At 42.7% G+C, this 56,141-nt stretch carries 66 protein-coding genes and 1 rRNA gene (1 of these 67 running past the window's edge); 7 read left to right on the forward strand and 60 right to left on the reverse strand.

Annotated elements, in window-relative coordinates:
- From HMPREF1150_RS0111035 to tgt, 33 genes are all read right to left on the reverse strand, one after another.
- Positions 1-104: ribosomal RNA gene (locus HMPREF1150_RS0111035) — 16S ribosomal RNA — on the reverse strand; the annotation flags it as partial.
- A gap of 233 nt (positions 105-337) precedes the next feature.
- Positions 338-1,597: a gamma-glutamylcysteine synthetase gene (locus tag HMPREF1150_RS09785; RefSeq protein WP_032905352.1), complete on the reverse strand. Its 1,260-nt coding sequence runs from the start codon at positions 1,595-1,597 to the stop codon at positions 338-340.
- Between the two features lie 247 nt (positions 1,598-1,844).
- A complete protein-coding gene (gene rplQ / locus HMPREF1150_RS09780) occupies positions 1,845-2,231 on the reverse strand; it encodes a 50S ribosomal protein L17 (RefSeq protein ID WP_002894521.1) in 387 nt (128 codons plus the stop codon).
- Positions 2,232-2,242: 11 nt separating this feature from the next.
- Complete coding sequence (locus HMPREF1150_RS09775; protein ID WP_002894519.1) at positions 2,243-3,181, reverse strand: DNA-directed RNA polymerase subunit alpha; 939 nt, start codon at positions 3,179-3,181, stop codon at positions 2,243-2,245.
- 45 nt (positions 3,182-3,226) lie between these two features.
- Positions 3,227-3,610 (reverse strand): 30S ribosomal protein S11, encoded by a 384-nt coding sequence (rpsK, locus tag HMPREF1150_RS09770; protein ID WP_001118385.1) that lies wholly within the window; start codon positions 3,608-3,610, stop codon positions 3,227-3,229.
- A 19-nt stretch (positions 3,611-3,629) separates the two neighbouring features.
- Positions 3,630-3,995, reverse strand: coding sequence for a 30S ribosomal protein S13 (rpsM, locus tag HMPREF1150_RS09765; RefSeq protein WP_002894516.1), 366 nt, complete (start codon positions 3,993-3,995; stop codon positions 3,630-3,632).
- 17 nt (positions 3,996-4,012) lie between these two features.
- Positions 4,013-4,129 (reverse strand): 50S ribosomal protein L36, encoded by a 117-nt coding sequence (gene rpmJ / locus HMPREF1150_RS11465; protein ID WP_001808836.1) that lies wholly within the window; start codon positions 4,127-4,129, stop codon positions 4,013-4,015.
- A 22-nt stretch (positions 4,130-4,151) separates the two neighbouring features.
- Positions 4,152-4,370, reverse strand: a complete 219-nt coding sequence (gene infA, locus HMPREF1150_RS09760; protein WP_001029883.1) for a translation initiation factor IF-1 — start codon at positions 4,368-4,370, stop codon at positions 4,152-4,154.
- A 117-nt stretch (positions 4,371-4,487) separates the two neighbouring features.
- Positions 4,488-5,126 carry an adenylate kinase gene (locus HMPREF1150_RS09755; RefSeq protein ID WP_009659182.1) on the reverse strand — a complete coding sequence of 213 codons (639 nt, stop codon included), beginning with the start codon at positions 5,124-5,126 and terminating at the stop codon, positions 4,488-4,490.
- Positions 5,127-5,299: 173 nt separating this feature from the next.
- Positions 5,300-6,607, reverse strand: coding sequence for a preprotein translocase subunit SecY (gene secY, locus HMPREF1150_RS09750; RefSeq protein WP_002898721.1), 1,308 nt, complete (start codon positions 6,605-6,607; stop codon positions 5,300-5,302).
- A 12-nt stretch (positions 6,608-6,619) separates the two neighbouring features.
- The gene (gene rplO, locus HMPREF1150_RS09745; protein WP_002901833.1) at positions 6,620-7,060 is read right to left on the reverse strand and encodes a 50S ribosomal protein L15; all 441 of its coding nucleotides are present in this window, start codon (positions 7,058-7,060) and stop codon (positions 6,620-6,622) included.
- Between the two features lie 155 nt (positions 7,061-7,215).
- On the reverse strand, positions 7,216-7,398 hold the full coding sequence (gene rpmD / locus HMPREF1150_RS09740) for a 50S ribosomal protein L30 (protein WP_002894509.1): 183 nt from the start codon (positions 7,396-7,398) through the stop codon (positions 7,216-7,218).
- 13 nt (positions 7,399-7,411) lie between these two features.
- A complete protein-coding gene (rpsE, locus tag HMPREF1150_RS09735; protein WP_002894506.1) occupies positions 7,412-7,906 on the reverse strand; it encodes a 30S ribosomal protein S5 in 495 nt (164 codons plus the stop codon).
- A gap of 17 nt (positions 7,907-7,923) precedes the next feature.
- On the reverse strand, positions 7,924-8,280 hold the full coding sequence (gene rplR, locus HMPREF1150_RS09730) for a 50S ribosomal protein L18 (protein WP_009659213.1): 357 nt from the start codon (positions 8,278-8,280) through the stop codon (positions 7,924-7,926).
- An 85-nt stretch (positions 8,281-8,365) separates the two neighbouring features.
- On the reverse strand, positions 8,366-8,902 hold the full coding sequence (gene rplF / locus HMPREF1150_RS09725; protein ID WP_002894503.1) for a 50S ribosomal protein L6: 537 nt from the start codon (positions 8,900-8,902) through the stop codon (positions 8,366-8,368).
- A gap of 189 nt (positions 8,903-9,091) precedes the next feature.
- Positions 9,092-9,490 carry a 30S ribosomal protein S8 gene (gene rpsH, locus HMPREF1150_RS09720; RefSeq protein WP_002899666.1) on the reverse strand — a complete coding sequence of 133 codons (399 nt, stop codon included), beginning with the start codon at positions 9,488-9,490 and terminating at the stop codon, positions 9,092-9,094.
- A 213-nt stretch (positions 9,491-9,703) separates the two neighbouring features.
- Entirely contained in the window at positions 9,704-9,889 is a 186-nt protein-coding gene (locus HMPREF1150_RS0111040; protein WP_001085697.1) for a type Z 30S ribosomal protein S14, read from the reverse strand.
- Positions 9,890-9,906: 17 nt separating this feature from the next.
- Positions 9,907-10,449 (reverse strand): 50S ribosomal protein L5, encoded by a 543-nt coding sequence (gene rplE, locus HMPREF1150_RS09715; RefSeq protein ID WP_002894499.1) that lies wholly within the window; start codon positions 10,447-10,449, stop codon positions 9,907-9,909.
- A 23-nt stretch (positions 10,450-10,472) separates the two neighbouring features.
- Entirely contained in the window at positions 10,473-10,778 is a 306-nt protein-coding gene (gene rplX, locus HMPREF1150_RS09710; RefSeq protein ID WP_002894497.1) for a 50S ribosomal protein L24, read from the reverse strand.
- A gap of 76 nt (positions 10,779-10,854) precedes the next feature.
- On the reverse strand, positions 10,855-11,223 hold the full coding sequence (gene rplN / locus HMPREF1150_RS09705) for a 50S ribosomal protein L14 (protein WP_002894494.1): 369 nt from the start codon (positions 11,221-11,223) through the stop codon (positions 10,855-10,857).
- 25 nt (positions 11,224-11,248) lie between these two features.
- Entirely contained in the window at positions 11,249-11,509 is a 261-nt protein-coding gene (gene rpsQ / locus HMPREF1150_RS09700) for a 30S ribosomal protein S17 (protein WP_000440801.1), read from the reverse strand.
- A gap of 23 nt (positions 11,510-11,532) precedes the next feature.
- Positions 11,533-11,739 (reverse strand): 50S ribosomal protein L29, encoded by a 207-nt coding sequence (gene rpmC, locus HMPREF1150_RS09695; RefSeq protein WP_002894488.1) that lies wholly within the window; start codon positions 11,737-11,739, stop codon positions 11,533-11,535.
- A 9-nt stretch (positions 11,740-11,748) separates the two neighbouring features.
- Complete coding sequence (gene rplP / locus HMPREF1150_RS09690) at positions 11,749-12,162, reverse strand: 50S ribosomal protein L16 (RefSeq protein ID WP_000960948.1); 414 nt, start codon at positions 12,160-12,162, stop codon at positions 11,749-11,751.
- A gap of 3 nt (positions 12,163-12,165) precedes the next feature.
- On the reverse strand, positions 12,166-12,819 hold the full coding sequence (gene rpsC, locus HMPREF1150_RS09685) for a 30S ribosomal protein S3 (protein ID WP_002894486.1): 654 nt from the start codon (positions 12,817-12,819) through the stop codon (positions 12,166-12,168).
- Between the two features lie 12 nt (positions 12,820-12,831).
- Positions 12,832-13,176, reverse strand: coding sequence for a 50S ribosomal protein L22 (gene rplV, locus HMPREF1150_RS09680; RefSeq protein ID WP_002894484.1), 345 nt, complete (start codon positions 13,174-13,176; stop codon positions 12,832-12,834).
- Positions 13,177-13,187: 11 nt separating this feature from the next.
- Positions 13,188-13,469, reverse strand: a complete 282-nt coding sequence (rpsS, locus tag HMPREF1150_RS09675) for a 30S ribosomal protein S19 (protein WP_000533766.1) — start codon at positions 13,467-13,469, stop codon at positions 13,188-13,190.
- A gap of 85 nt (positions 13,470-13,554) precedes the next feature.
- Entirely contained in the window at positions 13,555-14,388 is an 834-nt protein-coding gene (gene rplB, locus HMPREF1150_RS09670; RefSeq protein ID WP_002894482.1) for a 50S ribosomal protein L2, read from the reverse strand.
- Between the two features lie 17 nt (positions 14,389-14,405).
- The gene (locus tag HMPREF1150_RS09665) at positions 14,406-14,702 is read right to left on the reverse strand and encodes a 50S ribosomal protein L23 (protein WP_002894481.1); all 297 of its coding nucleotides are present in this window, start codon (positions 14,700-14,702) and stop codon (positions 14,406-14,408) included.
- Complete coding sequence (gene rplD / locus HMPREF1150_RS09660; protein ID WP_002894480.1) at positions 14,702-15,325, reverse strand: 50S ribosomal protein L4; 624 nt, start codon at positions 15,323-15,325, stop codon at positions 14,702-14,704. Before rplD ends, HMPREF1150_RS09665 begins: the two co-directional genes overlap by 1 nt.
- A 24-nt stretch (positions 15,326-15,349) precedes the next feature.
- The gene (rplC, locus tag HMPREF1150_RS09655; RefSeq protein WP_002894479.1) at positions 15,350-15,976 is read right to left on the reverse strand and encodes a 50S ribosomal protein L3; all 627 of its coding nucleotides are present in this window, start codon (positions 15,974-15,976) and stop codon (positions 15,350-15,352) included.
- An 83-nt stretch (positions 15,977-16,059) separates the two neighbouring features.
- Positions 16,060-16,368 (reverse strand): 30S ribosomal protein S10, encoded by a 309-nt coding sequence (gene rpsJ / locus HMPREF1150_RS09650; protein ID WP_002894478.1) that lies wholly within the window; start codon positions 16,366-16,368, stop codon positions 16,060-16,062.
- 372 nt (positions 16,369-16,740) lie between these two features.
- On the reverse strand, positions 16,741-17,379 hold the full coding sequence (locus HMPREF1150_RS09645) for a uridine kinase (RefSeq protein ID WP_009659204.1): 639 nt from the start codon (positions 17,377-17,379) through the stop codon (positions 16,741-16,743).
- A 25-nt stretch (positions 17,380-17,404) separates the two neighbouring features.
- Complete coding sequence (gene tgt / locus HMPREF1150_RS09640; protein ID WP_009659183.1) at positions 17,405-18,547, reverse strand: tRNA guanosine(34) transglycosylase Tgt; 1,143 nt, start codon at positions 18,545-18,547, stop codon at positions 17,405-17,407.
- A gap of 152 nt (positions 18,548-18,699) precedes the next feature.
- Between tgt and HMPREF1150_RS09635 the strand changes: the two genes are divergently transcribed.
- Entirely contained in the window at positions 18,700-19,575 is an 876-nt protein-coding gene (locus HMPREF1150_RS09635; RefSeq protein WP_009659192.1) for a DUF975 family protein, read from the forward strand.
- A 17-nt stretch (positions 19,576-19,592) separates the two neighbouring features.
- On the opposite strand, the gene HMPREF1150_RS09630 is transcribed toward HMPREF1150_RS09635, so the two are convergent.
- The 3 genes from HMPREF1150_RS09630 to polA form a co-directional block, all read right to left on the reverse strand.
- Positions 19,593-20,105 carry a kinase gene (locus tag HMPREF1150_RS09630; protein ID WP_009659190.1) on the reverse strand — a complete coding sequence of 171 codons (513 nt, stop codon included), beginning with the start codon at positions 20,103-20,105 and terminating at the stop codon, positions 19,593-19,595.
- Between the two features lies 1 nt (position 20,106).
- Complete coding sequence (locus tag HMPREF1150_RS09625; protein ID WP_009659198.1) at positions 20,107-20,544, reverse strand: CoA-binding protein; 438 nt, start codon at positions 20,542-20,544, stop codon at positions 20,107-20,109.
- 164 nt (positions 20,545-20,708) lie between these two features.
- On the reverse strand, positions 20,709-23,351 hold the full coding sequence (gene polA / locus HMPREF1150_RS09620) for a DNA polymerase I (protein ID WP_009659191.1): 2,643 nt from the start codon (positions 23,349-23,351) through the stop codon (positions 20,709-20,711).
- Between the two features lie 97 nt (positions 23,352-23,448).
- Between polA and HMPREF1150_RS09615 the strand changes: the two genes are divergently transcribed.
- Together HMPREF1150_RS09615 and HMPREF1150_RS0111045 are read left to right on the forward strand one after the other, a co-directional pair.
- Positions 23,449-23,991: a histidine phosphatase family protein gene (locus tag HMPREF1150_RS09615; RefSeq protein ID WP_009659209.1), complete on the forward strand. Its 543-nt coding sequence runs from the start codon at positions 23,449-23,451 to the stop codon at positions 23,989-23,991.
- 78 nt (positions 23,992-24,069) lie between these two features.
- Positions 24,070-24,546 (forward strand): YcxB family protein, encoded by a 477-nt coding sequence (locus HMPREF1150_RS0111045; protein WP_032905353.1) that lies wholly within the window; start codon positions 24,070-24,072, stop codon positions 24,544-24,546.
- A 47-nt stretch (positions 24,547-24,593) separates the two neighbouring features.
- Here the strand turns inward: HMPREF1150_RS0111045 and HMPREF1150_RS09610 are convergent, their stop codons facing one another.
- From HMPREF1150_RS09610 to hisS, 14 genes are all read right to left on the reverse strand, one after another.
- Positions 24,594-25,208, reverse strand: a complete 615-nt coding sequence (locus HMPREF1150_RS09610) for an HAD-IA family hydrolase (RefSeq protein WP_009659206.1) — start codon at positions 25,206-25,208, stop codon at positions 24,594-24,596.
- Positions 25,205-26,482: an MATE family efflux transporter gene (locus tag HMPREF1150_RS09605; protein WP_009659197.1), complete on the reverse strand. Its 1,278-nt coding sequence runs from the start codon at positions 26,480-26,482 to the stop codon at positions 25,205-25,207. Before HMPREF1150_RS09605 ends, HMPREF1150_RS09610 begins: the two co-directional genes overlap by 4 nt.
- Positions 26,483-26,664: 182 nt before the next feature.
- Positions 26,665-27,600 carry a YitT family protein gene (locus tag HMPREF1150_RS09600; protein WP_009659199.1) on the reverse strand — a complete coding sequence of 312 codons (936 nt, stop codon included), beginning with the start codon at positions 27,598-27,600 and terminating at the stop codon, positions 26,665-26,667.
- Positions 27,587-29,341: an aspartate--tRNA ligase gene (gene aspS / locus HMPREF1150_RS09595; protein ID WP_009659202.1), complete on the reverse strand. Its 1,755-nt coding sequence runs from the start codon at positions 29,339-29,341 to the stop codon at positions 27,587-27,589. Before aspS ends, HMPREF1150_RS09600 begins: the two co-directional genes overlap by 14 nt.
- 169 nt (positions 29,342-29,510) lie before the next feature.
- The gene (locus tag HMPREF1150_RS09590; RefSeq protein ID WP_009659177.1) at positions 29,511-29,723 is read right to left on the reverse strand and encodes a hypothetical protein; all 213 of its coding nucleotides are present in this window, start codon (positions 29,721-29,723) and stop codon (positions 29,511-29,513) included.
- Positions 29,724-29,893: 170 nt separating this feature from the next.
- On the reverse strand, positions 29,894-32,659 hold the full coding sequence (locus tag HMPREF1150_RS12190) for an SA1320 family protein (RefSeq protein ID WP_009659193.1): 2,766 nt from the start codon (positions 32,657-32,659) through the stop codon (positions 29,894-29,896).
- 3 nt (positions 32,660-32,662) lie between these two features.
- A complete protein-coding gene (locus HMPREF1150_RS11390) occupies positions 32,663-33,358 on the reverse strand; it encodes a hypothetical protein (protein ID WP_050547162.1) in 696 nt (231 codons plus the stop codon).
- Between the two features lie 14 nt (positions 33,359-33,372).
- Positions 33,373-37,770 (reverse strand): type VII secretion protein EssC, encoded by a 4,398-nt coding sequence (gene essC / locus HMPREF1150_RS09585; RefSeq protein ID WP_009659200.1) that lies wholly within the window; start codon positions 37,768-37,770, stop codon positions 33,373-33,375.
- A 2-nt stretch (positions 37,771-37,772) separates the two neighbouring features.
- Positions 37,773-39,032, reverse strand: a complete 1,260-nt coding sequence (essB, locus tag HMPREF1150_RS09580) for a type VII secretion protein EssB (protein ID WP_009659186.1) — start codon at positions 39,030-39,032, stop codon at positions 37,773-37,775.
- Between the two features lies 1 nt (position 39,033).
- Positions 39,034-39,273, reverse strand: coding sequence for an EsaB/YukD family protein (locus HMPREF1150_RS09575; RefSeq protein WP_002894139.1), 240 nt, complete (start codon positions 39,271-39,273; stop codon positions 39,034-39,036).
- A gap of 1 nt (position 39,274) precedes the next feature.
- Positions 39,275-39,733, reverse strand: coding sequence for a type VII secretion protein EssA (gene essA, locus HMPREF1150_RS09570; protein WP_009659201.1), 459 nt, complete (start codon positions 39,731-39,733; stop codon positions 39,275-39,277).
- Positions 39,734-39,739: 6 nt separating this feature from the next.
- Complete coding sequence (esaA, locus tag HMPREF1150_RS09565; protein WP_032905355.1) at positions 39,740-42,676, reverse strand: type VII secretion protein EsaA; 2,937 nt, start codon at positions 42,674-42,676, stop codon at positions 39,740-39,742.
- 235 nt (positions 42,677-42,911) lie between these two features.
- On the reverse strand, positions 42,912-43,199 hold the full coding sequence (locus HMPREF1150_RS09560) for a WXG100 family type VII secretion target (RefSeq protein ID WP_009659211.1): 288 nt from the start codon (positions 43,197-43,199) through the stop codon (positions 42,912-42,914).
- Between the two features lie 167 nt (positions 43,200-43,366).
- Entirely contained in the window at positions 43,367-44,647 is a 1,281-nt protein-coding gene (gene hisS, locus HMPREF1150_RS09555; RefSeq protein WP_002913930.1) for a histidine--tRNA ligase, read from the reverse strand.
- A gap of 180 nt (positions 44,648-44,827) precedes the next feature.
- Between hisS and HMPREF1150_RS09550 the strand changes: the two genes are divergently transcribed.
- Positions 44,828-45,169 (forward strand): metal-sulfur cluster assembly factor, encoded by a 342-nt coding sequence (locus tag HMPREF1150_RS09550; RefSeq protein WP_002899327.1) that lies wholly within the window; start codon positions 44,828-44,830, stop codon positions 45,167-45,169.
- Between the two features lie 83 nt (positions 45,170-45,252).
- Here HMPREF1150_RS09550 and ilvD read toward each other — a convergent pair whose 3' ends face one another.
- Both ilvD and HMPREF1150_RS09540 read right to left on the reverse strand, forming a co-directional pair.
- A complete protein-coding gene (ilvD, locus tag HMPREF1150_RS09545; RefSeq protein ID WP_032905356.1) occupies positions 45,253-46,956 on the reverse strand; it encodes a dihydroxy-acid dehydratase in 1,704 nt (567 codons plus the stop codon).
- Positions 46,957-47,084: 128 nt separating this feature from the next.
- Positions 47,085-47,951 carry a hypothetical protein gene (locus HMPREF1150_RS09540; protein WP_002908268.1) on the reverse strand — a complete coding sequence of 289 codons (867 nt, stop codon included), beginning with the start codon at positions 47,949-47,951 and terminating at the stop codon, positions 47,085-47,087.
- 185 nt (positions 47,952-48,136) lie between these two features.
- On the opposite strand from HMPREF1150_RS09540, the gene rpmF reads away from it, so the two are divergent.
- From rpmF to HMPREF1150_RS09530, 3 genes are all read left to right on the forward strand, one after another.
- On the forward strand, positions 48,137-48,319 hold the full coding sequence (rpmF, locus tag HMPREF1150_RS09535; protein WP_002908270.1) for a 50S ribosomal protein L32: 183 nt from the start codon (positions 48,137-48,139) through the stop codon (positions 48,317-48,319).
- A gap of 15 nt (positions 48,320-48,334) precedes the next feature.
- Positions 48,335-48,484, forward strand: a complete 150-nt coding sequence (gene rpmG / locus HMPREF1150_RS11470; RefSeq protein WP_001265622.1) for a 50S ribosomal protein L33 — start codon at positions 48,335-48,337, stop codon at positions 48,482-48,484.
- Positions 48,485-48,631: 147 nt separating this feature from the next.
- Positions 48,632-50,017: a hypothetical protein gene (locus tag HMPREF1150_RS09530; protein ID WP_002908272.1), complete on the forward strand. Its 1,386-nt coding sequence runs from the start codon at positions 48,632-48,634 to the stop codon at positions 50,015-50,017.
- 96 nt (positions 50,018-50,113) lie between these two features.
- Here HMPREF1150_RS09530 and HMPREF1150_RS09525 read toward each other — a convergent pair whose 3' ends face one another.
- The 8 genes from HMPREF1150_RS09525 to HMPREF1150_RS09490 form a co-directional block, all read right to left on the reverse strand.
- Complete coding sequence (locus HMPREF1150_RS09525) at positions 50,114-50,338, reverse strand: helix-turn-helix transcriptional regulator (protein WP_009659184.1); 225 nt, start codon at positions 50,336-50,338, stop codon at positions 50,114-50,116.
- Positions 50,339-50,340: 2 nt separating this feature from the next.
- Positions 50,341-50,937, reverse strand: coding sequence for a membrane protein (locus HMPREF1150_RS09520; protein ID WP_009659207.1), 597 nt, complete (start codon positions 50,935-50,937; stop codon positions 50,341-50,343).
- Between the two features lie 197 nt (positions 50,938-51,134).
- Positions 51,135-52,169: a SepM family pheromone-processing serine protease gene (locus HMPREF1150_RS09515; RefSeq protein WP_002899613.1), complete on the reverse strand. Its 1,035-nt coding sequence runs from the start codon at positions 52,167-52,169 to the stop codon at positions 51,135-51,137.
- A gap of 51 nt (positions 52,170-52,220) precedes the next feature.
- Positions 52,221-53,111 carry a hypothetical protein gene (locus HMPREF1150_RS09510; RefSeq protein WP_009659195.1) on the reverse strand — a complete coding sequence of 297 codons (891 nt, stop codon included), beginning with the start codon at positions 53,109-53,111 and terminating at the stop codon, positions 52,221-52,223.
- 48 nt (positions 53,112-53,159) lie between these two features.
- Positions 53,160-54,074 carry a hypothetical protein gene (locus tag HMPREF1150_RS09505; protein ID WP_032905357.1) on the reverse strand — a complete coding sequence of 305 codons (915 nt, stop codon included), beginning with the start codon at positions 54,072-54,074 and terminating at the stop codon, positions 53,160-53,162.
- A gap of 160 nt (positions 54,075-54,234) precedes the next feature.
- Positions 54,235-54,834, reverse strand: a complete 600-nt coding sequence (locus tag HMPREF1150_RS09500; RefSeq protein WP_002894168.1) for a glucosaminidase domain-containing protein — start codon at positions 54,832-54,834, stop codon at positions 54,235-54,237.
- A 35-nt stretch (positions 54,835-54,869) separates the two neighbouring features.
- Positions 54,870-55,682, reverse strand: a complete 813-nt coding sequence (locus HMPREF1150_RS09495) for an A24 family peptidase (protein WP_032905358.1) — start codon at positions 55,680-55,682, stop codon at positions 54,870-54,872.
- Positions 55,679-56,141 carry the 3' end of a VanW family protein gene (locus HMPREF1150_RS09490; RefSeq protein ID WP_032905359.1) on the reverse strand. The gene runs 602 nt beyond the window's last position, so only the last 463 of its 1,065 coding nucleotides appear in the window; its start codon lies beyond the right edge, outside the window; the stop codon is at positions 55,679-55,681. The genes HMPREF1150_RS09495 and HMPREF1150_RS09490 overlap by 4 nt, the downstream gene beginning before the upstream one ends.

A 56,141-nucleotide genomic window follows, 5' to 3' on the forward strand; every position in this document is an offset into this window, starting at 1 on the left:
GCAACTCATCCAAGAAGAGCAAGCTCCTCTCTTCAGCGTTCTACTTGCATGTATTAGGCACGCCGCCAGCGTTCGTCCTGAGCCAGGATCAAACTCTCATTAAAAAGTTTGAGTTCGCACTCATTACTGTCCACTGACAGATTTATTTTCGTTTTTTTGACAGGTTACATATCTCTATGTCACCCTGCACTTGGTTCGTCTTGTTCAGTTTTCAAAGGGCTTTGTCTTTCGCGACAACTATATTAGTATATCACCCAACCACACCTCCTGTCAATACCTTTTTCTAATTTTTTTCTTTTTTTTCTAAAAATTTTTATTCATCAACGGCCAACCTCCATTAAAGAGAAGGAAGATAAACTTCCTCACCTAGTTGACGAGCTAATAAACCAGCTCTTGCCAGCTGAAGCAAAGTCTTTGTGAATTCATAAATATGCTCTCTTTCACTTGCAGACAACTCTTTTTTAGAAAACTTTCTTCTTAAATCTTTGTAATCCCGACCTTCCTCCTGAAAGAAGGGAGCGTCTTGTAAATAGGCTTTTACATTCTCCAAGTTTTCTAAAATACCAAGATGAAAAGCGGCAGAAGCAAAAGTTTTATCAAAAGGCTGGGTGCAGACGCTCCGAAACTCTACTGTCCCCCGTGTCGTCAAATCTTGATACTGGTAACTTCTGTGATTCTTGAAGTCAGCTTCCCTTGGTGTCAAGTTTACTTTTTCACCTGAAAGGCTATAAGCCTCAATAGTTTTCCGACTCATGTATTCATTAGCAGCTATCGGATAGAAATAGTAGGATGTACCTTCACGTTCGGCAGTGAAAAGCGCTGATTTACCAAGATAAGTAAAAAAATCATCTTCAGTTTGAAAATCTTTCTGATTAACGCCTGCATTTTCCTGTAAAATGCCATGCATCGATTGCTCCCAGAAAATATCCCGAGCTATTTTTGTATCCCAAGGAGAATCTGAAAACTCTGAATTGGCAAAGAGGTATGCTTTAGCAGCTTCAATTTGATTGAAGACATTGATGACGCTTAAATAATTTTCTCTTGAGACATCCAGCTGAACTTGACTCCCACAAATAAAAGCACCATATTCTGGATAATTGTGCAAACCTTCCATGTTCTTTCCCATAGCTAAATACTGCATCAGCATTTCATATCTTGGATATTTAACTGGACTATTATCATTTTCAGCCCAGAAAGGATGAATACCTTCTCCTTGAATTTCATGATGTTCTTCACGCAGAATTGGCTGAATAATGTCTAGATAGTTCTTAAAACGCTCTTCAACTTCTTGAATTCTGCTAGCCTTGGCAAAAGCGAATTCCAAAGTATTGTAAGAAACCTCAAAAAGAATTCTGTCTTCATTTTTAGTAGATTTTAGTTGGATGGGATTCCCGTCTCTATCAAATCGTTCTGCCTCAAAATCATACTCTTCCAACAGTCGTTTCAAGAGATTTTTAGCAACATTTGTATCAGTCGCCCCGCCCTGGCTATTGACAATAGGAAATTCTAACTCAATGCCAATGTATACAGTTGGATTTTCTTTAATATTCTTTAAATAGCGTTCTTTTAAAATTTGGATTGAATCAATCATTTCCATTTCCTATAAATTTTTGATAGTGTTAAAGTATTATAACAAAATTTCAGGAATTTTCCTAGGTTCATGCAAAAACGCCTGCTTACGAAATTGTTTTTGTCTTAAAAGCAATTTCGTAAACAAGCGTCTACCTATTATCAACTATATGATGAGTGTTCCCGCTAGGAAAAAATCCTAGCGGTAGACCAGAGCTAGACTAAGAATAGAACCTCTATTCCATCATCATAACACTCAACAAAGATTGATGATCTTATACTAATTCGATGATTGCCATTGGCGCAGCATCACCGCGGCGCGGTTCAGTTTTCAGGATACGAGTATATCCACCATTGCGCTCTGCATAGCGTGGTGCAATCTCAGAGAACAATTTTTGAAGAGCAGTAGTTGTAGTATACTTTTCTGTTGCTTCATCATAGTTTTCTGATGCGATTTCATTGCGTACAAAAGCTGCTGCTTGACGACGAGCATGCAAGTCTCCACGTTTGCCCAATGTAATCATTTTTTCAACTGTTTTACGGATTTCTTTAGCACGAGCTTCAGTTGTCACGATTGATTCGTTGATCAGCAAATCAGTAGTCAAATCGCGAAGCATTGCTTTACGTTGTGAGCTAGTGCGTCCTAGTTTACGGTAAGCCATGTATTCCTCCTTTATTTATCGTTTTTTAACCCCAGACCGAGATCAGCAAGTTTAACTTTTACTTCTTCCAGACTCTTGCGTCCCAAGTTACGAACTTTCATCATTTCTGGCTCAGATTTTTCTGTCAAATCAAATACAGTATTGATACCTGCACGTTTCAAACAGTTGTATGAGCGAACTGACAAATCTAATTCTTCGATGGTCCGTTCCAAAATGCGGTCATCAGAAGTCTTTTCTGCTTCCTTCATAACGTCTGCAGCGATAGCTACTTCTGTCAGGTTAGTGAAGAGATTCAAATGCTCCGTAAGGATGCGGGCTGAAAGTCCCAAAGCATCTTCTGGAATAATTGTTCCATTCGTTAAAATTTCAAGGGTTAGTTTGTCAAAACCATCGTTGCTACCAACACGAGCTGGCTCAACCTGGTAATTAACTTTTGTCACTGGCGTATAGATAGAATCCACCGCAAGTGTTCCCACTGGTGCATCATCTTTCTTATTTTCATCAGCAGGCACATAACCACGGCCGCTGTTAACAGTCATCGTTGCCTTAAAGCTTGCGCCTTCTCCGATTGTAAAGAGATAATGATCAGGGTTTATAATTTCAATATCACTGTCTGTCAAAATGTCTCCGGCAGTTACTTCTGCTGGTCCTTCAACATCCAGTTCAATAATCTTTTCGTCTTGGACGTAAGATTTTACAGCAATCCCTTTGACGTTCAGAATAATTTGCATCACGTCTTCGCGGACACCGGAAATTGTATCAAACTCGTGCAAAACACCTTCAATATTAATTGAAGTAACAGCAGCACCTGGAAGTGAAGCCAAAAGCACACGGCGAAGAGAATTTCCCAGTGTTGTACCATAACCACGCTCAAGCGGCTCTACTACAAACTTGCCATAATCTTTATTTTCATCAATTTTTGTTATATTTGGTTTTTCAAACTCAATCATTTGCTATACTCCCTCTTAAACGAAAAGCAGTGTAACGGTTGGTGATTATACACGGCGACGTTTTGGAGGACGAGCACCATTGTGTGGTACAGGAGTCACATCACGAATAGCTGTTACTTCAAGACCAGCGGCAGCAAGAGCACGAATAGCAGACTCACGACCAGAACCTGGACCTTTTACAGTAACTTCAACTGATTTCAGACCGTGTTCCTGTGCAGATTTAGCAGCTGCTTCAGATGCCATTTGGGCAGCAAATGGTGTAGATTTACGAGAACCTTTAAATCCAAGAGCTCCAGCAGATGACCAAGCAATCGCGTTACCATGCACATCAGTAATCATAACAATAGTGTTATTAAATGTAGCGTGAATATGAGCAATACCGGATTCGATATTTTTCTTCACACGACGTTTACGTGTTGGTTTAGCCAAGACTTTTTACCTCCTTATATTATTTTTTCTTACCTGCAATCGCAACAGCTTTACCTTTACGAGTACGGGCATTATTTTTAGTGTTTTGTCCACGGACAGGAAGTCCACGACGGTGACGGATTCCACGGTATGAACCAATTTCCATCAAACGCTTGATGTTCAAGTTTACTTCACGACGAAGGTCACCTTCAACTTTAATCGCATCTACTTCACGACGGATAGCGTCTTCTTGTTCGATTGTAAGATCTTTTACACGGATGTCTTCTGAAACTCCAGCAGCTGCCAAGATTTTCTTAGAAGTTGGAAGTCCGATACCGTACACATAAGTCAGTGAAACGACTACACGTTTGTCATTTGGAATGTCAACTCCAGCAATACGAGCCATTTTTTCTCCTTTCTATCTTATCCTTGACGTTGTTTGTGTTTTGGATTTGCTGGGCAAATTACCATAACACGACCATTACGACGAATAACTTTGCAGTATTCGCAAATTGGTTTGACCGATGGTCTTACTTTCATTTTTTCCCTCCAAGTTTTTCGATTATTTAAAGCGGTATGTGATCCGTCCACGTGTCAAATCATAAGGACTCATTTCTACAGTCACACGGTCTCCCGCTAAAATACGAATATAGTTTTTACGAATTTTACCAGAAACTGTTGCTAAAATCTGATGTCCATTTTCAAGTTCAACCGTAAACATTGCATTAGGCATTGTATCAACTACCTTGCCTTCAACCTCAATCACATCGTCTTTTGCCACGCAAAAGTACCTCCATAAATTTCGATTTGATCCCTCTGAGCACAGAGGTAACAATTATAAGTCAGACTAATTCATTGTATCACTACTTGTCAAATATTGCAAGCAGGAAAAACGCTTTTATTTCAAATTTGTCAAGACTTTTTCGATAGCTGAGAAGACATCATTAATATCTTGATTTCCTTGAATATCATGGACCAGACCTTTTCTGCGATAGTGATCAATAATCGGCTGACCCTGAGCAATATTGACATCCAAACGACGTTTAACCGTCTCAGGCTTATCATCTTCACGCTGGTAATAATCCTCTTCCTTGTAGTCTGCTGGCGGATTGAAGACCTTGTGGAAGGTTTCGCCTGTTTCATGATGGATAATCCGACCGCTCAAACGCTCCAGCAAGCTGTTAGGATCCACTTCGATATTGATAACGCCATCCAAAGCCAAATCAAGCTCTGTCAGAGTTTGGTCCAAGGCATGTGCTTGTTCAATCGTACGTGGGTAACCATCCAACAAGAAACCTGTTTCTTTGATGTCGTTCTGTGAAAGGCGTTCTTTAACGATTCCGTTTGTGACTTCATCTGGCACCAACTCGCCCTTGTCAATATAGGACTTGGCTAAAACGCCCATCTCTGTTTGGTTAGCAATCGCCGCACGGAACATATCTCCAGTCGAAATATGCGCAACATTGAAGTTCTCAACGATTTTAGCAGCTTGAGTTCCTTTACCAGCACCTGGTAAGCCCATAATCAAAAGATTCATGATTGGTCTCCTTTTTTGTTTTTAAAGCAATCTATTAAACCGATTAATAAACTCGTTTAAAAACAAAATAGAAGGGGGTGAGTCTACTCTGTCCCCTTTTATTTTGTTTATTTTCGGTTCAAGAAAGGTTATCTGAACGGGCTTCTCATTAGAAAAGCTATTCAAAAAGTCCCTTACTCTGAAGTATCCATAAAGCCGACATACTTTCTCTTCAGCAGGTAGCCTTCTAGCTGTTTCATTCCCTCAATACCGGTTGAGATGATGATCAAGAGACTGGTTCCTCCAAGAGCAACGGCATCTGTCAATCCAAATACATCTTTAGCCAAGATAGGCAGGATAGAAATGAAACCTAGGAAGAGAGATCCCACTGTTGCCAAACGACGAAGCAGCTTAGACATGTAGTCTTCTGTTCCTTTACCTGGACGAACACCTGGAATGTAGGCTCCGCTCTTTTGCAGATTTTCTGCTGTCTTCTCTGGATTAATCTGTACAAAAGTATAGAAGAATGTAAAGAGGACAATCAGGAAGGCGTACATGAACATGCCACTAATGGTCGTTGTTGCCAAAAGTGACTGAGCTGTCTTAACCCAATCTGCGTCATAGCCCAAGGCACTGACAACTTGGAATATCGCTGCCGGTGCAGCTGTAATCGAGCTGGCAAAGATTACTGGAATAACCCCAGCCGGATTGACTTTCAGTGGCAGATAGGAGCTAGAAGGTGCACCCTTAGCTACTTTCGTATACTGAACTGGAATTTTATATTCAGCCTGCTGTACAAAGGTTGTAAAGTAAATGATAAGCAGGACTGCCACAATCAGAATCCCTACAAAAATGAAGGATGAAGTCAAACGTTCACTAGGAATATTTACAAAGTAATCTTCATAGATACCTTTAATCATATCAGGGATAGCTGAAACGATACCAGCAAAGATGATCATGGAAACGCCATTTCCGTAACCCTTGTCTGTAATCTGCTCACCCAGCCAAGTTACAATCATTGAACCAGTTGCTAGAAGAACGCAAATCAAAGCGTAGGTCTGAACATTAGGATTGGCAACCAGATTAGCTCTTGAGAGAGTATCAAAACCAGCGGTAATCCCAATTGCCTGCACAAAGGCCAAAACTAGGGCGATATAACGAGTCGCTTGATTCAGCTTCCTCCGTCCCACTTCCCCTTGCTTGCCCCACTCTACAAACTTCGGAAGCAAGTCCATTTGCAGCAGCTGAACAACGATCGAAGCTGTGATGTAAGGACTGACTCCAAGTGCAAAGACAGAAAAGTTGCGCATAGCATTACCAGACACCAAGCTCAGCATATTCAGGAATGGCAAATCATTCAAATTGCTTAAGGCTTTGGCATTAATCCCTGGAACCGTTATGGTTGTACCGATACGGAAAACTAAGATGATAAAAATCGTGAACAGAATCTTAGACCGTACCTGTTTGATTTTAAATGCGTCTTTTAATAGTTTGAAAAACATAGGTCACCTCGCTTAGATGACTTCCACTGAACCACCTTTAGCAGTGATAGCTTCTTCAGCTGATTTAGAGAATTTAGCTGCCTTAACAGTCAATTTCTTTGTCAATTCTCCGTTACCAAGAATCTTGATACCTGATTTTTCAGCTTTTACAATACCTGCTTCGATGAGAACAACTGGTGTTACTTCAGCGCCATCTTCAAAGGCGTTCAGTTGGTCAAGGTTAACAATCGCATATTCTTTGCGGTTGATGTTCAGGAAACCACGTTTTGGAAGACGACGGAACAATGGAGTTTGCCCACCTTCAAAACCAAGGCGAACGCCGCCACCGCTACGAGCTTTTTGACCTTTTTGACCACGGCCAGATGTTTTACCGTTACCAGATGATGTACCACGACCAACACGGTTGCGGACTTTACGAGAACCTGCAGCAGGTTGTAATTCATGAAGTTTCATTATATTATTTCTCCTCTTTTTGTAAAATGCTAGCGCTCATATAGGAGAAAAGGTGTCTCCTATATAAACTCGCCTATACATATATTTAGTTTTAGGGGCTGAGAAAATCCCATCCCCTAACGTATTTTAATTTAAAGTTGTTAAACCAGCAAAGCTTATTTAACTTCTTCAACAGTTACCAAATGTGATACTGCAGTAATCATACCGCGTACTGCTGGATTATCTTCTTTGATAACTGAGCTGTTCAATTTGCCAAGTCCAAGTGCTACAACAGTTTTACGTTGTGACGGGATGCGTCCGATTGGAGACTTAGTCAAAGTAATTTTAATTTGAGCCATGTTATCCCCTTTCTTATGCCAAGTCAGAAACTGAAATACCACGAAGGGCAGCAACTTCTTCAGCGCGTTTTAATTGTTTCAAACCTTCAACAGTTGCGCGAACGATGTTGATTGGTGTGTTAGAGCCAAGAGATTTAGATGTAACATCTGCTACACCTGCCAACTCGATGACGGCACGAACCGCACCACCGGCAGCAACTCCAGAACCCTCAACAGCTGGCTTAAGCAATACTTTAGCTCCGCCAAATTCTGAAAGAACTTCGTGAGGAATTGTTGTGCCAACCATTGGTACTTCAATCAAATTCTTCTTCGCATCTTCAACTGCCTTGCGGATTGCTTCTGGTACTTCTTGAGCTTTACCAGTACCGAAGCCAACACGACCATTGCGGTCACCAACAACTACAAGAGCTGCAAAGCGAAGGCGACGTCCACCTTTAACAACTTTTGTAACACGGTTGATGGCAACTAAACGTTCTTCAAGTTCAACTGCGTTGTCTTTAAATGCCATTTTCTAGTGTCCTCCTCTTAGAATTTCAATCCGTTTTCACGAGCTGCATCAGCCAAAGCTTTTACACGTCCGTGATAGAGATATCCACCGCGGTCGAAGACGACTTCAGAAATACCTTTAGCAACTGCACGTTCAGCAACGAGCTTACCAACAACAACGGCTTGTTCTGTTTTAGTTCCTTTTGAAACTTCTTTGTCAAGAGTTGAAGCGCTTGCGAGCGTTACACCCGCTACGTCATCAATCACTTGAGCGTAGATGCCTGTATTAGAACGGAATACGTTCAAACGTGGGCGATCAGCAGTTCCAGAGAGTTTTCCGCGAACGCGACGGTGGCGTTTTTGGCGGATTTTATTTTTATCTGGTTTCGTAATCACAATTTTCACCTCTTAATTTTAATCTTGTGCTTATGCACAACCTTGGAAAACAGCTTGCTTGGCTGAGAAAATCAGCCAGACAAGATTATTTACCAGTTTTACCTTCTTTACGGCGAACGAATTCACCAACGTAGCGGATACCTTTACCTTTGTATGGCTCTGGAGCACGCAGGCTACGTACGTAAGCTGCAGTTTGTCCAACTACTTCTTTTGAAATTCCGCTGACAACGATAGTTGTTGGGTTTGGAAGTTCAAAAGTGATGCCTTCTGGTGCTTCTACTTCGTCTGGATGAGATTTACCAACTGAAAGTACAAGCTTTTTGCCTTGAAGTTGAGCACGGTAACCAACCCCACGCATTTCAAGTTCTTTCTTGAATCCTTCTGATACACCAACAACCATGTTGTTCAAAAGGGCACGAGTTGTTCCGTGGATTGTTTTCATTTCTTTTGAATCGTTTGGACGGTGAAGAGTTACTTCAGTTCCTTCCACACGGATTTCAATATCTTTTGAGAACTCACGAGTCAGTTCTCCTTTAGGTCCTTTTACAGTTACAACGTTGTCCTTGTTGCTGATCTCAACACCAGCAGGCAACACGATAACTTTATTACCAATACGTGACATGTATATATTCTCCTGTTAGATTGTCAGGCCGCAAGCGACCAGTTTTCACGGGGCTTAAATCGATTTCTCGATTTAAAGGAACATTTAGGTTTCAATTTCAAAGTGAATCTAGGAATCGTCTCGCAGGCATAACTTTGGGTTAGGCAAGAGACGATAACGAAGAGTCACAAAGAAATTGGGAACTAAATATTACCAAACGTAAGCGATAACCTCACCACCAACATTCTTTTGGCGTGCTTCTTTATCAGTCAGCAAGCCTTCAGATGTTGAAAGGATAGCAATTCCAAGTCCGTTCAGAACTTTTGGAAGATCTTCGCGTTTCTTGTAAACACGCAGACCTGGTTTTGAAACGCGTTTCAAACCAGTGATAACTTTTTCACCATTTTGTCCGTATTTAAGAAATACACGGATGATGCCTTGTTTGTCATCTTCGATGATTTCAACGTTTTTTACAAAACCTTCACGCTTCAGGATTTCAGCAATCCCTTTTTTGATGTTTGATGCAGGCACTTCAAGCACTTCGTGGTTTGCTTGGTTAGCATTACGGATACGTGTCAGAAAGTCTGCAATTGGGTCAGTCATAACCATTTTATATTTCTCCTCTTACTAGTAGTTTGCAAGCTGCACTTGCTAGTTAATGATTGAGCTAGGCTCAGATTGTATTGACACATTCGAACAAGATAACTCTTATTTGAACACGAGCTACAACCTGGGCAAAAAAGATAAATTTGTTTTGGAGCATCGCTCCTTCACCAAATTTCCTATTTTTGCTGTGGTTGTTACGCTCTTTTTATCATGATATTACCAAGATGCTTTGGTAACGCCAGGGATTTGTCCTTTGTATGCTAATTCACGGAAGCAAACACGGCAAAGTTTAAACTTGCGGTAAACGGAATGTGGACGGCCACATTTTTCACAACGAGTATAAGCTTGCGTAGAGAACTTAGCTGGGCGTTTGTTCTTAGCAATCATTGATTTTTTAGCCATTTGTTTTACCTCCTATATTATTTTGCAAAAGGCATTCCAAGGCCTGTAAGCAATTCGCGTGACTCTTCGTCAGTGTTAGCAGTTGTTACGATAACGATGTCAAGACCGCGAGTCTTATCAACGTCATCAAAGTTGATTTCTGGGAAGATCAATTGCTCTTTCACACCAAGTGTATAGTTTCCGCGTCCATCAAAAGATTTTGTTGGTACACCGTGGAAGTCACGAACACGTGGAAGAGAAACTGAAACCAATTTATCCAAGAATTCATACATACGTTCGCCACGAAGGGTTACTTTAGCACCGATCGCTACACCTTCACGAAGACGGAAGCCGGCGATTGATTTTTTAGCTTTAGTGATAAGTGGTTTTTGACCTGAGATAAGAGCCAATTCTTCAGCAGCTTTTTCAAGGTTTTTAGCGTTTGATACAGCGTCACCGACACCCATGTTCAAAACGATTTTATCCACTTTTGGCACAGCCATAACAGATGAGTAGTTGAACTTTTCAGTCAAAGCAGGAACTACTTCTTTAAGATATTTTTCTTTTAAACGATTTGCCATTATACTTCTCCTTTCCTTCGTGATTAGTCAAGCACTTCGCCCGATTTTTTATTGTAACGAACTTTTTTGCCGTCTACAAACTTGTAGCCAACACGTCCTGCAACACCATTTTTGTCAAGAACTTGAACGTTTGACACATGGATTGGTGCTTCTTTTTCCACGATAGCACCTTGAGGGTTTTCGTTATTTGGCTTTTGGTGTTTCTTAACGATGTTTACACCTTCAACAACAACTTTGTTTACTTTTGGAAGAGCTGTAACAACAAGCGCTTCAACACCCTTGTCTTTACCAGCAATTACGCGAACTTTGTCGCCTTTTTTTACAAACATTTATTTCTCCTCTTAATTCTTACGCCCATAGGGCACCCTGACTTTTGTCAGGGGACTGTGTTTGTTAATTTTTTGATTAAAGTACTTCTGGAGCCAATGATACGATCTTCATGAAGCCACCGTCACGCAATTCACGAGCAACTGGGCCGAAGATACGAGTTCCGCGAGGAGTTTTGTCTTCACGGATGATGACTGCAGCGTTTTCGTCAAATTTGATGTATGAACCATCTTTACGACGAGCACCTGATTTAGTACGAACGATAACAGCTTTTACAACGTCACCTTTCTTAACCGCACCACCAGGAGTAGCTTGTTTTACAGACGCAACGATTACATCACCGATGTTAGCGAACTTACGTCCTGAGCCACCAAGAACTTTGATCGTCAAGATTTCGCGAGCGCCGCTGTTGTCGGCAACTTTCAAACGAGTTTCTGTTTGAATCATTTAAGTTTTCTCCTTTCTGGTTTGATTAGATGATAACCGCTTCTTCAACGACTTCTACAAGACGGAAGCGTTTTGTAGCTGAAAGCGGACGAGTTTCCATGATACGAACGATATCGCCTTCTTTGGCAACATTGTTTTCGTCATGTGCTTTGTACTTCTTAGAGTAGTTAATACGTTTACCATAGACTGGGTGGTTACGTTTAGTTTCAACTACAACTGTGATTGTTTTGTCCATTTTGTCAGAAACAACGCGTCCGACAAGAACTTTACGATTATTGCGTTCCATTGAAATTCTCCTTCCCTAGTCTATTATTTAACTTCTGATTGAACAGTTTTAATACGAGCGATTTGTTTTTTCACTTCTTTCAAACGAGCTGTCTGCTCCAATTGGCCAGCAGCTGCTTGGAAACGAAGATCAAACAATTCTTTCTTCAATTCATTTTCACGCTTCGCGAGTTCTTCTTGAGAAAGACCACGAAGTTCTTTAACAAATTCTTTTACTTCATTAAGTTTCATGCCTTCTCCTTATTCTGCTTCACGTTTTACGAATTTACATTTAACTGGAAGTTTGTGGCTTGCAAGGCGAAGCGCTTCGCGAGCGATTTCTTCTGAAACGCCAGCAACTTCAAACATTACTTTGCCACGCTTAACTGGCGCAACCCAACCTTCTGGAGCACCTTTACCAGATCCCATCCGTACACCGATAGCTTTTGCAGTGTATGATTTGTGTGGGAAGATTTTAATCCAAACTTTACCACCACGCTTCATGTAACGAGTCATAGCGATACGGGCAGCTTCGATTTGGCGGTTAGTAATCCAGTGGCTAGTAGTTGCTTGAAGACCGTATTCTCCAAATGCTACTTCTTTTCCGCCTTTAGCTTCACCGCGCATTTTTCCACGGAATTCGCGACGGTGTTTAACACGTTTAGGTACTAACATTGGTTATTTACCTCCTTTAGTGTTTTTACGAGCTGGAAGGACTTCTCCACGGTAGATCCAGACTTTAACACCCAGTTTACCGTAAGTAGTATCAGCTTCTTCCCAAGCGTAATCGATATCCGCACGAAGAGTGTGAAGCGGAACAGTTCCCTCAGAGTAACCTTCGCTGCGGGCAATATCTGCACCGTTCAAACGACCTGATACTTGAGTTTTGATTCCCTTAGCTCCTGCACGCATTGTACGTTGGATAGCTTGTTTTTGAGCACGACGGAAAGCAACACGCTGCTCAAGCTGGCGAGCAATTCCTTCACCAACCAGGTGCGCATCCAAGTCAGGACGCTTGATTTCGATGATGTTGATGTGGACTTGTTTTCCAGTCAATTTGTTGAGTTTTGCACGGAGTGCATCAACGTTTGCTCCACCTTTACCGATAACCATACCTGGTTTAGCAGTGTGAAGAGAAACGTTTACTTTGTTTACTGCGCGCTCAATTTCAATAGTTGAAATCGCTGCGTCAGCCAATTCTTTTTGAACGAATTTACGGATTGCAAGATCTTCATGAAGGTAATCCGCGTATTCTTTTTCAGCATACCATTTGGCATCCCAATCACGGATGATGCCGACACGCATACCAATTGGATGTACTTTTTGACCCACGATGTTACCTCCTTATTTTTCTGCAACGACCACAGTGATGTGGCTTGTGCGTTTGTTGATTGGTGAAGCTGAACCTTTAGCGCGCGGACGGAAACGTTTCATAGTTGGTCCTTCGTTTGCGAAAGCTTCAGATACTACCAAGTTTGCTTTTTCCAAACCAAAGTTGTTTTCAGCATTAGCGATTGCAGAGTTCAAAACTTTTTCGATAATGCCAGCAGCTTTGTTTGGAGTGAATTTCAAGATTGCGATTGCGTCAGCGACGTTTTTACCACGAATATTGTCAAGAACCAGACGAGATTTACGAGGTGAAACACGCACTGTACGAGCCATTGCTTTAGCTGAAGTAATTTCTGCCATTTATGTTCTCCTTATTTTCTACGTGTTTTCTTGTCGTCTGCAGCGTGACCTTTGTAAGTACGAGTTGGCGCAAATTCACCAAGCTTGTGACCTACCATGTCTTCCTGGATGTAAACAGGTACGTGTTTACGTCCGTCATAAACTGCGATTGTGTAACCAATGAAACTTGGGAAGATCGTTGAACGACGTGACCAAGTTTTGATGACTTTTTTCTTTTCGTCGTTAGCTTGAGCTTCAACTTTCTTCATCAGATGCTCATCGACGAAAGGTCCTTTTTTAAGACTGCGTCCCATTTTATATTTTCTCCTTTAAATAAGTACCACAGCGGCCTGCGCTGACTAAGCAGCGCTACCGAGCTGGCGGATAGATTGTTTTAAATTATTTCTCGTTGCGACGACGAACGATAAGTTTGTCAGATTTCGCTTTTTTGTTACGAGTTTTAAGTCCAAGAGCAGGTTTGCCCCATGGAGTAGATGGCGCTTTACGACCAACTGGTGCTTTACCTTCACCACCACCGTGTGGGTGATCGTTAGGGTTCATTACAGAACCGCGAACTGTTGGGCGGATACCTTTCCAACGGCTACGTCCTGCTTTACCAAGGTTTACAAGTCCATGTTGTTCGTTTCCGACAACACCAACTGTAGCGCGGCAAGTACCAAGAATCATACGAACTTCGCCTGATTGAAGACGAACAAGAGTGTACTTACCTTCTTGACCCAATACTTGAGCAGAAGCTCCAGCAGCACGAACCAATTCTCCACCACGGCCTGGTTTCAACTCAATGTTGTGAACCAAAGTACCAACTGGGATGTTAGCTAGCGGAAGAGCGTTTCCGACTTTGATATCTGCTTCAGGACCTGAAACGATACGTTGACCAACTTCAAGACCTTTAGGAGCGATGATATAAGCCTTCACACCGTCAGTGTAGTGAACCAAAGCGATGTTTGCTGAACGATTTGGATCATACTCGATTGTTTTTACAACTGCTTCAACAGCGTCTTTGTTACGCTTGAAGTCAATCAAACGGTAGTGACGCTTGTGGCCGCCACCTTGGTGACGAACAGTGATGCGACCGTTGTTATTACGACCAGCCTTGCTCTTCAAAGAAACAAGCAAAGATTTTTCTGGAGTGCTGGTAGTGATTTCAGCGAAATCCAAAGAAGTCATATTACGGCGACCGTTTGTTGTTGGTTTATAAACACGAATTCCCACGATATTTCCTCCTTAGATTATTCTTCTTCTGCACCGAACAACTCGATTGCTTTAGAATCAGCTGTCAGTGTTACGATAGCTTTTTTAGTTTTGTTTGTAAAACCAGTGTAGCGTCCAACGCGTTTTGCTTTTGGTTTTACATTGATAGTGTTAACGTTAGCAACCTTAACTCCTTCAAAAGCAGCTTCAACAGCTTGCTTAATCAAGAGTTTGTGAGCGCGAGTGTCCACTTCAAATACGTATTTGCCTGCTTCGTACTGAGCCATTGAACCTTCAGTGATAACAGGTTTTTTGATTACGTCGTACAAATTCATTATGCAAGAACCTCCTCAATTTTAGAGATAGCTGCCTGAGTAACCAGAAGTTTATCGCTGTTTACGATGTCCAGAACGCTTGCAGTTGTTGCAGTTGCAACTTTCACGTTTGGAAGGTTGCGAGCTGAAAGTGCAGCGAATTCGTTTCCTTCTTCAAGGATAACAAGGACTTTCGTATCGATGCTCAGTGCAGCAAGCACTTTTGCAAACTCAGCAGTTTTTGGAGCTGTAAATGAAAGGCTGTCTACAGCTACGAATTTGTTTTCAGCAACTTTTTCAGAGTAAACTGATTTCAATGCCAATCTACGAACTTTACGTGGAAGTTTGTAAGCATATGAACGAGGAGTTGGACCGAATACGATACCACCACCACGCCATTGTGGAGAGCGGATAGAACCTTGACGAGCACGTCCAGTTCCTTTTTGACGCCATGGTTTGCGTCCGCCGCCTGATACTGCAGAACGGTTTTTAACAGCGTGAGTTCCTTGACGAAGGCTAGCGCGTTGGCTGATGATAACATCAAAGACAACTGATTCATTTGGCTCAATACCAAAGACCGCATCGTTCAGAACTACTTCACCAGCTTCTTTACCAGTTTGGTCAAATAATTTTACGTTTGCCATTGTGACTGATTTCCCCTTTCTTTATTATTTACCAGCTTTAACTGCTGACTTGATAGTGATAAGAGATTTCTTAGCACCTGGTACGTTACCTTTAATCAGGATAACGTTCTTCTCTGGAACAACCTGTACGATTTCAAGGTTTTGAATCGTTACACGGTTACCGCCCATACGTCCAGCCAAGCGTTTGTTTTTGAACACGCGGTTTGGCGCAACTGGTCCCATTGAACCAGGACGACGGTGGTAACGTGAACCGTGAGCCATTGGACCACGAGATTGGCCGTGGCGTTTGATAACACCTTGGAAACCTTTACCTTTTGAAGTTCCTGTTACATCAACAACATCACCAGCTTCGAATGTATCGACAGTGATTTCTGCTCCTACTTCCAAGCCTTCAATGTTTTTGAATTCACGAATGAAGCGCTTAGGAGCTGTGTTAGCTTTCGCTACATGGCCTTTGGCAGGTTTGTTGCTCAATACGTCACGAAGGTCATCAAAACCAACTTGAACTGCGTTGTAACCATCTGTTTCAACTGTTTTAACTTGAAGAACAACGTTTGGAGCTGCTTCAACAACAGTTACAGGGATTAATTCGCCAGCTTCAGTGAAGATTTGAGTCATTCCCACTTTTTTCCCTAAGATTCCTTTTGTCATGAGAAAATGTTTCCTTTTCTATATTTTTTTCAAAAAGTTTTTAACGAGCGTTTTTCATGCTCTGGTTTAGATCAAGCTTTAGATTAAAGTTTAATCTCTACGTTCACACCACTTGGAAGATCCAATTTCATCAAAGCGTCAACTGTTTTTTGAGTTGGATTGATGATGTCGATCAAACGTTTGTGAGTACGCATTTCAAATTGTTCGCGAGAGTCTTTATATTTGTGAGTCGCACGAATGATTGTGTAGAGGCTGCGCTCAGTTGGAAGTGGGATTGGACCCGCAACTTCAGCACCAGTACGAGTAGCAGTTTCTACGATTTTTGCAGCCGCTGTATCAAGTGTACGATGTTCGTAAGCTTTCAAACGGATGCGGATTTTTTTGTTTGCCATCTTTTTCTCCTTTTCGTCTATTTAAGATAATAGGCTAGCTCCACAAGAAAACCGACAGGCGATTGCGTGGCAATGCAACCGAGCGTGTCGCAACCTCTTGCATCAAAGCTACACACTGTATTTTTACAGCACCATAGTATCTTAACACAAAGAACCAGTCATTGCAAGGGATTTGAGTAATTTTTTAATGATTTTTAGGATAATTTTTTATGAAAGTGTTTTCTAAATAATTTATAAGTCTTGTAAATCATTATAGAGAAGAAAATTTAGATTTTTAACCTATTTATTCGAGTTTGTATTCAGAAAATACAAAATCCCACTGACGCACATCAGTGAGATTAGAAACGAAAATTTACCCTTGGCTACTTTGTTTTATAACAAGGGACTGTCCTTTTCGATACGAAAGCTATTGCCCGACTGGCAGATGACAAGGCCGGCAGCTGCTAAATAGGGCTGATAAAAGTGTATATATTGCTCTCGCCTAGCTAGATGCGTCTGCTTTATCCAATCTAGCCTGCGCTCTCGCACAGCCACATCTCTTGCCAAGCGGCGCTCTAACTCAGTCTGGTCGTCCGTGTAAAAGCAAATCGACAAATCAAACAAACTTTCAGGCAAAAAGGCAGCCGACATACCTTCTACTATCAGAATAGGCTTTTGGGCTGATAATCGCAAGCTAGGCGACCAAGCTGTGCCAATGGTCAGAATATCCAGACCAGACTGCAAGGCACAAATATCTCGCTCCAGACTACTCAGTTCATGAACAGCTGGGATACAAGCCGTTACTTTTTGATGAGGAAAATCTTTGGAACTGAGCAAATCTCGATAGTCTCCAGCAATTACATACGGATCTGTTGCAAGTAAATTAGCTCGTTCCTCACCCAAGGCTAGCTGGAGTTTGCGAGCAAAAGTTGACTTGCCCGAAGCTCCATGACCGTAAATACGCAGGGTGTGGTGTTGGTCGTCTGACAGATAAGCTGTCAATCTTTTCAGCAATTTCTCTTCATCAGACATAGCTTCCCCTTTCAAATGGAGTTTCTTAGAAATTTCGGCTGGATTTATTGTAGCCGTAGCGCTCAATAAAGTCTTCACGGAATTCCAGCAGATTGTCATCCATGATGGCTTGGCGCACCTTCTTCATAAGGTTTACCAAGAAGTAGAGATTGTGATAGCTGGTCAGGCGGATGCCGAAGGTCTCGTCCGCTTTGAGCAAGTGGCGGATATAGGCCCGCGTGTAGTTGGTACATGTGTAGCAATCGCAATCATGGTCAAGCGGCGTGAAATCTTCCTCAAACTGAGCGTTTTTAACAACCAGACGTCCTTCGCTAGTCATACAGGTACCATTTCGGGCAATCCGAGTCGGCAGGACGCAGTCAAACATATCAACGCCACGTATAACCCCATCAATCAAGCTATCTGGCGCCCCAACTCCCATGAGATAGCGGGGCTTGTTTTCAGGCAGCATATGCGTTGTGAAGTCTAGCACTGCATTCATCTCTTCGTGAGACTCACCAACTGCCAGTCCTCCAATAGAGTAGCCTGGGAAATCCATGCTAACCAAGTCTTGAGCAGACTGGCGACGCAAATCTTCAAAGCCAGCCCCCTGAACAATCCCAAAGAGACCTTGGTCCTGAGGACGGCGGTGGGCCTTGAGTCCACGCTCTGCCCAACGGCTGGTCCGTTCAATAGACTTCTTAACATAATCATAGGGCTGGTAGAACTGCGGGCATTCATCAAAGGACATCATAATGTCACTACCTAGATTGTTCTGGATGGAGATGGCCTTTTCTGGCGATAGGAACATCTTAGAACCATTGAGGTGGTTCTTAAAAGTTACCCCTTCTTCTGTGATATTACGGCTGTCAGCTAGAGAATAGACCTGAAAGCCTCCACTATCCGTCAGAATGGGCTGATCCCAGTTCATGAACTTGTGCAGGCCGCCTGCACGGGCAATCAGCTCATCGCCTGGCCGCAGCCAGAGGTGGTAAGTATTGGACAAGATAATACCTGAACCCATTTGCTTGAGTTCCTCTGGTGACTGGGTCTTGACTGTCGCTTGGGTCCCAACTGGCATAAACATAGGCGTCGGAAAAGTCCCGTGAGGCGTAATAATCTCTCCCAAACGAGCACCTGTGTGCTTTTCTTTTTTGATCAAACGATACTGAATCGGTGATGTTGACATGTTTCCTCCTGCTGGGAAAAACAGTCCCAGCATTTTTTCTTCTATATAATGAGCAGCAAGTGCTCACAAGATACCGTATGATTTTACCAAAAAAACTTCTATCTGTCACGGGGTATGATATAATGTAACAGACAAATCAGTATGGAGGAATTATGAATCTAAGTAATATCAGAGCTCAGGCTCGTGCCATCCGGAGCCAAACGAATGGGATTTTTCTTTTGTTTGCAGCTCCGACTCTTGCCGGTATCCTAAACATCTTGCTTTCCCTTATTGGGAATCTAAGAAACTCCGTTTCCGACCTGACATTCAGCCAGTTCATATATTTTCTGATTAGCCGAACTCTTTTTCCGACGACCATTCAGTTTATCACGTCTCTCCTGCTGCTTTCTGCTAGCTACACCATGATAACCGTCATCCGCAAGAAAAAGGATGAGGTTCGCTTTTCAGATATTGGGCATCTTTTTACGAGCAAGAACTTCACACCTGTTTTCAAAACCGTTTTGCTCAAGCAACTCTTGCTTTTCCTTTGGAATCTTCCTATATTTTGCGGGAGTCTTCTGTCCGTCTTCAATGCTTATAAGATTCTCAATATTTCGGAAAAACTTCCTGCCCACAATGTGCTGACTGCTCAAAGTGAGGCAGGAAAGCAGATTCTTCAATACACTCCTGGTATGTTACTGGGAAGCCTCTTGATATTGGTTGGTCTAGGCATCACCATCCCTCAGTACTACGCATATTCTCAAGCAGAACTGATACTCTACGACCAGCTTGAGACCGGGAGTTACCGGGGAGCTTTCTATGCTATCCGTCAAAGCCGGAAGCTCATGAAGGGCTACAAGAGAAAGCTATTTATGCTGGATCTGAGCTTCATCGGTTGGAATTTACTGGCCAGAATGACTTACGGTGTACTGAATATTATGGTTCTCCCTTATACAGCGACTGCTTACATTCTCTTCTACGAAGAGTTGAAAAAAGAAAAAGCTATTCTAAACGAAAACAACCCGCAAGCACGGAACTCCTTGTCCTAAGCTTGTGAGTTGTTTTTTTATTTACTATTATAGTCTGTTCTGTCAAGGGCAGAGCGGATTATATCAAAGGCTGCCTCCAGCGAATCCTCATCTGTGAAGAAGGATTCCTCTTCCCAGCCTAAGAAGTCTCGGTCTTTCCACCAGCGCTTCATGTCGGCTGGGGTAAATTCTTCTTGTTTAGCTCTGGTCTGATGGCGACGGACTGTTTCTTCAAAGGATAGGTCATAGTAGTAAGCAAAGACCTGCGGAGCGAAGATTTTTTTCAACCGTTCTAGCATCTGTCCATAAATGTCTGTTTCATAAAACCCTTCTACCAGAACTAGTAAATCATGTTCGTAGCCGAAGCGTGCCAGCGTTTCCGTCAGGTCAATAGACAAATTTCCCGGCTCGACTTTTTCCTTGAGCATGTCCCGTCTAACCGTATCCTGCGATATCAGGAGAGTTCCTCGGCCGTAGTGAGTCTGCAGTTTCCTGGCCAGGCTAGACTTGCCAGATCCGGAATTTCCACGAATGATGACTAACTTAGCCATCTTATTCGCCCAGAATCAAGCGGGTATGTTCGCGTTTAATACAGCGGTCCATGACAATATCATCCCGACCGGCTGCACGCAAAATCTGCTCAGCCTCCTCACTCTCCAAGCCCAACTGAGCCCAGAAAATCTTGGCATCCGTCTGCAGAAAATCAAGTGCGACATCCGGCAAAAACTCACTGCGGCGGTATACATCGACAATATCCACCGGAAAAGGAATATCTTTGAGACTGGCATAAACAGTCTCACCAAAAATCTCACTGCCCGCTGCCCGCGGATTGACAGGGATAATGCGATAGCCCCGATCTTGCATCTCTTTGGATACACGGTTACTGGTCGTTTCTTCACGGTCAGACAGTCCGACAACAGCAATCACTTTGCTGTTTTTCAAATAATGCTTGACGATTGCATCACTGGGATTTTGAAAATGATAAGTCATAGATTTCCTCCTCATTCATAATAAAGCTGGATAATTTTGCAGTGTTTGCGTCTTAACTGAGTCTGAGCTAAAACCTCGGAAAATAGATAATCCGTTCTAGGAGCATCGCTCCTCCGTCCGAATTGCTAATTTTCAGTCGGTTTTGACGCTCTTTGTATCTTGTTTTATTTCGCCTCGTACCATGTTTGGCCGGCATTTTCATCAGCCACTAGTGGAACGGCTAGCTCAATCGCGGCTTCCATGGTTTCTTTGACTAGCTGGCGGACGGCTGTTAGCTCGTCATTGGGCACTTCCAGCACGATTTCATCGTGTACCTGCAAGAGCATGCGCGACTTGAAATTCTTCTCTGTCAGAGCTCGATCCAGATTAATCATGGCGACTTTGAGAATGTCTGCGGCCGATCCTTGGATGGGGCTGTTAATGGCTGTGCGCTCCGCAAAATTTCGGATGTTAAAGTTGCGGGAATTGATGTCCGGCAAAGAGCGACGACGATGGTAAATGGTCTCTACATAGCCCTTATCACGCGCTTCACGAACGATGGTTTCCATATAATTCTTGATACCAGGGAAACGCTCAAAATAGGTCTGGATATAGTCCTTAGCAGCCTTGCGGGAAATTCCCAAATTATTGGCCAGTCCGAAGTCGGAAATTCCATAGACCACTCCAAAGTTGACAGCCTTAGCATTGCGGCGATCATTAGGTGTCACATCCTCTGCCTTTTCAATACCAAAGACCCGCATGGCTGTAGCCGTATGAATGTCTTCTCCATGTTGGAAGGCAGCAATCAGATGTTCGTCCTGCGAAATATGAGCCAGCACCCGCAGCTCAATCTGGGAATAATCCGAGCTGAGTAGTGCGCTATCTCCCCACTCTGGTACAAAAGCCTTGCGAATGAGGCGCCCTTGCTCCAAACGAACGGGGATATTCTGCAAGTTCGGGTCAACCGAGGACAGGCGGCCAGTCTGAGTCAAATCCTGAACATAGCGAGTGTGAATCTTGCCGTCAGATGCTATGGCCTCTTGCAATCCGATAATGTAAGTCGACTGAAGCTTGCTGATTTGACGGTATTCCAAAATCTTAGACACAATCGGTGCAATAGGAGCTAGACGCTCCAGCACATCAACCGCTGTCGAGTAGCCTGTCTTGGTCTTTTTTGTGTACTCCAGTGGCAGCCCCATATCCTCAAAGAGAATGGTTCCCAGCTGTTTCGGTGAGTTGATATTGAACTCCTGACCAGCCAGGTCATAAATCTCCTGCGTTAGACTTTCCAGCGTCTTTTCATTTTCCGCCTGCATGCCCTGCAGGGTTTCCCGCTCAACCTTGATCCCCGCAATCTCCATCTTGGCTAGGACAAAGGCCAGGGGCTGCTCCATTTCAAGCAACAAATCCAGCTGGTCGTGGGAACGGAGCTGCTCTTGCATCGGTTCTTCTGTTTCTAGCAGTACTTGGACCTTACGAGCCAGATGCCCAAAGAGTTGCTCTTGCTCCGGCAAAGCACGCTTGGCTCCCTTGCCATAAACCTCATCATCAGTCGGCAGAATTGTTTGGCCGTAGAGGCGAGCAATAGTCGCCAGCTCATTGTCCTCGACCGTCGAAAGCAGATACTTGGCTAGACGTGCATCAAAGGAGGCTGCTGGTAGTTCGATACCATAATGACTGAGCAGTACCTTGGTTCGCTTGAGGTCATAAGTTTTCAGAGCTGTTTTGGTCAAGAACTCTTGAAAAAGAGGCTGTTGCAGTAAATCGCTGGTGCCGACATAAATCTGACGGCTATCGCCCCAGGCAAGACCAACAATCTCTTCCTTGTGATAGTTGTCACCCAAGATTTCAAAATAGAAAAATTGCTCCGGTGCTAGCATATCCTCTGTGACCTCAGTCACTTTGGTAAATTCAATTGGTTTGACTTCTACTGGCTCTTGACCAGTTCCTAGCTGAGCCTTGAGCTGCTTGAAACCCATCTCGTCATAGAACCTGCTCAGATTCTCTACCTGCGGACCCTTATAAACCAAATCATCTAGCCCGATTTCAATCGGAGCCTGAGTATTGATAGTAGCTAGAGTTTTAGATAAGAAAGCCTTGTCCTTGTCATTGATGAGATTTTCCTTCATCTTGGAAGCCTTGAGCTGGTCAATATTTTCATAGAGATTTTCCAAAGAGCCATACTCCAAGAGGAGCTTGAGACCAGTCTTCTCACCGATCTTGGTCACTCCGGGGATATTATCCGACTGATCGCCCATCAGCGCCTTGAGGTCAATGAACTGCTCTGGCGTGATGCCCATCTTTTCCATGAGATAGGCTGGGGTAAACTCCTCAAACTCGGCCACGCCTTTCTTGGAAATTTCCACCACGGTATTATCATCCGTCAGCTGAATCAAGTCTTTATCGCCGCTGACAATGGTCACATCGTAAGGCACTGCTGTCTTTTCAGCCATCTTGTCCAAGGTTCCGATGATGTCATCCGCCTCGTACTGAGCCAAGTCGTAGTAGTGAATGCCCAAGTGCTGCAGCATTTCTCGGATAAAGGGCAGCTGCTCACGAAATTCATCCGGCGTCTTGGCCCGACCTGCCTTATAGTCTGCGTACATCTCAGTCCGGAAGGTCGTCTTACCAGCATCAAAAGCTACTAGGACATGGGTCGGCTGCACGCGCTCCAAGAGATGATTGAGCATGAGGTGGAAGCCATAAATGGCATTGGTATGCAGACCTGATGGACTCTTGAAACGGTCAATTTGATTATAAAGCGCAAAAAAAGCGCGAAAAGCAACGGACGAACCGTCGATTAATAATAACTTGTTCTTTTTTTCCATAGGTTTATTATAACACGAAAGGCGGACAAAGACAGAAAAGGCGGCGTGGAAAAGGGTAAAAAGTGTCCTGAGATCCAAATTTTGCTATAATCATCCTATGAACAATACCTACTATTTTATCCGTCATGCGCATTCTAACTATACACCTGATGAAATCAACCGACCATTATCAGACAAAGGGCGAGAATCCTTGGCACAGCTTGAATTTTTAGCATACAAATCCATTACCGCCATTTATTCCAGCCCCTATCAAAGAGCCATCCAAACGGTTGAGCCTTTGGCTCAGAGTCTGAAACTCGCTATTCAAACCGACAGACGTCTAATAGAGCGAAAGCTAAGCAGTCAAGCGATTGCCGACCAAGATTTTGAAGAAGCCCTCATGCAACTTTGGTCACAGCCAACATTTTCACTTGTTGGTGGCGAGTCTAATCAACAAGCTCAACAGCGAGCCTTAGCTCTTCTTCAAGAACTGGAAAGCAAACATCAAAATGAGGAAATTATCCTCAGCTCCCACGGCAACCTTATCTGCATTTTACTAAGCGCATTCGACTCCAGCATTGATTATAACTTTTGGTGTGGCCTAAGCATGCCAGATGTGCTGGTTTTAGATAAAAACGAAAAAATCACTCACCTCCTATAAAAGATGGCATCTCCTAGGAAGACTCGGCTAAATCTTATCGCTCATATATGGTATAATAATAAAAACTGGAGGTAAAAGATGTTTCCAATCCGTATTACAACTCTTCTGACTGAAGAAGTTTATAAAAGATTTTCATGGGCTATTCTCATACGACGAAAAGGATTTGTATTATACATAATCATACTGATAATCGGGCTGTTCACCTACGTAATGCTCGGCCCATTAGAGGAAAAGATAATATCCATCATATTGGCTCCCCCTATTTGCGCCTCCATGTACTATTTTGGCATGAATTATCAGATTAAGAGAGCTTATCAAAAAAATCCTTTATTTCAGAACATGGAAGTCACTCTGATATTTGACAGAGAGGCTTTTATAGCAAGAAACATACGTGGTGAATTTCGCTATACCTATGATGATATTGTCAAGGTCATTATGACAAAGCAAGATTTTTATATCTTGATAGGGGAGAGCACTGGTTTCGCAATTGAAAAAGAAAACTGTTCTCCAGAGGCTCTTGAGTTCTTGCTAGAACTTCACATTGAGCATATGTAAAAGAAAAAGCAGGCTAGACTGACAGTAGATCAGTTCTGGTCTGCTTTTTATTTTGTAAATAATTGCTTGATATCCACCAACTTCTCTATTTTCTGATTGATTTCTGGTCGGTAGTCACAGAAGTTAATGCTCTGAACGCCACTGTTGACAGCAACATCCACATCCAGCGTCCGGTCGCCGATATAGTAGGTTTCCTGCTTATCCAGGCCATATTTCTCAAGCAGATAGTCGACACCTTCTGGGTGGGGCTTGCGCTCAAAGCCGTTGGCTGTTGTGATGATTTCTGTAAAATAATCATGAATACCCAAGTCTTTCAAGATTTGATGGGCATTGAGTCCTTTGTGGGTATAGACAAACTGGGCAATGCCCTGCTCTTCAGCCCAGACCAGTATCTCCACAGCCCCTTCCATCAGATGGACCTGAGCATTTTTCTCCTTTAGACTTGCTCCACGGAAGGCATTCATCTCAGTAGCGTCCAGACCTTTCTCAGATGCCACTTCCTCCAAGAGCTTCTGGACAGAGTGCTTTAGGATATAGCTGTGGATGCTCGCTCTGTCGAAGTCCAGACCATAGTGAGCATAGGTTTCCTCAATCCCTGCCAAAATAGCATCGTAGGAGTCCAGCAAGGTGCCGTCCAAATCCCAAATAAACGCTTTTGTCATGTGATTTCCCTCATTTTTCTGTCAAATAAAACCTTTAAAAATAGCCAGCGGAAGCCATTGTCCAAGAGCATCCCAGTCCAGACTCCTGGCAGACCCAAGCCAAAAGTCACTCCCAGCAAGTAACCGACAATAATGCGAATCAGCCATATGCCAACAGTCGTGGCATAAAAGGGCAGTCTGGCATTGCCCAGCCCCTGCCAGATGGCGGTGTAAATCACGGTTCCGACTGCCATGGGAGTTCCCAGCAGGGAGAAAAGCATGACCGAAAGGCTGGCTGTGATAGCTCCGCTATTGTCCGTATAGAGCAAGGTCAGCGGCCGACCAAAAGCAAAAATTCCTAGAGCCACGGGCAGCATGCAAGCAAAAGACAGCCAGAAGGTCCGCTGACGAATCAGACCGACCTCTTTCATATCTCCCTCACCTACTGCATGGCCTACCAGCATGACTGTTGCTGTTGCGACCCCGAAGATTGGCATATAATTAAACTGAGTCAAGACTTCGCCGATGGCATTCCCCGCTACTGCGTCCGTCCCAAAGGCGACCACAATGGCGATAATAACTACATCACCCGCCCGCATCATGAGCCGCTCTCCAGCAGCTGGCAGAGACAGGCGCAAGAGCTCTCCATCTAAGCCCCAGCGCCAGCGAATTGTGGACAAATCCAGCTCCCACCAAAGAATCAGCACACCGACCAAACGAGCTAGCACCGTCCCCAACGCTACACCAACAATACCAAGCCGAAAGACGTAAATCCCCAGACCGGAAAAGAGAGCGTTGAGGACATTAGTCAGAAGACTGACATACATGGGAAATCTAGGATTGCGCGTGACCCGCACTAGAGCCCCAAAGGAAGTCATCAAGCCTAGCAGAACAATAGTCCCACCAACCAGAGCCAGATAAAGACCGCCTGCTTCAGCCACTGCCTTTTCTGTCCCCAGAAGGTCCAGCATCTGCCTGCCAAAGATCAGGGAAATCAGCCCCAATAAAAGGCTCAGAAGCAACGTCAGCTTGATAGCCTCGGCTGTATGATAGGCCAAACGCTCCTTGTCTCCTTGAGCCAGAGTCTTGGAGATGAGACTGGAAATCGCAGCCCCCAGCGCGATAAAGATTGCCTGATAAATCGTAATGATGTTGCCGGCTACCGAGACTCCAGAGATTGCAATCAGCCCAAGACTGGCCACCAGATAGCTGTCGACCATTCCCATGAGCATCTGCAAAAAATTCTCCGCCATAGCCGGCAAGGCGATATTCATGATTTTTTTATAAGTCGTCATTATCTAAAGATCTCCTGCATTTGTATATCTTTTCTTACTTGAGATTTCCACCCTCCACCATAGAGAATAGAAAGCGGTGGGACTATTGTCCTACCGCATATGAATCTCCTATCATAAAACCTCGTTTTAAGCACAAACTCCCGCACTATACCGCTTTGCATTCCCAAACTCAATGAATACCTTCACTCCTCAACAAAGAGTCCCAAGATATGGACATTGTCTGCGACGGAAACGAAGGCAGCTGGGTCTGTATGCTTCATGATTTGCTTGAATTCATTAAACTCAGCTCGGGTGATAACCGTCACCAGAACAGCTTTTTTCTCATGATTATAAGTTCCCTCAGCGCCATGAATCACTGTCGCCCCACGATGCAGCTTGTTGTGAATCTTATCAATCACCCTATCTGGATGACTAGTGATAATCATAGCTTGCATGCGCTTCTGCTTGGTAAAGACAGCATCCGTCACTCGACTTGATACAAAAATAGTAATCATGGAGTACAGCGCATATTCCCAGCCAAAGGTCAAACCCGCAATCAGCATAATAATCCCATTGACAATCAAGGAAATATTCCCGACATTCCGGCCTGTTTTTTTCCGAACAGTTAGACTTACAATATCAGTCCCACCGCTTGAAATGCTGGACTTAAGGGCAAAGCCAATCCCCGTTCCCATGACCACACCACCGAAAAGGGCGTTGATAATAGGGTTATCAGTCAAGGTCACTTCCGGCACAAACTGGATAAAAAGCGAGCTCATGGTAACCGTGATAAAGGTAAAAATGGTAAACTTATGCCCAATCTGGTACCAGGCCAGGATCATCAGCGGAATATTGATGGCGTAAAAAGTCACAGAAACCGGAATGGTAAAACCTAAAAAACGAGTACTGAGGGCAGTAATGACCTGCGCCAGACCAGTCGCCCCGCTGGAATAAACATGCCCCGGCTGAAAGAAGAAATTGACTGCGACAGCCGACAAAAAGGCATAGACAAGCGAGGCAGAAATCTTCTCATCGTACTTCTCACGCGAGATGCTCTTTAAAGACCGCAAAATCTTAAAATTATAAGCAAACCTGCGGACATAATAGCGAAAGAGTTTGTAAAAATTAGTCTTCTTCATGTGCTTCCACTTGTAAACTTAATTCCTCTAGTTGAGCAACCGACACTGGGCTAGGCGCCTGTGTCATTGGATCAGAAGCCTTGTTATTTTTCGGAAAGGCGATGACTTCGCGGATATTTTCTTCACCAGCCAAGAGCATCACAAAGCGGTCCAAGCCAAGTGCCAAGCCGCCATGCGGTGGAAAACCATAGTCCATAGCCTCCAGAAGGAAGCCAAACTGCTCGGCAGCTTCTTGAGCTGAGAAGCCAAGCGCCTTGAACATCCGCTCCTGCATGTCTTTCTGATTAATCCGAAGACTTCCGCCGCCTAACTCATAACCATTGAGGACGATATCATAAGCCACAGCGCGTACCTTGCTCAGGTCGCCTTCCAGCTCTTGTTCAGAATCTTTCTGAGGCAGGGTGAAAGGATGGTGGGCACTCATGTAGCGGCCCTCTTCTTCTGACCATTCAAACATGGGCCAATCAACCACCCAAAGGTAGTTAAATGTATCAGGGTCAATCAAGTTCAGCTCTTTAGCTAAGCGTACACGAAGAGCTCCCAAAGCAGCGTTTGCCACTTCCAAAGTATCAGCCACAAAGAGAACCAGATCATTATTTTCAAGCTGTAAAGCTTCTGTCAACTGACTTGTCAAGCCTGTCAAGAACTTAGCAACTGGACCAGTCAGCTCACCATCAGTCACTTTCACCCAAGCAAGACCTTTAGCACCATGCTGTTTCGCTTGCTCTGTCAGCTTATCGATATCTTTGCGAGAGTATTTATCTGCAGCATTTTTCACCACGATAGCCTTGACAGCTGGAGCTTCTGAAAAGACCTTGAAGTCAACTCCCTTGACAAGTTCTGTCAAGTCCTGCAACAACATCTCAAAACGAGTATCAGGCTTATCAACCCCATAAAGAGCCATGGCATCATCATACTTCATACGAGGGAAAGGCAGAGAAACATCAATACCTTTGGTCTCTTTCATGACACGAGCAATCAAGCCTTCTGTAATGTCCTGAATCTCCTGATCAGACAAGAAAGAAGTCTCCAAGTCAACCTGAGTAAACTCTGGCTGACGGTCACCACGCAAGTCCTCGTCACGGAAGCATTTAACAATCTGGTAATAACGGTCAAAACCAGCGTTCATCAAGAGCTGCTTGGTAATCTGCGGACTCTGTGGCAGAGCGTAAAAGTGCCCCTGATGAACCCGACTAGGCACCAAATAATCACGTGCTCCTTCTGGCGTTGACTTAGATAGGAAAGGCGTTTCCACATCAAGGAACTCCAGCTCATCAAGATAATTGCGGATAGAGTGAGTCACCTTGGCACGGAGCTTGAAGTTTTCCAGCATCTCTGGCCGGCGCAAGTCCAGATAACGGTAACGCAAACGCGTATCGTCATTCACCTCAATGCCGTCTTTGATTTCAAAAGGCGTCGTCTTAGCTGTATTTAAGACAGTCAGGTTTTCCACATGCAGCTCCACACTTCCTGTCGCCAGCTTATCATTGGCCTGCTCACGCGCAGCCACCTTTCCTGTCACTTCCAGCACGTACTCACTGCGCAGGCTTTCTGCTGTTGACATGACCTCAGCAGCCACAGTCTCAGGATTGATGACCAGCTGCATAATGCCTTCGCGGTCGCGCAAATCAATGAAAATCAGACCACCTAAATCCCGACGGCGGGCTACCCAGCCCTTCAAAGTGACTTCCTGACCAACATGCTCCTTGCGGACACGCCCAGCATACATAGAACGTTTCATCTTTACTCTCCAAATTTTTAATTCTGTTACTATTTTACCACAAAGCGCCTAAGAAAGCCCTTCTGTCCGTTCTTTTTCTGAAAAATATTAAAGCTCCTCATGACTAATGCTGACATTTATGACAAAAGGCCTGAGGCGAAGACCCCAGACCCACTGTCTACTCTATAGATTATTCCTTTTTCTTACTATCCTCATAGAGACTGGGCGCAACCGCTTTTGTCACCATGGCCGTCACGAAGCGAAAAACTCCCGCTGCCAGACCAAAAATCGGCGCTAAAGCGCGGAAGAAAAAGTCTCCCCGCACAAATAAACAAAGCAGACCTGTAATCACAAAGATAGCCAAACTCTGCACTACAACCACCAATAATATTTTCTTCATCATTCCCTCGACTTTCTATAGACTATTATAGCATAAGGGGGAGGAATGGGAGAGGAAATTTTTGTCTTTTGAGGAACAACAGAGGATACAAACATGGTGCAAGGGAAAGCCACCTGAATTTGATTTTCAACTCTTTTTTATATGCATAAAAATTGCATTATTTCATTCATCTTCTAAGGTAACCATTCTTGATTTTTCGCTTGTTCCCATATCTCACGTTGTTTTGAACGTGCGTGAATTTGTTGGTTAACACTTGACTCATTATCTCCAAAACAATCATTAATTACATTCGTTACGTTAGACATTAAAGTAACCATATCGTCTAATTTATAACTTAATGCATTAACTGCAGCACCTGAACCCAGGCTTGCCAATTGACTTTTAAAATTAGTAAAACGAGTTATTAAGGAACTTAGTACAGCTCCAATTGCTTTTTGGGAACGTACAATAGATTTTAAATTAGCTGCTCCATAAAATGCATCCTCCATCCCATTTCGAAACGGCTGATAAAAACCTCCTAACATTGAAACAACCACATTAATAGTCGTTGCAGCTTCTGTAAGTTTAATATCTATTGAATTAATATCATTTATCGCTACAGAAATCGCAGGAGATACAGAAATTTGTTGACCAATAGTACCATAAGGCTTTTTCTTACTTCTTGGTCCGTTCATCGGAGCATAATAAATCATTTGCGGAAATTCATTATTTAAATTCTGCAAGTTCACTTTCGTGGCTGTCATAATTTTGTTAGAAGCAGCGATTGTCTTTTTCGCAATATTTAAATAATTACTAAAAGCTCCAGACATTGCCGTCGCAAGCTCTGTCGCTTTTACATCAATTTGATTATCAAAAGCACTCACAACATCTCTATCATCAAAGATTCCGCTCTCCTCTAAATAGTCATTATAATTTTGTGATATGCTTGTATCAACTTGTGGAACTGCACTAAAATCAAAAGATTCTATGTTCGTAGCAAGCCCACTATCTGTACCTTCTACTGCTGAAAGAATAACACTAGCAACTGATACTGTATATTCTATACATTCTATAATTGTTTGAATATTTTGTGATAGGACATTTAATATTTCATCTATAGCTTGTGGTATTCCATCAGCATAACTCGAACGGCTTTCCAAACCTTGGGTGGTTTTCTCAATCATACCCTCAAATGAGTTAATAAGCGCCTGCCCTCCTTTTGCTACAGGGGTTGTTAAATCAGCTTGTGGCCATAAATTACCGACATTGCCGAAGTTTCCGCCATTAAGAGATGATGGTACATTATTTTCCGAACTTAAAAGAGGAAAAGATGCATTAATTGATATATCTAAAATTAAATCAGTTGCATCTGTTACCATTTTATTTAACTTACTAGTAGTTGGGCCATGATGCCAATCATTGCCTTCGGAATCATAAAAAGCATAACCTGAACTAATTCCAATCGTATCAAACTTCCTAGAAAAACTACTTGGTTCGTAATTAGAAAGTGTTGTAATATTGCTCCGGATATCTCCATATTTTGAATAAGATTCATCAATTTTCTTGATAGCACTAATCAAACTAATAGACTCCATATGACTTATGATAGATTCTTTTAAATTAGTTCTCCTATTAGACAAACTATTTACTACACTATCATTAGAAGCTATTGTTTGATTTGTCAAAGCTAATAACTCTCCTGCCTGATTCAAGCAAACATTTAAATTAGTTATCAATGCTCTCATTGACTCTGTATCCAGCGCGATTTTATCTTGTCCACCTCGCTTAGGAAGGAGATCTCGAATCGTTGTATTTCCCGGTGTTACTGCAAATTCTAAAACGCCATCATCATCTAAGTCTACTCCAAAAATTTGTTCTACAGCAACTTGTCGAGAAAGCTTCATAGCCTCCAAATTTTCTTTATAGGCCTTCATATTATGATAAATTGGTAAATCAATCGCAATGACCTCTCCCGGATAGATTGTATCTCTTGTGATGCCTAAAAACTTTAGGATTTGAGGTGTAAATGTATCCACCATACTTTCAAGCCAATTAATATCAATTGCTTGGCCTCCAAAATTTATCTCACCCTCTCCCTGAGCCCATGATATATTAGTTAGAATATCTCTAGTGGAAGAGAATGTTATAGAACTTCCCGTATATTGTTTCACTAATTCCTGTATTCTCTTATTCTCTTCTTGAGCATCTTTAATTGTTTGCTGTGAAGGATTTTTTAAACGAGACAAATAATCCCAATACTGCTTCAATAATGTATCGTCAGGAAGTTTAGTTCTAACATTACCAGTTGGAGCACCATTATAATATAAGTCTAGATTGAATTTAAATTCTTCGAAATTTTTACTCTTGCCAACAACTTGCTTAAACCAATCAGCATCTCCACTCGCAACCATTTCCTGAGCTGTCTTACCATTAACTGACTGTGGAGCACCTTGAAAGCCATAATTATAGGGAACTTGTCTTTCCAAGGCTACCCTACCACCTTGAAATTCACCATAAGAGTGACCTGTTGTTGTTGTAATATAATATCCCTTACCCTCTATCTTATCATAAAAATCAACAGCAGGCTGGCTCATCTTCTTGAGATATAATGTGTCATTCAAACCAATTGCTAAGTCGGTAATGATATCCTTTTGACCGTCCGCATTGAAATTTGTTCCAGCATAAGCAATATAAGTTTCTTCAGTTAATTTGTCATAAACTGCAATTGCTGCAACACCTGTGTCTCTATCATACATTGACCCAACGATTTCAGTATTTTTTGGTACTTTCGTTTTACCTACAGCCATATTATCTATAACACTAGCATTATTTATCGTTTTCCAAATCATTGTCTCACTTACTTTTTGAGCAGCAGTATAGGTGTTCTCATATGTATAAACAGCATCAGATATCTGTGCAGCTACATCTACACGTCGTTCAGTTTTCTCTAACTCATTCATATTCTATTCCTCCCCTGTTTCTTTAAAATCAATATGATTTAAAACACTAATATATTGTCCATTCTCAGCTTCAATACTGATATCCACAGAAAATTCTCCATATCCTCTATTAGTTAAAGTAATACTCACATAACTCTTACTCTTAATATTATAATTCTCTTTTATCTCTTTTACAAAATCAAGGTCATCATTAGCTTTATAAGTAATGGTTTGTAAAGTTGTCTCTGGATGATCTTTTTGAATTGAAATAATCGGTAATTTTCGAAAGACTCCCTCATGAATCTGAAGATTAAAAAGCCGCATATCATACTCTTGTGGGACTTCTTCTAAATAATTTAAGTGCTCATTCTCATAAATCACCTTATAAAGAGTTGAATTTGGCTCCCCATCATTATAGCCAATATTATAATTTCCCTCTAATACATTACCTTTTCTTTCTAAATCTATTTTATGGTGTTGTAAAGTACTTGAGGGATTCTCCTGCTCCAATAAATAAGAGCTATATTCTTGAACAGTCGATAAATCTTTCTTTTCTGCTGCTAAAAAGTCAAAGAAAGGCTTGAAGCTATTTTCCAGAACATATTCTTCCTCTGTTCGATTTTCAGGAACCGAGGAATTTAGTGTCCTACATCCGTTTAATGTTATCATTATTAATATTCCTCCTATAATTGTTAATAGTATTTTTAGAGCTTTCTTCATTTTGAACTCCTTTTTTAACGAATAACTACTTTAACTCTACTTCCAAGTCCATCTACTACATAGTAGTGGATTTGCCTTTCTAATTGCCCTTCTCTTAATGGCTTATTTGTAATATTTAACAACGATTGATCACTGATTCTTATTGCAAACAATCCTTGTTTAAATCCTTTAGCCACCTTAGAAGCAATGTCAATTTGTCGATTGAGAGTTGGTCCGGTCATAACAATTGAGGCATAACCACCACGTAACCCTTTATCTAACACAAAAGCTAAACTGTCCAAAGCGCTATTAGATAACTCATTGACTAGCTCAACCATATTATAAACAACCAGAGTAGCTTCATGCTGAACCCTGCGTTCTTCTATTCTAGTTTGAATGCGATTTTTAACATCATAGATTAGGTCTGAGACTTCCTCTCCACTAGCTAGTAAGATCCCTTCCATTTCAGGCAGATTATGATACTTCGGCGCCAGCACAATCACCTTCTGCTTACCTCGTGCAATCTGCTCAGTCAAAGCACTCATCTGCTCTTCCTTGTCTGTCAAGTAGAGAAGATTACCCTTAGATAGATTCCAAGTAATTGGTTCAACTGTCTCCATATCCAGTCCTAGCGGTACTAAGCCCTGTTCATAAGCGGCTTGGACACTAGCCCGGCTATAGAAGTCCGCCTCCGTCAACTCCTCTGGTACCATTGGAATGGCACTTGGTCGCTGTCCGGTCCAAGCTTCTTGGAGAGAAGCGACTTCTTGACGCAGGTTGTTGAGGACTTGCGCATCATTAGCACCCGCTACTGGAAGAGCCAGTTGGATAACATCGACTTCGTCACGCTTCATAAGCGCCCGACCCTTGATGTCTTCCATGGTTGACGCAAGCGGGGTAGAGCCCACAATTGAGCGAACTTCTCCCACATCATTCTGCGGCAGACTCAGCTGGTGCTTGAAGTTGGCGTAGAACTGCGCCCGAAGGTTGGACTGACGGCCCGCTGTTACCAAAAGGTGAACGCCGATACTGAGACCTTCACGGGAGATCCGCACCAAAAGCTTGAAGAGCTCCGCTTCATAAGCTTCTTCCCTCATGGACTCATAGCTGTCCAGCAGGATGACGATAGCCGGTTCTTCCTGACCGCTAGCCTGACGGTAGAGCTCTAGTGTACCAACACCGTAGTCGGACAAAAGCTTCTTACGCCGGTTGAGCTCCCGCTCCATGATACGGACAAACTTGGCAATCTTCTCCGTCTGATCCAAAAGCAGGGTATCGGCTACCTGTGGTAATTGGCCAAGTGGTGCCAAACCATTGGTCCCGAAGTCCATCAGGTAGAGGGTGACATCTTTGGGACTGAACTTGCGAGCCAAGTCCATGGCCGCACTCTGCAGGAAGGTTGTCTTCCCCGTACCAGGACTTCCGTAGAGCAGGATATGCCCATCCTTGGACAGGTTGACAGAGACAGGCTCTTGCTTCTGTGCCTGCGGAATATCCGCCATTCCCAGAAGGACGGAGACAGGCTTCTTCTGCTCCCAGGCTTCCTGCGGCTGGATCGGTTCCAGTTCCTGTAGGGTCATCCGCTCTTTAAGCGGTGGCAGCCATGGCTGTGGTACTGGTGGGATTTGCTGGCTCTCTGTCAGCAGTTGGATCTGACTGACAATGGCCTCCAGCTCCGTCGGTACTTCCTTGATATCCTCGGCTAAGTCAAGACCTGACAGATCTTGATTGAGCACTTCGTATTGGCCTAGGTCGTTGATCAGGTAGATGGTATGGTCTTCAATTCCCATCTCGTCCTTATCTGGCTGATAGTCTGCACCTGACCAGGCTGACTGGAAGAGTTCATAGACTTCATTATTGCCGACCTGCAGATAGGCCCGACCAGTCTGGGTGATCTCTGCCGCATCTGGTGTCTTAAGCATTTCCATTGAGTCCGTCCGGTCTGCCACCTTGAGCGCCAGCTTAAAGCGGGAGTTGGACCAGATCTGGTCATCCACCACCCCAGAGGGCTTCTGAGTAGCCAGGATCAAGTGGACACCGAGGGAACGTCCGACCCGAGCGATGGATACCAGCTCCTTGATAAAGTCAGGCTGGTTGACCTTGAGCTCTGCGAACTCATCCGAGATGAGGAAGAGATGGGGCAGGGGTTCAGTTGCTTCCCCGTTTTTAAATTTCTTTTGATATTGGTTGATATGATTGACTTCAAACTCTCTGAAGAGCCGCTCCCGACGGTGAATCTCCGCATTGATGGAAGCCAGCGCCCGCATGGATTGGGCCCCGTCCAAGTTGGTAATGGTTCCCAAGAGATGGGGCAGGTTCTTGAAGAGGTTGGCCATTCCCCCACCCTTGTAGTCGATGAGCAGAAAGGCTACATCGTGCGGGTGGAAGTTGACAGCCAGACTCAGGATATAGGACTGGATAGTCTCTGACTTCCCAGATCCGGTTGTCCCGGCAATGAGCCCGTGCGGTCCGTGAGCTTTTTCATGCAGGTTGAGATAGACCAGGTCTTCCTTGCCCCGCAGGCCGATAGGCACCGCCAAGCTCTTATAAGGCGCATTCTGTTGCCACTTTTGCAAGACTTGCAGGTCCGAGAAGGTCTCCGCCCCATACATCTCCATAAAGGTCACGGTATCAGGGATTGAGCTTTTGAGATTCTGCAGGTGATTGAGCGGCGCCAAGGTCCGAGCGATTCGCTCCTTGTCATAGCCTTCTGGGAAATGATCCAAGCGGAAGTCAATCTCTCTGAGGATTCCTTCTTCCATGACTAGCTGACCAGTGTTACGGTCCTTGATATTGACAACCGTCTTGATATTCTCAGACAGCGAGCTCATCACATCCTGCACGAAGATGAGTGAGCAGCCCAGGTCCGTCGGATCCTCAGTAAAGAACTCCATGATGATATGGTCGAGAATCAGCTTTTCATCTGTGACCAATACCACATAGTGAGGACTATAGAGTGTCGTCTCCTGCCGGGTCGCTTCTTCCTTCTGCGCCTTGCGCAGTTTCAGGATTTGGTTGAGACTGTTTAGGACCTGATCGTGCGTCCGCTGGTTATAGACAAAGCCACGGACGTTCAGCTCTTGTAGAGTCGCATGCGGCAGCCAGCGCAGCCAATCCCATTGGTCGCGCTCCTCCTCTGGCATGATGGTAATCACCTGCACATCGTGGTAGGAGTGAAAGACCGCCAGCTGCATGACCAAGAGCTGGAGCTGTTCCAGAACCAGATTGCGCGGACCGATATAGCCGACCGGTCCATGACTAAGATTAGCCACGATAGGAAGGTCGGGAATTTTCTTATGCCGAGTATAGAGAGCATAGCCCTCCTCTTCCAGCGCATCTTTCTTTCCGCTCCGCTCCTCTTGACCGTAGGTCAGCTTATAGGAGGTCGGCACCTGGCCAAGTCCCAAGCGATAGTAAAGAAAGTCAAAGTGCAGCGGTGTCTTCTCGTAGATGCGGTGGCTGTAGTCTGTCACCAGACCCGTTAATTCGTTAATGTTTGGGAAATGGTAGAGCATGCCATCACGCTGCTCACGTTCCAGCTTATTCAGCTCAATAGCCTTGTCTTTTAAATAGAGGTGATAAAGATCGATGCGCTCTTTCTTGTCTTCCTTGAACTTCTTGCGGTTTTTGAAGAAACCTCGAACCGAAAAGATAGCACTGGCGATTGACATAGTAACTGTAACGAGGATATAAATTCCCCGCGGCTGAACCAGTGTAATCAACACCGTCACCCCAACCATGAGAAGTGGCGGCACAATCAGTCTCAAGAGCTCATCATTGGGCTTTTGAGGCTCCTTGCTTGGCGGAGCAATCTGAATCTTGTCCTCTGAACTCCGATAGATAATCCGCGGTGAACGGTGATAGTCTGGATAGTCTGGGTAAAAACCATGGCGAGAAGCGCCCCGCAAGGTCAGGTTAGAACTGACCGTAGCTGGACCCGTCACCCAGATTTCTTCTGGATAGACCTTGAGGCAGATGCCTTCCAAGCTTAGCTCGTCACCGGCTTCCAGCTGGATTTGATCTCCCGTCCACTCAACGTGATTGAGGTAGACTTGACCTCGCATCTTGGTCAAAAGCCAAGAATCATTTGTTCGCTTCAAGAGCAACTCCAAAGGCGCTTCCAGACTGATAGCTGCCCCCTTCTGGTCGCTAATGAGTAACTCTTTTCTGTCCAGCAGGTCATAAACAGCCGGTTCTGAATCAGATTGATACAAGGTGAGATTACCCAAGGTCAGACCATCAGTTACGACACCCGTTTCTTCCCCCATCTGATAAAAGACTTGCCCTTTAGCTAGCTGAAGCTGGATAGGAGTCTCCTGATGGGGCAGGTAAAGCTGAGCCTTCTCGCTCGCTGCCAAGAGAACTTTCTTGTCCTCTGTCAGCTGTAGCTCATAGCGCAGATGGTCTGTATAGATGATGATTGTCTTGCTCATACTTACTCCTTCGCGCTACTGCTAGACGACGCTTCACTGCTGGAGGAAGAGCTTGCTCCTGAAGAACCTTCCTCGCCAGAAGCGCTTGAGCTAGAATCACCAGTTAGAAGCTCCTTGCGGCTATCCCAGTATTTCTTATACTCGCCTTCCAAGGACTCAAGCTTAGTCTCCCGATCCTTACCAGACAAACTATCGTCCTCACGTACCTTTTTCATCTCCTGCGTCAAGGCATAGATAATCAGATCTGAGTCATTAATCCGTTTGGCTGTGTCCAAAGCATCTTCAAAATCATTACGTCCAACTTGAATCCAGTAATTGAGATACAAATCATCTGATTTTAGTGTGACATTGTTCAGGATGACCTTGCGCTGATCATCGGAAAATTCCAGCCCCTGGATATAAGAATAGGCGAGTTCATATTTCTGTGTATTCGGCAGACTCTTAGGAGAGATTCCCTCCAGCTCATCGATGACCTTGCTATAGTCCACTTTGATAAAGGCAGTATCCGCCTGTAACAGCTTTTCCTTGAAAGGATTCTGTATGAAAATCAGATAAATCAAAGGAATGGTCAAAATCACAACAGCTGCTGTCAGCCAGATGGTTGCCAGTTTGAAAATCTTATGCTGGCGCTTGGAGACCAGTGTCTGCTTCTCTGCTTCTTCTGCAGCCTTTTCCTGATAGGATTTCTCCAAAACAGCAACCGCATCTTCCAGAGTCTCAGCCTCACGCAGTTCCACTAAGAAATCTGGCAGAGTTTCTAGCTCTAGCGAGCCCTTGTAAAGCTCCATAAAGTCCAGATCTGCAAAGAGCGTCACCGCAAAGCACTTAGCCTGACGCAAAAAGTCCTCCCGAGAAATAGCCTGAGGTGTCATGATGCCCGGAACTCCGCGGTAGGCAATCTTCGCCTGAGCATCCTTGGTAATAAATAGATTGCTAGGATGCAGCAAAAAAGTAACCGGCAATTCCAATGCCGCTTCCAAAGCAAACACATTGAGAGCCAGACGAATCCGCTCAGAAATCGTGCGCTTTTCAATATCTTCTTTAGAAAGCCCTAAAGGCTCAATCTGATAGATGAAGTAGACACTATCGTGATCAGCCTTAGTCTCCTGCTCCAAGAAAAGCGGATGATGCAGGTCCAAAAGCAAGAGCTCCCGCAAATCCTGCGTTGCCACATCCGAGCGCTTCAGCGTTAGGCTCCAATTCTTATCATTTTTTTCATAGATAAACTCTTGTTCAGCAAATACAAATTTTTCCTCAGTCACCTTAAATCTCCTCAATCTCTACTAAATCTCCTGTTGTGACTGGATAATCAGCCAAAACCTTGCCCTCATCCAGTATCAACCCCTTGTTAATAATCCGCAGCTGATACTTATGACGCTTTCCTTCGATATTGAAAATCTGATCAATCTCCCGAATGAAACGACGAACCTCAATCCGCTTAGGAATACGAATATCCACGTCCTTATCCCGCAAACGGAGGGTGATATTGATATGTCCTTCCATGTTATACTTCTCCCTTACTGATACGATAGCTGACAAAGACAGTCATACTGACCAAGAGTACGGCTGCTACAAAGTAGACTACTCCTGGCAGAAAATCATCCCAGCTGCTTTCATCATCACTTTTCAAACTCGTCTGCAACTTGGACAATTTTTCCGTTCCCGGCTGAAAAAGCTCCTTGGAATGGTAAATATCCGTCGGCCCCTGTATAGCAGAAAACAGTTGTCCCGCTTCTGTGGCCAACTGTTTGTTTTGATACTTCTTCATCTCCTGAATTTTTTCCTGATTTTCAGCAACGAAAAGAGACTTGGTGCCTTCCGATTGTGCACCAAAGTTCAGTTCTTGCTCTTTTTCAATCCGCGAATTATCTATCTGCAGACGATTATCCTTAAGCTCATCTGCGGCAACAGCCGTCACCGCAAACGAACTTAGGAGTAGGAATAAAAACAGAATTCTTTTCATACTCTTTTAAACTTCCTCAGTTTTTAATGTTCTAGTCTTGATAAAGATATTAGCTGCAACCAGCAGAGCCAGCAAGACAATCAGACCAAAGATGGCAAAGAAACCAGCTGTCTTGCCGTCAAAGTAACCTGACAGCATACCTTCTAGCACAGACAAGGCATTCAAGCTCTTGATAAAGGCTGGGAAGCCAGTCAAGCTAGCTGTCGTACCAATGGCACTAGACAGGTAGACAAAGCTGATAATCATGAAGAAAGCTAAGCCCATACCTATCACGCGCAAATGCTTGAGGAACAAATACTGCCCCTGAATCAAGACAAAGCTAGCAACCACAATCAACAAGACCCAAGATGGTACATATTCCTTTCCAATATGAAGCTGCATGCTGGAGACAATCCCAATGACCAGACCAATCGTCAGAGACAGAAAGCCTAGAATGCCCACAGTCGTAATATCTGTATCTTGTAGTTTATTAAGCTTAAAGCGGTCTTTAACCTTGCGCACAATATTTTGCGTTGCAAAGAGATAGGCCGTAAAGAGACTGACAATCTCCAACAAGAGAATCCAAGTAAACGGACGGTAAACATTGACAGTCGCTTTGACAGATGAAGAAGACTGAGCAACTGGATTAGATAGGAAGTCCAACAATACTTCATTAGGAACACCGTTCTCATAGGCATTGTTAAGAACCTTGACAAAGGACTCCACAAAGTTGCCATTATCTTCCAATTCCTTATTGAATTGTCCCATCAAGCTTTCAGCATTCGCAGACAATTTCTCTGTCGTTCCTTGTGCATTTTCCAGCTCACGATTGAAGCTGCTGAAGATCTGGTTGACACTATCAGCTGCTTGCACATTGGTCTGTGAAGAAGACTTAACGCCAGAAGTTGAAGACAGCAAGGATGAGAATTCTGAATTCAGAGATGACAAATCGGTGTCTGTCTTTTTCAGTGCATCAGTAGAAGTTTCCCGAGAAGTTGAGATGCCTTTCAATTTCTCTCGTACATCTTTGTAAAGATTGAGCTGTTTATCAATCTCAGTTGCGAGTTCTGAATTGATCCCTTTGACGTCTTCTATCTTGTTTTTCAAGTTATTAATCGTTTCATCCAAGGTTTCTTTAACCCCTTGACTCTTACCATCGTTACTTTTAGACAAGCTATTTTGATAGCTATCTAGATTCGAATTAATAGCATTTATCAAAAGGGTAGATAAAGATTCAGACATATCTTTATTTTTTAACTCATCAAAAGAATTATAAGCTTGGATTAAAGACATAACGTGTTGATAGGCAGAAGAAATCTCTTGTACTTTAGCTCCATATGCCGCTGCCGCTTTTTGTGCATCCTCTACATTCACCGGCGCACTTGCAACCTTAATACCATTCAGAGAAATATCAATTGAGCTGTCAACTGAAGTGGCTGCAGCATCATTAGCTACACTGAACTGCACATTAAAATTAGCCCCCTCAGCTAAATTAATTTCTTGCCCATTTGCTACTGTTTCGCCATTGTATGTAATAGTTTTAATTGTTACACCTGTTGGTGGAGTGACTGACAAAGTAGCCTTTCCAACCTGGCTATTAACTGGGCTGGCTGTAGAGCTAGCCGCTTTCTCTGCAGCTGCTGCCAGATTGTCTAACTCAGCACTTCCATTTCCTTGTGGTGTTCCAAATTGCGAAATGGTTGAATAGTCAAGAGCAGGAACAGACAATCCGAATTTCACCTCTGTTGGTTGAGAAGCTGGCAAAGCTTTTACTGCTTCAGCTATTTGTGCCTTCAAAGAAGCATCGTAGCTTGTTATAGCATCTCCTAACACTGCGCTAAGAGTAATAGGCTTGCCTTCTTCAACACCATAGTAGGTCCTTAATTTATTATCAACAAAGTCCTTAATCTGTTGTTTATGGACATCTAATTGCCCACGTTCTGCTTTTAAGGCAGCTTCCAACTGCTCTAGTTGCTTGCTGACATTATCAGATTGATTTTGATTTGGCTGATTATTATTATCGTCTGAATCATCACTAGATTGTTTTTTGGCAAGTTCAAGCTGTGCAGTCAATTTTTGTTGCGATTCGCTCAAACTATTATAAAGCGTCTCAGTTTCATTTGCCAAAAGCTGACGATCCATCTCAATCAGCTGGGTCATAAATTCTTCATAACTAGTTTGGTCACTAACTCGCTGTTTGAGAAGACTATCAAAATTCTTTCCATAAGTGGCCTGAGAATTATCCAAGTCATCGAAAGCCTTAGCATAAGTTTCCAGAGTCGTCTTCAGAGAGTTATTGGCTTCGACAGATGAGGCAGACATACTAACCAACGTTGGGAAGATATTCTTAGACCCAATAGCAGACTCCAACAAGTTAGTTCTGTAATTGCCAATATTAGTGATTTGGACCTCTGAACTAGCCTGCACATTCTGCTGAGCTGTATATAGATTGCTCAAGATGCTTGCCATATACATATCAACCAATTGGCTATTCAGATCCGCGATAATATCCTTAGCTAGATTATTAGCTTCATTTTCAATCTGCTGATTTCCCGCAGCATTGACCTTATAAGTAACGATTGTCCGATCTGCGCTGATAGCATTAACATCTAGCACCTTCTCTGAAAAGTCACTTGGAATCGTCACGACCAGTTGATATTTACCATTTTCCAGACCAGTATCCGCAGCTCCACGCGTCACGATATACCAGTTTTGAGAGTCATCTCGTTCCAGATTCTTGACATAGCTAGCACCAAGATTGTACTCTTTCTTGTCAACCTTGACAGCCCGATCCTCATTGACAACCGCAACATTTAGTTTAGTCTTTTGGTCAGTGCGAATCTTGCTGTCCCTAGCAGTGCTTGTATTCTTTTGCACTGCGACATTCAGCGTCACTACAGCAGCCAGCAAGGCAATAACCAAAACAACGTTTCCTATATACTTAAGTAATTTTTTATTTCCCATGGATGTAAATTTCTTTTTCTTTTTAAATTTTTTTAGTTTATTGTTACATAAAAAAGCACACAGAAAGACACAAACAGCTCTAACAGTCTAATTCAGATATTGATTCAGATTGTCAGAGCTTGCCTTTACATTGCAGCGATTTTCTTATCAAACATGAAAGAAACTGCCATTTTTTCATTTTTAATCTTTACAAAAATAGGAAGGCTCTTGCCTTCCTAAAGCCGTTATAACAAAATTAGTGAATTTGTGCAGCGATATCTTGGTCAGTTTGCTCAACGATGTCAGCAACTTTAATCAACTGAGCATTGATATCTTGGAGCAATTGTGCAAATTCTTTGATTTTTGGAGACAATTCGTTGAATTGTGCTTCAAAGCTATCAAATGCAGAACCATCCCAGTTATCAGCAATAATTGCTTGTTCATTAGTCAATGTAGTCAAAACTTGAGTTACATTTTCAGAACCTTCAGTGTATCTGTTTGCAGATTGACGAAGTTCTTCTGGAGTCAATTTAATTTGTGCCATAGTTGTTTCTCCTTTAGCAAATTTATATAACGAGTACATTATATCAATAATCACTTTATGTTTCAAGTTTTTAAAGATATTTTTTTAGAAAATATATTGACATTGTGTCAACTAAACCCGTTCAAATATCTGATACTATAGCGTTTCTGACTGTTAGGTTAAAACCTTTAAAACCCCAATTTTTCAAAAATAAGCTGATAGTTTTCTTGGATTTGGTCTAGGCTAACAGTAATCTCTTCACGATTATGGTTGTTCTTAACAGTTACCTGACCATTTTCCACTTCGCTTTCGCCCAAGGTGATAAGAGTTTTGGATTTAAAGATATCAGCCGACTTAAACTGAGCCTTGAGCTTGCGGTCGAGATAATCCCTCTCTGCCGCAAATCCTTGTGCGCGGAGAGCCTGCACTAACTCCAAAGCTCTGCTATTGGCACCAGCTCCTAAAACAGCTACATAAACATCCAGAGCGGTTTCAATCGGCAGATCTACTCCTTGCTTGTCAAGAACGAGAAGTAGGCGTTCTAAGCCCATACCAAAGCCAACACCTGGGGTTTCAGGGCCACCAAAGTAAGCAACCAGACCATCATAACGGCCGCCAGCACAAATGGTCAGTTGACTGCCAGCCACCTCTGTTGTAAATTCGAAAATCGTATGATTATAATAATCCAAGCCACGGACCATGTTGGTATTGATGACATAAGGAATCTGTAAGGTCTCTAGCATGGAGCGAACAGCCGCAAAGTAGATACTGCTCTCCTCATCCAGATAGTCCAGAACAGACGGAGCGCCTTCTACAGCCGCCTTGTCCTCGGGCTCTTTAGAATCCAGCACGCGCAGCGGATTCTCCTCCAAGCGACGTTGGCTATCTGCTGAAAGGCTAGCCTTCAGTGGAGTCAGATAATCAATCAAGGCCTGACGGTAAGCAGCTCTGCTCTCAGGATTACCCAGCGAGTTGAGCTCCAAGCTGACATTGGTAATACCAATATCGTTGAAAAATTGAGCTGCCATAGTAATCATTTCTACATCTGTAGCAGGATTACTAGAGCCAAAACACTCTGCTCCAATCTGGTGAAACTCCCGCAAACGGCCGGCCTGAGGCCGCTCATAGCGGAACATAGAGCCCATATAGTAGACTTTGACAGGCTTTTGAACTTCAGGAGCAAAAAGCTTATTCTCTACATAAGAACGTACCACGGGCGCTGTCCCCTCTGGACGTAGCGTGATATGGCGGTCGCCCTTGTCATAGAAGTCATACATTTCCTTAGTTACGATGTCTGTCGTATCCCCGACCGAGCGGCTAATGACTTCATAGTGCTCAAAAATCGGTGTGCGGATTTCGCCGTAATTGTATTTTCTAAATGTCTTGCGGGCAAAGTCTTCTACATACTGCCACTTGGCTGATTCTTGAGGAAGAATGTCCTGAGTTCCTTTAGGTTTTTGTAATTTCATCTTCTGACCTCCGCCTTCTTTAGTACTTATATTCTATCATAAGTCCGCCATTTTGAGGAGTCTGAAAGGGATTTTTCATTTGGAAGAACTAAATACGTTTTCATGTTCCAAAATAACTTGAAAATAAGTCTGAATTGTGAGAAAATAAAAACAATTCAACTCAGATAGAAGGGGATAGCCATGAGAGACGATATCAAAATCAATGACCGAGCAGCTGCAATTCAGGATAAATTGGTGGAGAAGCTCGAGCGCATTTACGATCCGGACGTAGAGCTAGACGTCTATAACTTAGGGTTGATTTATGAAATTAACTTAGACGAGAATGGCCACTGCAAGGTTGTCATGACCTTTACCGATACAGCCTGTGATTGTGCTGAGAGTCTGCCCATCGCCATCATGGACTCTCTTAAAAAAATCGATGAGATTGAAAGTGCCTCTGTTGAGGTTACTTGGTCTCCTGCTTGGAAAATCACTCGTATCAGCCGCTTCGGCCGCATTGCCCTGGGAATCAGTCCTAGATAAGAAGATGATTCGTTTATCAGCATTTAAAACAAAAACACCAAACCCGCTAGAAAAACTAGCGGGTTCTTTTTTTCATATATAGGCTATTTCTTGCCGGTTTCTTCTGGTTTCCAGAAGTCAGTAACAGCACCTTTAGCGGCAGAGGAAACCATGTGAGCATATTTACCAAGTACCCCGCGACTATAAAGCGGTGGAATAGTCGTTTCTGCCTTACGTTTCGCCAGCTCTTCATCAGAGACCGCCATGGAAATTTCCTTGGTGTCTTGGTCAACCGTGACCATATCGCCTGTACGAAGATAGGCAATCGGGCCGCCATCCTGAGCTTCTGGAGCAATGTGTCCAACAACCAAGCCATAAGTACCGCCTGAGAAGCGGCCGTCAGTTAGAAGGGCCACCTTGTCCCCTTGACCTTTCCCTACGATGATAGAAGAAAGTGACAGCATTTCTGGCATACCAGGGCCACCCTTTGGTCCAACGTAGCGAACTACAACCACATCACCATCGACCACTTCATCGGCCAGTACCGCATCAATAGCGGCTTCTTCTGAGTCAAAGACCTTGGCTGGTCCAACGTGACGGCGCACTTTAACACCAGAAACCTTAGCAACAGCGCCGTCTGGAGCCAGATTACCATGCAAGATAATGAGCGGACCGTCTGCACGTTTTGGATTTTCAAGCGGCATAATGACCTTTTGACCTGGTGTCAGATCAGCAAATTCCGCCAGATTTTCTGCTACCGTCTTACCTGTACAAGTGATGCGATCACCATGCAGGAAGCCATTTGCCAAGAGATATTTCATCACAGCCGGTACTCCACCAACCTCGTAAAGATCTTGGAAGACATACTGACCTGACGGTTTCAAATCAGCCAAATGCGGTACCTTCTCTTGAATGACATTAAAGTCATCAAGTGTTAGCTCAACATTGGCCGCGTGCGCCATGGCCAGCAAGTGCAGAGTAGCATTTGTAGAACCACCCAGAGCCATAGTCACTGTGATTGCATCTTCAAAGGCTTCACGTGTCAAAATATCAGACGGCTTCAGCCCCATCTTCAGCATTTTCACAACAGCACGACCAGCTGCTTCGATATCCTCTTGCTTGTCTTTAGACTCAGCAGGGTGAGAAGAAGAGCCTGGCAGGCTCATGCCCAGAACTTCAATAGCCGTCGCCATAGTATTGGCTGTATACATACCGCCACAGCCACCAGGGCCAGGGCAGGCATTACACTCAATGCGTCGTACTTCCTCAGCAGTCAAGTCACCATGGTTCCATTTCCCAATTCCTTCAAAGACAGAAACCAAGTCAATGTCATTGCCGTCCAGATTCCCCGGCGCAATCGTTCCGCCGTAGGCAAAGATAGCAGGAATATCCATGTTAGCAATGGCAATCATGGAGCCTGGCATATTTTTATCACAGCCCCCGATGGCTACAAAGGCATCCACATTGTGCCCGCCCATGGCAGCCTCGATGGAGTCTGCGATGATATCGCGTGAGGTCAGAGAGAAGCGCATGCCTGGCGTTCCCATGGCAATCCCGTCCGCAACCGTAATAGTCCCATACTGGACAGGCCAAGCTCCCTCTGCTTTGATACCTTCCTTGGCTAGCTTGCCCAAGTCATGCAAATGGATGTTACAGGGTGTATTTTCCGCCCAAGTGGAAATCACCCCAACAATAGGCGTTTCAAAATCTTTATCAGTCATCCCTGTCGCACGAAGCATGGCACGGTTAGGAGATTTTACCATACTGTCATAAATCTTACTTCTGTGACGAATATCCTTATCTGTCATAGCTTTCCCTTTCATTGCAGTAATCTTTGTGCTTTATTATACCACACTTAGGCTGTATTTTACAGAGGAAAATTTTTAAATTTTCAGAATTTTTCAAAAAATGAATTTTCCTTAAAAATAATAAAATTCTAAAAAGTGCGAACCAATTTACCCCCACGGATATCCAACACAATCACCTCAGAATTCCCGCCTATACCGCTACCAGAACGCTCTCTCAAATCATAGCCTACTAGGTAATAACCATCCCAAAATTGACTGTAGTCTAACTTTTTAAGCTTTTGAAAAAATACTCCGGAGTACTTATCTCTAGCTTTCTCATCATCATACAAATCATCAACTAATAGCTCATAGTTCACTCGAAGCTGCAGAGTATGTTTTTGCAGATAAGACTCGACATCAACATTATAATAACCATTGAGAGGCAGGCCTTTCTGCCTGTTCTTTTGGAAATCCTGAACTAGCTCTGCTTGCCCAGCATCCAGCATTTCTGAGGTTATTTGATTATCATCCTGATGAAGCACTTCCATTGTTTCACCTGAAATTTCTTTTAAAGTCAGATCCTCATCTTCTAGCTTTTTGAAGACCGACTTCATTTTCTTAAACTGCTTCTGAACATAAGTCTGCTGCCACATGGCTTCTAGCTGAATGCTATCATCTAAGCCAGTTTCAGTTTCCTCAGGCACGGGACTTAATCTTGAAGCTTCGTATTGCTTGGTTGTCGGATCATAATCCACGCTATCTGAGAAGGTCAAAAGTCTTCCATCAATCTTTTCTTTATAGCTAAAGTCCATGGTCTCACCATAACCTGCCGGTCTATCGTAGTTTTTGACTGTCACTTTCCCCTTGTATCCCATTCTTTGGAAATCCATAGTCAGATGCTTTTCCACTTCTTTCATAGTTTGATAATCACGAAAACTTTTCACCCCCCAAAAGACTAAAATAATACACATGATTCCCAGCCAGAATAGACTAAGTAATTTTAATGCTGCTTTCATAGTCCGCCTCCTTTGTTCCTATTATAGCATACGGAAAAACCGGTTTCTTTTAAAAACCTAAGCAGAAAAGATTTAAAAAAATCTGTCAAGTAACTTTACTTTACAAAAAAGTTTTGTTATACTGTTAAAGTTGATGAAAATCATCAAATTGAATCGAATTCATAATCTAAAAGGAGAAACAAACAATGGCAGTACCTGCACGTCGCACTTCAAAAGCGAAAAAAAACAAACGCCGCACTCACTACAAAGTGACAGCTCCAACTGTATCTTTTGACGAAACTACTGGTGATTACTCACGCTCTCACCGTGTATCCCTTAAAGGATACTACAAGGGCCGTAAGATTGCCAAAGCTGCTGCAGCAGAATAATAGAAGGGAGCTACCATGCGCGTAAATATCACACTTGAACACAAAGAATCTGGTGAACGCTTGTACCTTACTTCTAAAAACAAACGCAACACACCAGACCGTCTTCAATTGAAGAAATACTCACCAAAACTTCGCAAGCACGTTGTGTTTACAGAGGTTAAATAATTGAGATAAAGAAAATCCTTTGAAATCAACATTTCAAAGGATTTTTTCTTTTGATTTTAGCAAAATAACTGAATTATAACTGATTAAAATTTGAATACATAAAATTTTGATATAATTATCATAAGAAAATCTTTAAAGGTAGATAATATGAAAAAGACAAACAGAATCAATTTCACTAAAAAAATTTCCGAAGTTTCCAAACAAATTGAAGAAGTCAAAATCACTTGTTTTTATATGTTGAGTACTGACTTATACAAAATAGACAATAATAATTTAACAGAAATAATAATTAAGAAATTTGAAAATCATCCTGCTACAATTATGACATTAATAGCAACCGACAATAAAAAACTTTTTCAAAAAAAACATAAATCATGGAAAATCCCCAAAGAGTTACGACATTTAAAAAGCGAGGTAGACGAGAAAACAAATTACTATTTAGATTTATATTTTACAAAACTAGAAAATGCAAAACAAAATTATCTATCCGGTGCTAAATCTAACCAATTTGTTAAATTTGTTTTTGCACCTCTGATAGAATTAAGTTTAGAAGATGAATTACATTTTTTCTTTGTTACGCTCACTATTTTTCAAAACGGATCAATAATAATAGAATTATTTGAGGACTTAAGATCTTCATTCTATGCTATAGACTTTTTCAGTTCCTATACAAAAATGAAAGCCAAAATGTTTCCTGATTTCAAACAAAAAAGTCGAATATATTCTTATAATTCAAGTCAACAACTTTTTGACATTTTAAATTACATTAAACAGGAGCTGTCATCTATAAATGGAGGAATACAATTAAGTGAACGTTACTTTTTCTTACATTTTATCACTAATATGAACGAAATGAATAAATTAGATTTCTTTAAAAAAGATAAATTATACACTCACATGGTTAATGCAGCTCCAAATGTTCCAGCAGATCCATTTTCTAAAGAACGGTCAAAACATTATTTAACAAACTACTTTGATTTAGATTATATTAATTATATAAACAAAGGTGCAAATTATATCATATGGAATAACGACAATCCTAATAATTTTGAATCTAATTTTCTAAAACAAGCTAGCTTCTTTTTATCTTCAGCTACTCCGTTCTTTCAGTTAGTTTGTCTAGATGAAACTATTATGGACGGACTCGAAAAATTTCAACTTTCAAATGATAAACAGCTAATTAAATTTAATGAGTGGATTCACAACTATAAAAGATCTTCTCTTTTTATCTATCGAATCAATCATCGAGCTGTTTTTGACTTGTTTACTCATTTACAAAAGAACTCTTACTTTAAGCATGATGAATATATAGAAAAAATTAAGCAAGAAGAATTCAATTTATTAAAAAAGCGAAACCAATTTAATGAGTTACAAAAGAATAGAATTATGGAAATTATGCTTTTCATTGTTAGTTCGGTTTCTGTTCTTCAGATTGTAGATATTTTTACTAATAATATTAAAATTTTATCAATAAGTGCTTTGATTACTATCCTTTTGGCTATTGGAATACTAATGCATAGAAATCATAAATGATATTTAAAACCTTTGAAATGTTGATTTCAAAGGTTTTTTTATTTTGGCTTCAATTCCTAATTAATCAACACACTTAATAGCAGGTCTCGAAAAGAATTATTCCTCCTCTTTCTGTCTGAGTTCAAAGAGATCTTCTACTTTTAGATTGAAGACTTGAGCAATTTTGAGAGCCATTTCCAGCGAAGGGTTGTAGCGGTTATTTTCCAAGTGCAGAATTGTCTCGCGCCGCATACCGATGCGGTCAGCTAGCTCCTGCTGAGTCATGCCCTTGGATTCGCGAACGGATTTGAGATTAGTGATAATCTTGCTTTCTTTGGCCATGATCATCCTCTCCGTTCTAAGATAAGATAGACAACTGCAAAGATGCAAATCAAGGCAGCTATGCTAATAAAGATCTGGCCCATGTAAAGAGTGAGAGACCCCATGTATCCAATGATAACTGCTAGGATCATCAGTGCGCCTAGTATAAAAACAAACATCAAGCTAGCTGCCTTAGCTAGATTAGCATAGAAACGTTCGTCTGGAGTTTCCTTGACATTTTTCAAAGAGAAAAAACCAAATACAATTGCTTCAATAACGAGGCCAACTCCCAAAATCCATTCCTTAATGCTGGATCCTTCGCTTGGGGTCGCAACCCAAATTCCTACTGTATAAAAAATGGTTGCTGCAAACAAAAGCATCGTGTATAGCTTAGCAGACAAGTCAAAAATAGTCTTTCCCTTACCTTTCTGACTCTTATGAGGCCATGGTTTCATGTGCAGCCAGCCCCAAATAGCTACAATCTGACCTAATACTGAAATACCAACAATAATCAACTTGGGTCCCCAACTAAGATTAGAACTAAATAAAACAGTAAAATCAATAAAGAGAGCTGCGGCAATCATCGCAATGAGACCACCCGTTTTTTGACTATTTTTCATGATAGACTCCTTTCCTTGTGTTAGAAATATTTAACACTCTTTATGTTATAAATATATCACACAGCGATTTGGAAATCAAGTATTTATGTGCTAAGGTGGCAATTATTTGAAAAAATTCTATAATAAAAGCTCTCGCCAGATAAATAACTAGCAAGAGCTTGTGTTTCTATTGACTATTCATAGAGTAGCAAAGTCCCTTATTCCATCTCTCTGAGATAGTTCAAAGCTTCGTTGAAGGTTTTGACAGGGACGATTTTCATTTTACTCTTGATTTTGATAGAAGCACGAAGTGCCTCATGGTAGTTAGAGCGCAACTTGGGATTGTACTGGGCAATATCGGCATCAATGGTGTCATCAGGGACAAAGAAAATCTCCGCGCCTGCCTTATCGGCAGCCATGACCTTCATCTCTATCCCGCCAATCCGGCCAACATTTCCCTTGTGGTCAATCGTTCCAGTACCAGCAATAGTTTTTCCTTTAGTAATGTCTTCAGACACGAGCTGATTGTAAAGCTCCAGACTGAACATGAGTCCACCAGAGGGACCTGCTACACCGTTGCTCTTAAACTCCGTCAGAGGATTCATGGCAACACTAGCTTTAGAACCCAATTCGATTCCCAAACCAGGTTTACCAGTTGTCTCATCCACAATTACAGGACCGCTAGCCAAACCGATTACACCATTTCGACTGTACTCAATTGATACCACATCGCCGACTGTCCGCTGTTCCATCTGATCAACGATGTCGTATGGGCTAGTGTAAGTCTGATTGTCAATCTTTAAAATCACATCGCCTTTCTGCAGCTCCTTTGACAGAGGTGTCTCACTGCTGATGCCACCTACGTAAATCTCTTTATGTCTAATCTCAACTGTACGACCAGCAGCCTGATAAGCCACTTGCAAGGCATTGAGATGGGAAGATCCCATAGTGCTGTTCTCTCGCTCTTCCCGTCCCTTTTCCTTATCGAAATAGTTTTCAGGAACAGAGACATACTCTGTTTCCAGCCTGTAATTAGGCAGCAGAGTCAAAAAGAGACTGAACACTCGGGCCTTGGAAACACCAACAGCCATGACATAGATTTTACCTTTTCCTTTATCAGTTCCTCCTTGAACTTGGACAAAGTCTTTGGCATTCAAAGCCGGCCTCACGGTCTCTAATTCATAAGGGAGAGGAATAAAGCCTATCCCAGTTAGCACCAAAGCTGTTATTAAGATTCTTGTTACTGATTTCATACCCTTCCTCTTGTTTCTATTAAGTATTGTCTGGTCTTTCTACTTCCTAAATTAATCACCAAAATCCACCACTTCGGCATCATTTTCCATCAGAGTATCAGCAAAAACTGTCCGAACAACCAGAACAAATACACAGTAAAAGCTACTGAAAACTAGGACAGGAATCATCTGAATCAGGTCAAGTAAATCATCCAGTTCCCCCAGCAAGGGACCAATATACTGCCTTATCAGATCCATCAGGAGATGAGTACCCAAGCCAATCATCCCACCAAAAGAAGCTAGAAAAAAGCTGAGCAGAACATAACGACCCCTGCGCTCCTTCATCAGCAGGACTGACTTTCTCAAACAGCCATAAAAAGAAAGCGGCTTGGCCAGATTGTCTCTTGAGCTAGTATCCTGAATGATATAAGACAGCAAAAAGAAGTGCGAATCAACCAGATAAGTGAAGAGCAGGTAAAAGACCATGAACAAGAAAGGAAAAAGAAACTGGAAAATTACAATGGCCTCTGGACTTACTGCTCTCCGATAAAAGGCAAAGAGACTAGCCACCCCAAGATTGATGCCAATTGCCGACCAACCCATGTACAGAATCAGAACCTGGACTGCACTGACAATGAAGGAATAAAAGAGGCGAGTAAGCAAGCCATCTGAGATACTGTACCAAACCGCATAGCCAAAATAGAGCTTAACCATCTGCGGATTTCGTATCACTGTCAAGGCAAATTTATTGACATAAGCAAAACCGAAGGCAATTATAAAAGCCAAACAGGTCAAGACTAAAATGGACCGGTAAGACCAACTCGAAACCAGCGGAAAAAGAAACCAGCCCAGCACTGCAAGCGGGATTCCGACCAGCAAAAGGCCTTTCAGCCAGACAAAATAATATTCTGTAACAAAAATCCAAGCTTCTCTGAAAACCCTTGTTACTTTTACATCATTCATCGTTCATTATCCTAAATCCTAAAACCCTTTCTAATTTTTTCATAAATATTAATCTCCAAAATTAACTATTTCCCGATCATAAGACATCAGGATGTCAGCCATGACCGAGCGGGCTGCCAAGGCATAAATCAGCAAAAAGCCATTTATCATACTAACAATCATTCCCACAATATTAGACACGCCAGCACTAAAAAGTAAACTCAAAATTTCTATCAGACCCAATACTACAGGAATAAGCTTTAAGACAAGCTCTACCAGTAAGTAACGCCCCCTCTGACCATTCATACAAGAAAAGGACTTGCCCAAGCTGCCAAAGGCTGACAGAGGACGCATTAGGTTATCAGAGGAGTTGGTATCTTGAATAATATAAGGCAACAAGAAGAAGTGAGAGACTATAAAATAACTGTAAAACAAATGGAATACCAAGTTAAACATTGGTGCTATCAAAAAAAGCAGGAAGAGCATACTAGCCATCTTCTCTGGGTTATTTGCAACCCAAATAAGCCCAGTTCCTATAATCTCTTGAAAATTTGCATCTGACATCAAGGCATTATAGAAGTATACAAAAAGAAGTAACATAGCCAAGAAAAACATGAAGACGTAAATAGACATAGAAAGCAAACGCCCAAAAAAGCCATCAGAAATACTGTAGCCAACAGCCCTCCAGAAGTTTCTTCGCACCATCTGCGGATTACGAACCATGGTCAAGGAAAACTTATGGATATAAGCAATCACAAAAGAACATAGAAATCCCAGCAGAATTATACTTGGAAGAAATGTAGAAGTCAATGGAGAAAAAAATAGAATTAACAGCCCCAGAATAAAAAACGGCAGTTGAATGATAGCAAGCCCTGCTGTCCATACAAAAAAGTAATCAACAGTCAGTCCCCAGGCTTCCTTTAAAACATCGCTTACATCAAACTTTCTTTTCATAAATCCCCTAATTAAGTCATTTTTCGCCATAAAAGACGATGTCGCAGAAGCAAGTTTTTATTTTTTAGTCCTGAGAGGATGATTAGGAATTTTTAGAGCCTCAAAGAGCAAGAAAAACCCCGTCAATAACCTCACCAAAAGAAATTCTTTCTATAATAAAGCAAGCTGAGACACGATTGTCCCAGCCTCCTTAACCTTTTTTCAAAAAATTTCGAATACGAATCATAATCTTGCTTGACCAAGTTTTGTCAGATGCGTATCTTACATTGATAGCAGCCATGCTCTTACCATTGTAGAACTGACCGCCAGGCTTGAGATAGTGCTCGCTGAGATAGCGGGCAACGGTATCTATACCATCATCAAATGTTGCGAAATTTCCTGCACTGGAAAAAGGACTGGAGTCATAAGCCATAAAACCAAACAGGTTGTGCTTGGCTTGAGCAATCTGACTGCGGCCGTAATCCGATTCGTGAATAGCCAGCCCTACGAGAAAAATTGCATTAACTCCATGATCTTTCTCTGCTTTTTTGAAAGCTTTTCCCAATCCAGCCATCGGTGTGCCAGCCAAACGACTATCAATGAAATCGGCTGACACTGTGCTTGGCACTGTTACATCTTCTGAAAAGACGACTGCTCCTGTCTTCTTGGCCTGAAACTGATCTGACACCTGCACTAAAGACGGATCCAAACTGGCCTTTTCATTTGCCGCTAGGCGGCTGACAGGCAACACACTGCCTGAAAGGACAGTAGCTGTCGCTAATGCTATGATAACTTTTTTCTTCCTAAACATTTTTTCTATCCATTTCTATTGTCGCTTTTGGTTTCCTAGATTCCTCCCCAGAAATATAGGATGACCGCCATGATACTCATAGCAGGACCAAAAGGGACTTCTTCTTTCAACTTAAATTTGAATTTCTTAAAGATGGTTGCGATTAAGAGAATAGCTCCAGCCACAAAGAAAGAACCATATCCCAAAATCAGCGTATTCAAAGGGCTAAACCAACTGCTCAGGGCAGCTAAGTAAAGGATGTCTCCCATCCCGAAAGCCTCTTTCTTGTAATAAGCCTTGGCCCCAAAATAAATGAGAGAGTAGAGACCAGCGCCGACTAGCAGCGAAAGGAGCAGGTCCCAATTAAACTCATTGGTAAAAAACGTAACAGCCATACGTCCCAGCCAGAAAACCAGCAGAACCGAGTCCGAGATGTACTGAGTATCAAAATCGATATAACCGATAATGAGACAAAGCGAAACCAAAAGACAGGCTGAAACAACCATCCATGGCCCCTGATCTTGAAAGATCAGATAAGAGGCCAACCAGAGCAGACCCGTCAGGAGCTCCACAATGAGATAGCGCGGTGAAATCGGCTCCTTGCAGTGCTTGCATTTAAAGCCCTGCATGATAATCGACACAACCGGAATCAGTTCCACCGAAGTCAAGACATGACCGCAGGACGGGCACATGGACCGACCTTTGGCAATGCTCTTTTCCAGCGGCACACGGTAGATGACGACATTGAAAAAGCTCCCAAATACGACACCTAATATAAATACTAAACTTGCAATCATAATTTTTCCCTTTTTATACTCTTTGAAAATCTCAGGTAACAATGTCAAACTTCGACTTCCCTTGAGTATCACTTAGATGCCAGAATGATGGATACTTGTCCCTCCTCCAAACTTAATGAAAATACCATATCTGTTTCTGTATTGTTTTGAATGGTCAATTCGGTCAAACCTTCAGCAGGCGTTCCGATGTTGAAATACTGTCCTCGATAGGAAATAACATTGGTCCGTGAAAAGGCGAGCTGCTGAATGGCATCTATAATCTGCTCAGCACCCTGACCGTAAACTTCTTTATTATCCTTGCCCTTGACTGGCAGATAGCCAGACTCCGCATTCAAAGCTCCCAGCAACTCTGAGATAGACTTGGTCTCGCCAGGAGCCAAGTAAACATTCTGCAGCTTATAAAAGGCCGTTTTCATGTTTTGAGCTTGGGCAGCGTTGGTCGGCAGTGGTACTTCCTTACGCTCTATAAAGTGCGTATATTGGCTCAGAAGCTCACTTTGATCTTCTGCTTCGACAGGCATACTCTCAACC

It is taken from the genome of Streptococcus sp. AS14 (genome assembly GCF_000286495.1).
Lineage (GTDB): Bacteria > Bacillota > Bacilli > Lactobacillales > Streptococcaceae > Streptococcus > Streptococcus sanguinis_P.

Excerpts from the sequence above, each read along its gene's own strand:
- HMPREF1150_RS09540 (WP_002908268.1), bottom strand. The coding sequence starts at position 47,951 with ATGAAAGCAGCATTAAAATTACTTAGTCTATTCTGGCTGGGAATCATG.
- tgt (WP_009659183.1), bottom strand. The coding sequence starts at position 18,547 with ATGTCAACATCACCGATTCAGTATCGTTTGATCAAAAAAGAAAAGCAC.
- HMPREF1150_RS09600 (WP_009659199.1), bottom strand. The coding sequence starts at position 27,600 with ATGAAGAAGACTAATTTTTACAAACTCTTTCGCTATTATGTCCGCAGG.
- HMPREF1150_RS09500 (WP_002894168.1), bottom strand. The coding sequence starts at position 54,834 with ATGTTTAGGAAGAAAAAAGTTATCATAGCATTAGCGACAGCTACTGTC.
- HMPREF1150_RS09575 (WP_002894139.1), bottom strand. The coding sequence starts at position 39,273 with ATGGAAGGACATATCAATATCACCCTCCGTTTGCGGGATAAGGACGTG.
- rplC (WP_002894479.1), bottom strand. The coding sequence starts at position 15,976 with ATGACAAAAGGAATCTTAGGGAAAAAAGTGGGAATGACTCAAATCTTC.
- essA (WP_009659201.1), bottom strand. The coding sequence starts at position 39,733 with ATGAAAAGAATTCTGTTTTTATTCCTACTCCTAAGTTCGTTTGCGGTG.
- HMPREF1150_RS09525 (WP_009659184.1), bottom strand. The coding sequence starts at position 50,338 with ATGGCCAAAGAAAGCAAGATTATCACTAATCTCAAATCCGTTCGCGAA.
- HMPREF1150_RS09590 (WP_009659177.1), bottom strand. The coding sequence starts at position 29,723 with ATGATGAAGAAAATATTATTGGTGGTTGTAGTGCAGAGTTTGGCTATC.
- rplN (WP_002894494.1), bottom strand. The coding sequence starts at position 11,223 with ATGATTCAAACAGAAACTCGTTTGAAAGTTGCCGACAACAGCGGCGCT.
- HMPREF1150_RS09630 (WP_009659190.1), bottom strand. The coding sequence starts at position 20,105 with ATGGCTAAGTTAGTCATCATTCGTGGAAATTCCGGATCTGGCAAGTCT.
- rplD (WP_002894480.1), bottom strand. The coding sequence starts at position 15,325 with ATGGCAAACGTAAAATTATTTGACCAAACTGGTAAAGAAGCTGGTGAA.
- HMPREF1150_RS11390 (WP_050547162.1), bottom strand. The coding sequence starts at position 33,358 with ATGAAGAAAGCTCTAAAAATACTATTAACAATTATAGGAGGAATATTA.
- HMPREF1150_RS09755 (WP_009659182.1), bottom strand. The coding sequence starts at position 5,126 with ATGAATCTTTTGATTATGGGCTTACCAGGTGCTGGTAAAGGAACTCAA.
- HMPREF1150_RS09615 (WP_009659209.1), top strand. The coding sequence starts at position 23,449 with ATGAACAATACCTACTATTTTATCCGTCATGCGCATTCTAACTATACA.
- rpsS (WP_000533766.1), bottom strand. The coding sequence starts at position 13,469 with ATGGGACGCAGTCTTAAAAAAGGACCTTTCGTCGATGAGCATCTGATG.
- hisS (WP_002913930.1), bottom strand. The coding sequence starts at position 44,647 with ATGAAATTACAAAAACCTAAAGGAACTCAGGACATTCTTCCTCAAGAA.
- rplE (WP_002894499.1), bottom strand. The coding sequence starts at position 10,449 with ATGGCAAATCGTTTAAAAGAAAAATATCTTAAAGAAGTAGTTCCTGCT.
- HMPREF1150_RS09665 (WP_002894481.1), bottom strand. The coding sequence starts at position 14,702 with ATGAATTTGTACGACGTAATCAAAAAACCTGTTATCACTGAAGGTTCA.
- aspS (WP_009659202.1), bottom strand. The coding sequence starts at position 29,341 with ATGAAACGTTCTATGTATGCTGGGCGTGTCCGCAAGGAGCATGTTGGT.
- HMPREF1150_RS09505 (WP_032905357.1), bottom strand. The coding sequence starts at position 54,074 with ATGGCGAAAAATGACTTAATTAGGGGATTTATGAAAAGAAAGTTTGAT.
- rpsJ (WP_002894478.1), bottom strand. The coding sequence starts at position 16,368 with ATGGCAAACAAAAAAATCCGCATCCGTTTGAAAGCTTACGAACATCGT.
- secY (WP_002898721.1), bottom strand. The coding sequence starts at position 6,607 with ATGTTTTTCAAACTATTAAAAGACGCATTTAAAATCAAACAGGTACGG.
- HMPREF1150_RS09530 (WP_002908272.1), top strand. The coding sequence starts at position 48,632 with ATGAAAAAGACAAACAGAATCAATTTCACTAAAAAAATTTCCGAAGTT.
- rpsM (WP_002894516.1), bottom strand. The coding sequence starts at position 3,995 with ATGGCTCGTATTGCTGGAGTTGACATTCCAAATGACAAACGTGTAGTC.
- HMPREF1150_RS09550 (WP_002899327.1), top strand. The coding sequence starts at position 44,828 with ATGAGAGACGATATCAAAATCAATGACCGAGCAGCTGCAATTCAGGAT.
- HMPREF1150_RS09515 (WP_002899613.1), bottom strand. The coding sequence starts at position 52,169 with ATGAAATCAGTAACAAGAATCTTAATAACAGCTTTGGTGCTAACTGGG.
- rplF (WP_002894503.1), bottom strand. The coding sequence starts at position 8,902 with ATGTCACGTATTGGTAATAAAGTTATCGTGTTGCCTGCTGGTGTTGAG.
- HMPREF1150_RS0111040 (WP_001085697.1), bottom strand. The coding sequence starts at position 9,889 with ATGGCTAAAAAATCAATGATTGCTAAGAACAAACGCCCAGCTAAGTTC.
- rpmD (WP_002894509.1), bottom strand. The coding sequence starts at position 7,398 with ATGGCTCAAATTAAAATTACTTTGACTAAGTCTCCAATCGGACGCATC.
- HMPREF1150_RS09785 (WP_032905352.1), bottom strand. The coding sequence starts at position 1,597 with ATGGAAATGATTGATTCAATCCAAATTTTAAAAGAACGCTATTTAAAG.
- HMPREF1150_RS09775 (WP_002894519.1), bottom strand. The coding sequence starts at position 3,181 with ATGATTGAGTTTGAAAAACCAAATATAACAAAAATTGATGAAAATAAA.
- rpmF (WP_002908270.1), top strand. The coding sequence starts at position 48,137 with ATGGCAGTACCTGCACGTCGCACTTCAAAAGCGAAAAAAAACAAACGC.
- HMPREF1150_RS09560 (WP_009659211.1), bottom strand. The coding sequence starts at position 43,199 with ATGGCACAAATTAAATTGACTCCAGAAGAACTTCGTCAATCTGCAAAC.
- rplO (WP_002901833.1), bottom strand. The coding sequence starts at position 7,060 with ATGAAACTTCATGAATTACAACCTGCTGCAGGTTCTCGTAAAGTCCGC.
- HMPREF1150_RS09645 (WP_009659204.1), bottom strand. The coding sequence starts at position 17,379 with ATGTCTGATGAAGAGAAATTGCTGAAAAGATTGACAGCTTATCTGTCA.
- rpmJ (WP_001808836.1), bottom strand. The coding sequence starts at position 4,129 with ATGAAAGTAAGACCATCGGTCAAACCAATTTGCGAATACTGCAAAGTT.
- HMPREF1150_RS0111045 (WP_032905353.1), top strand. The coding sequence starts at position 24,070 with ATGTTTCCAATCCGTATTACAACTCTTCTGACTGAAGAAGTTTATAAA.
- rpsH (WP_002899666.1), bottom strand. The coding sequence starts at position 9,490 with ATGGTTATGACTGACCCAATTGCAGACTTTCTGACACGTATCCGTAAT.
- ilvD (WP_032905356.1), bottom strand. The coding sequence starts at position 46,956 with ATGACAGATAAGGATATTCGTCACAGAAGTAAGATTTATGACAGTATG.
- HMPREF1150_RS09605 (WP_009659197.1), bottom strand. The coding sequence starts at position 26,482 with ATGACGACTTATAAAAAAATCATGAATATCGCCTTGCCGGCTATGGCG.
- HMPREF1150_RS09510 (WP_009659195.1), bottom strand. The coding sequence starts at position 53,111 with ATGAATGATGTAAAAGTAACAAGGGTTTTCAGAGAAGCTTGGATTTTT.
- rpmC (WP_002894488.1), bottom strand. The coding sequence starts at position 11,739 with ATGAAACTTAATGAAGTAAAAGAATTTGTTAAAGAACTTCGTGGTCTT.
- polA (WP_009659191.1), bottom strand. The coding sequence starts at position 23,351 with ATGGAAAAAAAGAACAAGTTATTATTAATCGACGGTTCGTCCGTTGCT.
- rplP (WP_000960948.1), bottom strand. The coding sequence starts at position 12,162 with ATGTTAGTACCTAAACGTGTTAAACACCGTCGCGAATTCCGTGGAAAA.
- HMPREF1150_RS09625 (WP_009659198.1), bottom strand. The coding sequence starts at position 20,544 with ATGACTTATCATTTTCAAAATCCCAGTGATGCAATCGTCAAGCATTAT.
- rplQ (WP_002894521.1), bottom strand. The coding sequence starts at position 2,231 with ATGGCTTACCGTAAACTAGGACGCACTAGCTCACAACGTAAAGCAATG.
- rpsQ (WP_000440801.1), bottom strand. The coding sequence starts at position 11,509 with ATGGAACGCAATAATCGTAAAGTTCTTGTCGGACGCGTTGTTTCTGAC.
- rpsE (WP_002894506.1), bottom strand. The coding sequence starts at position 7,906 with ATGGCATTTAAAGACAACGCAGTTGAACTTGAAGAACGTTTAGTTGCC.
- rpmG (WP_001265622.1), top strand. The coding sequence starts at position 48,335 with ATGCGCGTAAATATCACACTTGAACACAAAGAATCTGGTGAACGCTTG.
- HMPREF1150_RS12190 (WP_009659193.1), bottom strand. The coding sequence starts at position 32,659 with ATGAATGAGTTAGAGAAAACTGAACGACGTGTAGATGTAGCTGCACAG.
- rplX (WP_002894497.1), bottom strand. The coding sequence starts at position 10,778 with ATGTTTGTAAAAAAAGGCGACAAAGTTCGCGTAATTGCTGGTAAAGAC.
- rplV (WP_002894484.1), bottom strand. The coding sequence starts at position 13,176 with ATGGCAGAAATTACTTCAGCTAAAGCAATGGCTCGTACAGTGCGTGTT.
- HMPREF1150_RS09520 (WP_009659207.1), bottom strand. The coding sequence starts at position 50,937 with ATGAAAAATAGTCAAAAAACGGGTGGTCTCATTGCGATGATTGCCGCA.
- essC (WP_009659200.1), bottom strand. The coding sequence starts at position 37,770 with ATGAGCAAGACAATCATCATCTATACAGACCATCTGCGCTATGAGCTA.
- esaA (WP_032905355.1), bottom strand. The coding sequence starts at position 42,676 with ATGGGAAATAAAAAATTACTTAAGTATATAGGAAACGTTGTTTTGGTT.
- HMPREF1150_RS09610 (WP_009659206.1), bottom strand. The coding sequence starts at position 25,208 with ATGACAAAAGCGTTTATTTGGGATTTGGACGGCACCTTGCTGGACTCC.
- HMPREF1150_RS09635 (WP_009659192.1), top strand. The coding sequence starts at position 18,700 with ATGAATCTAAGTAATATCAGAGCTCAGGCTCGTGCCATCCGGAGCCAA.